Raw genomic sequence first — 57,671 nt, 5'->3', positions numbered from 1 at the left:
GTCAGGAAGCACGGGTAGCTTCCTAATCTCATCGTCGCGCCTTTCTGTTTCAAGCCGCGCTGTTCGGGGAGAAGGTCAATGACCGGATGCTTTGTCGCAGGAGCGAATTCCGTAGAGTGAGCCTTCCGCAATCCGCACACATTACGCGCATATTCAATCACTGCCGCTTGCATACCCAGGCAAATTCCGAAAAATGGTATGCCTTTTGTCCGGGCATACTGAATGGCCGCAATCTTGCCTTCAATGCCCCGTTCTCCAAAACCGCCCGGCACAAGAAGCCCTGAACAACCGGACATCAGATCCTTGGCATCGCCACTCTCAAATTCTTCAGCTTCCACCCACTTCAGATCAACCTTGAGTCCATGAAATGCCCCTGCATGAATAAAAGACTCGATAATGGACTTGTATGAGTCGCGAACTTCGACATACTTCCCCGCGATGAGAATCTTGACCGAACCGGTCGGATGCTTGATTTTTCGCACGACCTGCTGCCATTGACTGAAGTCAGGTTCCTTTCCTCTTAAGCCAAGCTGGTCGAGCAGGCGTTTTCCCATTCCCTCGCGCTCGAAAATCAAAGGCAATTCGTAGACCGTATCCACATCGGGAACATCAAACACGTCTTCTTTTCCAACATTGCAGAACAAGGCAATCTTATCCTTGACCTTGCGGTCGAGCGGCCTGTCCGTACGACAGAGCAACAAATCTGGCTGAACTCCAATTTCTCGAAGCTCCTTCACGGAGTGTTGAGTCGGCTTCGTCTTTACTTCCTGCGCTGTTGCGATGTAAGGAACTAATGTAAGATGAATGTAAACGCAATTCTTCGGGCCGAGCTCGAGGCCGAATTGCCTGATTGCTTCAATGTATGGGAGACTTTCGATGTCACCTACCGTGCCGCCGACCTCGACCAAGACGACGTCATAGACTTTCGAGCCACGCGTCACAGCGAGCATTCTCTCGATGATTTCGCCGGTAATATGGGGTATCACCTGCACTGTTGCGCCGAGATAATCGCCTTTACGTTCCTTTGAGATTACCGTATGGTAAATCTGACCCGTCGTCGCGTTGTTTGCACGGGTCATGTCTTCATCAATGAAACGCTCGTAGTGCCCAAGATCGAGATCTGTCTCCGCTCCGTCCTCTGTTACGTACACCTCACCATGCTGAAACGGATTCATTGTACCCGGATCCACGTTGATATACGGATCCAGTTTCATCATGGACACCTTTAAGCCGCGAGCCTTCAGGATGCGGCCTATCGATGCCGATGCAATACCTTTACCCAGGGAAGACACGACTCCGCCTGTGATAAACACATACTTCGTGCGGCTTGCTTTTCGCGAGTTCTTTTGCGGAGACATGTTAATTAGTGGGTTCGGAGAGATATAGTCTGGAGGTCTTCTGGAGTGTCAACGCCAACCGATGAGCTGTTCACAGATACGGTTCTGATTTCGTAGCCCGCTTCAAGCCAGCGGAGCTGTTCAAGGCTTTCGACTTGCTCAAGCGGGGACGGCGGCAATTTCACCAATTCAGCGAGTACTTGCCGGCGAAAGCCATAAATTCCCAAATGGCGAAAGTAAGGCGAGTTTTGCAGCTTGTTACGTTCGAAAGGTACGACAGAGCGGCTGAAATAGAGCGCTCGACCGTCTTGTGCGACCACGGCCTTCACAACGTGAGGCCGTGCAAGGTCCTCGACTCTTGCAGTGGGAACGACCGCCGTTCCGATCGACACGTCTGGCATCCTCATCAGGCCTGCCACTGCCGCAATTACCTCAGGCTCCATTCCAGGTTCATCACCTTGCACATTCAAGATGATATCGTATTGGCCCATGTCTTCCGCTGCGGCTGCCACACGATCGGTTCCCGAGGGCAACGCCGAATCCGTCATGACCGCCTCGGCACCGAAGCCTGCACATGCCGTAAGAATTCTTGAGTCATCCGTTGCCACAACCACGCGGTCAATTCCTGATGCCGCTTGACACTTCTCCCACACGTGCTGCACCATGGGCCGACCCCACAAGAGCGCTAACGGCTTTCCAGGAAACCTCGTCGCCCCGTAGCGTGCCGGAATGACGACCGCAACCTTGCTCATCCGCCTAAAACTCTGGGGAGACGGAAATACTCTTCCGTTCGGTCCGGCGCATCCCTTAACACTACCTCTCGAGGCAGGGACTCATGCGGAACATCGTCCTCAAGCAGAAAGTCGCCCTTGACAGGATGGACCATGGGCTCAACGTCTGAGACATCCACTTTCTTGAGCTGATCGAAAAACACAAGAATTGAGTTCATGTCCTTTTGCAGAGCCTCAATCTCATCCTCTGTAAGTCTCATCCTCGCAAGCTTCGCAAGGTTAATTATGTCGTTGCGGGAAACACTCAATGGACGATTATTCCAATAAAAACAATATTTTGCTATTGCCGACTATATTCTCGTTAAGGTAGCGCAAAATACCCCAAAAGTCAAGGGACAAGCTGCTCATCTTTGGCGGACTCCGACTGCCCGAACTGCAGCCTGTACAACCTGTAGTAGATTCCGCCCAACCTCAATAGCTCCTCGTGTGTTCCTTCTTCCCGCAGCTTGCCGTGATGCATGACCAGAATTCTATTGCAACTCTGGATGGTCGATAACCTGTGGGCAATGATAATTGAGGTTCTTCCCTCCAGTACCCTTTCAATGGCCTGCTGAATCAACTGTTCCGTCTCCGTGTCTATAGATGCGGTTGCCTCATCCAGAATGAGCAATTCGGGTTTTCTTAGAAGAGCACGCGCAAAAGCTAACAATTGGCGCTGACCTGTGGAAAGCGTGGCACCGCGCTCAACCACGGGTTCAGCAAGGCCGCCAGGCAGTTTATCGATAAACCTGTTGGCAAAAACAAGGTTTGCGGCCGCTTTCACATCTTCCTCTGTGGCATCTGGCTTCCCATAACGAATGTTGTCCGCTATATTTCCTGCGAAAATGAACACATCCTGCAGCACAATACCCAACATCGACCTGAGTTCTGCAAGAGGATATTCTCGAATGTCCCTCCCTTTGATTAGTATTTCTCCCTTTTGCACGTCGTAAAACCGTTGCAGGAGCGAGATGATTGTAGTCTTTCCCGCACCCGTCGCACCGACAACAGCAATGGACTCGCCCTGTCTGACGGCAAAACTAACGTCCTGTAATATCCATTCATCAGGTTTGTAGGCAAACCACACGTGGCGAAACTCGATGAACGGCGCATCTGATGCTGCTGTCGGCTTATCCAGAGAGCGCGAATCAGAAACTTGGATTGGCTCATCCAACACATGAAACACTCGTTCAGCAGCTGCCATTGCCGCCTGCAAGATGTTGTATTTTTCCGCGAGGTCGCGAACCGGACGATAAAACCTCTCAACATACTGCAGAAATGCGACGAGAGTGCCGACTGTCACGGTTCCTGCAATCATCATCGTTCCTCCGCCCCAAATGATTGCGGCAATCGCCAGTGCTGAAATAAGCTCGACACCGGGGAAGAATAACGCGTAGAAGAAGATCGTATCGAGATAGGTATTCTTCAGTGCCCCATTCTGCTCCTGGAATCTCTGATAGTTGTGCTCTTCCCTTCCGAACAGCTGCACGACGCGCATGCCCGTGATATTTTCCTGCAAGTATCCGTTCAGTCCGGATATCTGCGACCGGGTCTGCCGGTAGAGATCGCGCACTTTCTTCCTGAATGCGAATGTCACAACAATGAGTATCGGCACAACCGTCAACGTCAACAGCGCCAATTTCCAATTGATGGCAAACATGACGATCATGATGCCGACAAGAGTGAACACATCACCAAAGATTGCGACCATGCCTGAGCCGAACAGTTCATACAGCGCTTGAACGTCTGAAGTAACCCGAGTCATGAGCCGTCCGACTGGATTTCTGTCAAAGTAGGGTACGGACAACCGTTGCAGCTTCTCAAACACATCCCGGCGAAGCCGGTACATGATAATCTGGCCGGCCTCGCCGGTCAAGTATACCTGACTCCATCTGAGCGCCGCGGATACGGCGGCGACACCGACAAACAACACGACAATCTTTATCAACCCCGGCATGTCTCCGTTCGCAATGTACTTGTCTATGGCTATTTTTGAGAGCCACGGACCTGCGAGTTCAGCGGCCGCACCGAGCAGTAAGAGGCCTACGGCAAGAAAGAGTTTCAGTTTCTGATTCCCGACATATCCCCATAATCGCCGCGCAAGAACCGAGTCATACGCTTTTCCCATGACATCCCGTTCTTCGGCGGACTTTGCTGATGCGGCACTCATTCTGTGTGCTCCAGTTCTTCCTCTAGACGTTGGCGACGCTCCATGTCCGCGTAGTATCCATCAAGCTTCACAAGCTCGTTATGTGTTCCCTGTTCCACAATCTCCCCATTCTCGAGAACAAAAATGCAGTCGGCCTCTCGCACTGTTGACACGCGGTGTGAGATCAGGATAGAAGTCCGGTCGCGCATGAATTGTTTCAGTCCTGAAAGTATCTCCTCCTCGGTGTGAGTGTCTACTGCGGCAAGCGCATCGTCCAGAATCAAAATAATCGGGTCGCGAACGAGGGCCCTCGCCAATGCAAGTCGTCCCTTTTGTCCACCGGAAAGTGTCACTCCGCGCTCACCCACCAAGGTCTCATACCCACCCGCGAAATTCTCAACATCCTTGTCTATTCGCGAAACCCTCGCGGCCTCCAACGCTTCGGAGCGGCTGGCATCAGGTTTGCCGAAGATCAGGTTATTGTAAACCGTCTCGGAGAACAAGAAAGCGTCCTGCGGAACCATGGCGGCCGAATTTCGAAGTTCATCAATGTCCCACTCAGTAGTTGGAATGCCGTCTATCAGTACTATGCCTGACGTCGGGTCGAGCAGTCTTGGTATCAAGTTTATCAGAGTTGACTTGCCGCTGCCCGTTGAACCAACGAACGCGACAGTCTGGCCCGGTGAAATTACAAAGGATATTTTCTTCAGCACGGGCTCTCTGCTGCCGTAAGAGAAGGATACATCCACGAAGCGAATCTCACCCCGCCGCTCTTCCGGAACTTGAGGTTCCGCCGGGTTGACAATCTCCGGCTTCGTGTCAAGAAGTTCCTGGATTCTCTTCATCGAAGCCGCACCGCGCTGAAGAATATTCGCAACCCAACCGACCGCAATCATCGGCCAGGCAAGCATGCCAAGATAGCCGACGAAGGCTACAAAATCACCGACTGACATTTCATTCCTGATTATTCCCCATCCTCCGATCAGCAGGATCACCGCCGCACCAACTTCGAAGAAGAAACCCATGAGCGGGAAGAACAATGCCTGCACCTTCGTCATGGCAAGATTTCGCTTCACATACTCGCGATTGAGCACATCAAATTTCGCGAGTTCCTGATCTTCCTGCGAAAACGCGCGAACAACTCGTGCTCCCGAGAGGTTTTCTTGCGCCTGATCGGAGAGTTTGGAGTACTGCTCCTGAATATCCGTGGTTAGCTTGTGCGTCACTTTGCCCAATTTATACACCGAATAACTTACCAACGGCGTTATGGCCAGGGTGAGAAGCGTCAGTTTCGGTGAAATCAAGATCATCAGCACGAGTGAGAATATCGCTGTCAGCGCCGTGTCAATCGGATACATGAATCCCGGTCCAAGGACGTTGCGGACGCTGTCCAAGTCATTGGTCATTCGCGCCATCAAATCGCCAGTACGGTTCCTTGTATAATATTGTACAGGTTGCGCCTGAAGATGGGCAAACACCGCCGCTCGTAGGTCCTGTTCCACATAACGGGACATCCCAATCAAAAGCATTCTCATGTAGTATCTGAAAATGCCTCCGACCAGAAAGACTCCAACAATCAAGCCGGCATACTTTGCAAGCTTGACCGAGGAAACATCACCATTCAGGTCATCAACGGCCAGTTTCATGATCCAAGGAGCAAGGGCGGAGATTGCCGTTGAAAATACGGCAGCAATGCTTCCCCAAATAATCTTCTCACGATATGGCCGTAGATACGGCAGTAGATGTCGAAGTGAGTTCACTCTAACCTCTCCCCATACAAGACAAAGCCTCCGGCGTGAACCGGAGGCCTCGCGGTTGTCGCGGCACAATCCTGCCTTTCTTAACTTGCAGGCTTCGCTTTCTCAATCAAATCTTCCTTCTTCTTGAGCAGCACATCTGCTGTACTATTGTAAATCACGAAATCTGACAATGCACCTGACTTTCTGACAAAGTACTGCTTCTCGTCACGGGGCATAAACTTGAGTTCCGTTACCGAACCGTCTAGCATCTCGGCTGTCACAACGCCTTTGGGATTCGCGAAGGTGGACTCAGTGAGTGTATCCGCGAATTCCACTGTATTCATGCGGGACAGCATCCGGGTAATTCGTTCGACATTCTGCTTGACTGCCGGGAATTCAACGCCGTTCTCCGTCGCGTGCCAGACTGTATCCTGCCTTTCGAGAACAAGCAGGCTATTGTCCAAAGAAATGGTAACTTTTCGGATACTGTCCATCGGCAAGGCCGTAATCGTCTTGTCGCGCCAGTCCGTCCGCTGCCGCTTAAATGTCGAAGCATGATTGCCGCCGATTTCCCAGACTTCCTTCTGACCTTCAATTCGCGCATAGCTGGTCTGCATCGTCGGTCCCGCCTTGCCAAGAAAGATGGAGTTTTCCTTCCCATTCGCGCTGAAGTTGACCAAAACACCCTTTGCTGCATCAACTTCAAACTCCGGATAGCGGTCGGGCTTATCAGTTACCATTGCTTTCTTAGACATTTGCGAGAAACGCTGCAGAGCGCGGCCGACATTCTGTGTGTTTGCCGGAAAGACCTTCTCTCCCATCACTTTCCAACCATCTCCTTCCTTCCGAAGTTCAGTAGTATCCGTGGAAGTAATGATCTTCATGTAAGTTATGGAGGCGCTGTCGGCCTGAACAAGCGGAATATCCGTCTTCGCAACCGGCTCGCTTTGTGACATGACCCAGTAAATCGCGATCAAGGCAAAAAGTACGGCGGCAAGTACTGCAGTCTTGTTCATAATGTTACCTCCTTGCGCTTCCGACGATTACGCCATCTCATCGCACCCAACAGCAGAACAAGTGCCGGCGGACCTATCAAGTTTGCAAGTTTCACGCGCTGTTTCGTCTCATCCGTGATGTTCGGGTTAAGTGGACGTACGGCAGCATCTCGGGATCGTATCGCAAGCAAGTCGGTATCCTGTGACAGCCAGTCAATTGAATTTAAGAAGAACACAAGATTTGGTCCGCCCTGCTGCATGTATTGGCCTTGGAGCAGGTTGCCATCACCGACAACTATCATGCGGGTGTCACTGCTTTCGGTCAGTATGTTTAACGTCGGCGCTACGGCCGTGCTGTCGGCCGGCAAAGGTACCGATCGGCCTTTGAAATACGACGGGAATGTACCAGTTAAAGACACTGCGAAGAGTTTCTGACCGCCTGTGAATTGCGATCGCTCTCTCCGCGCTTCCGGACTAATGTCAAACTGCCCAACCTGCACCATCGTGTATTCGGAGGATTGAATCAGCGAAGTAATCGACACGTTGCCTTCCCCGGGTCGAACAGTGTCAATTGAACTTGGGAAGAACAGAGTACCGGCGCTGAGCCCCTTCGTGACAGGATGATCCTGATTGAAATTCACAACCTCGGGGAATGCCGGATAGCGAACCAAATTGGTCATCATGAAGATTCCCTGCTGTCGCTGGATATTGATCATGGCTCCGTTTGCATCTAGAACAAGATTGTTCGCAACGGTAAAGCCATATCGCCTTGTCCAGTCGTCAATGTCGAGTTGAAGCTGAGTGGCCTGCGACGTCGAAGCATCACCGGATACCTTGTTCACAAACCAGGCAACTTTGCCTCCCCGCATGATGAACTGGTCAATTACAAACTTCGTCCAGTCATCAATCTGTTCCTCCGGCTGCACAACGCAGAGGACGTGCACATCGTCCGGGACAAGTTCCGCTCCTGACTTCGTGTTTATCGGCACGACTTCATAATGCTTTGACAAGGCCGTAGCCACAGTCCGCAAATCCTGTCCTAAATCGGGCGTCCCGTAATTGGTCAGGAAACCGATCTTCGGAAGCTCTTTGGACACGAGACGTTTGATCGTGGACGTCATCTCGTACTCAAAGTTATTCACAGACTGTATCAACGGAATAGTCTCGTGCTTGTCACCGTAGATGAGCACAAGACCCATGTAGACTTTCTTCAGCTGAAGCGCATCCTTCTCCATGACGTTAACTTGCGCGGGCTGAACACGATAGCTCTGCGCTTCGCGCTCAAGCTGCTCCTCGTCGGCGGGGTCCACGAATTCATAGTAGAAGTTGCCATTGCCGTATGTTCGGTAGTCCTCGAGAATGTCGCGAACATACCTCGAATTCGCATTATAAGGTGCGGGCAAGTCCTTTGTGAAATACGCTTTTACTGTCAGACGATCTGTTAATCCGCCGACAACGTTGCGGGACGCCTGACTTAGCGTGTAAATTGACTGCTCGGTCAAGTCCGCACGGGCAAACAGCTTCAGGCCGATTAGATTCACCACGATGATAATCGCGGCGATCACAAGTAGTGTTGAAATATTTGAAACTGACCAGGTTTTCGTGCTCATTTCTTAGTCTCCCCGGCGGCGAGAAAGTGCGTGGCTTGCCATCAGTAAAGCAAAGAAGATGACTGATGCAAAATACAGGACATTTCGGCTGTCTATGACACCGCGCGCGACATTCTGAAAGTGATACTCGATTGCCAGATACTCGAAAATCCCTGCGATAGCACCCGGCAGGAAAAACAGAATCTTGTCGGCAATGAAAAAGAAGAACGATATGAATAAGGCCAGAATGAAGGCGACGATCTGATTGTCTGTCACAGACGAGGCAAAGACACCAATGGCAAGGTAGGAGGCTGCCATGAGCAGCAGACCGATATAGCCTGCGACGGCCTGTCCCGTATCCATGTCACCCAGACTGCCAACTGTAAATGCGTAAACGATCGTGCAGGCAATCAATACACCGATTAGTCCCAATGCAGCAAGATACTTGCCGACAACTATTTCGGAATCTTTAATCGGGTACGTATATAACAGCTCGATTGTGCCGGTTTTCTTCTCCTCCGCCAGCAGTTTCATGGAAAGCGCAGGTATGAAGAACACAAACAACAGCGGTACGATTCCCCACAGAGTTCGCAGATCCGCTTGATTCGCCAGGAACAGATTGCTTGTGAAGAAATAGCCGGTGATAATCAAGAAAAACGTGAGAACGATGTAGGCAACAGGTGAATCAAAGTAGGACTTGAACTCCCGGCGCGCGATGACAGTAATGTTGTGCATGTTTAGGCCGCCGTAAGTTTGTGGAAGACTTCTTCGAGACTCTGTGTCTCGGGGATCATCTCTAGTAAAGTCCAGTTTTCCCGAACCGCAAGCTTGAATACTTCTTCACGCATGTCGGATCCCGGACCACTCTCTACACGGAGTTTTGATTCTCCAGGCTTTGAGGTTTGGACGTTTCGAACTTCGTCCACCGACTGAAGACTCTTCAACTTTGCGATTGCGCCGTCCGCGGAGCCCTTCAGAGTCAACATCAGCACTGTCCGTCCCTGTAATCCCGCTTGCAATCCTTCCGGAGTATTATCAGCAACAAGCTTTCCGCTGCTGATTATGATTACTCTTGAGCAAGTGGCCTGCACTTCCGACAGAATGTGCGTGGACAAGATAACTGTCTTCTCGCGGCCAAGTTCTTTAATGAGTGCTCTGATCTCGACAATCTGATTTGGGTCCAGACCGGCTGTAGGTTCGTCGAGAATCAAATATTCCGGATCGTGGATTATTGCCTGGGCAAGTCCGACGCGCTGGCGGTAGCCCTTCGAGAGCTGACCAACGTCCTTGCCAAGCACCGCGACCAGACCACAGCGATCCACAACTTCCTTTATGCGGCCCTTTTCCTTATCCTTGGCAATCTTGCGGAGTGCGCACACGTAGTGCAAGTAGTCCAGAACATTCATGTCTTGATAGACTGGAGCCATCTCCGGCAGATAGCCTATCTTCTCGCGTATTGCCAGCGAGTCCTTTTCCATGGTCAGGCCGTCTACCGTTATCGTTCCCGAAGTCGGAGGCATGTAGCCTGTGATCATTCGCATTGTCGTGGTCTTGCCTGCACCATTTGGCCCAAGGAAACCGAGAATCTGGCCCTTTGGCACATTCAGCGAGACCCCGTCTACGGCTTTTGCACCACCGTAGGATTTGGTCAAGTTTTGAAGTTCAATCATGGATCAGAATGAGAGTTGCTTTTCGATTGGAGTTGTAGCAATTATGGAAATATACGCACTATTCCAGCGCGAGGTTCCCAAATTTGTAAATATCTAAGTATAATAAAATCAATATAATAAAGAGTGCGTCTATAAGTGAGGAGGAGCTAATACTTACATTTGAGTCAAATCAACTCGCACCTCATAAACTGGATCCCCAGACTCAAATATCAGTTCCTTTGTATAGGTTGGAAACTCCGGATGCCTTAGTTCGAGAACGTGTTTGCCCAAGGGTAGAAATACTATTTGCGTTGAAGGGGTTCGGAATTTCAATTCGCCGTCTACATAAACGTCTGCCCATGGCCTAACCGACGCAATTCTCAGGCGAGCGATAGATTCCTGCAAGTTCACTGCGATCTCAGTCGTGTCACCCGGCACTAACTCAATGGTTCGCGAAACCGGAAGCTTAACCTGATCATTCAGAAACAGCAGTGTTCCCTTTCCCTGAGGAAGTTGAATAGGTGTAAGCATTGGAGTCGTTCCAAGCAGAGAGTCGTTGTAGAAGACACGGGACCACGGTGTGCTTGTTATTGTTGCGAAAGCCGGTCCCGTTGGCTTCTCCGGTTCTACTTGTCCCAGAGCTGCAGGAAGTGAGTCACGCTTCTCAGGAGTCTTCGGCACCGGAACGGTGTCAGCGATTGGGCGCACAACTTCATCCACAATGGATGAATCGAGTGCAGTATCGGCGGGCTGATGCGGCAGAGTGTCCACCGGCACAGGTCTTTCCTCTTCAGTCACGAATGTACGCGCGTCACGTTTTGTTGTTATCAGGGCAACAACTGTTGCAATCAATAGAACGGCGGCAGTTCCGTACCAGATTAGGCTTCGTTTGCGCGAAAGCACTCCCGATGGGGTTCGGACGCCTACCGGCTCCACACGGCCTTCGCTGCCCAAGTATTCTGCAACCTGACCGAGGTCAAATGTGCGAATAACAGGGTCTGCCAGCAACGCGTTTCTAACTACCGAAGCGCTGTGCGGCCGTTCGGATGGATCACGTTCAATCAGCTCTTCGAGAATCATTCGCACATTGATCGGAATCACGTCTGCATAAAGATTCAGATCAGGCGGCCTGTACTTCATCACATTCTGAAATGCCTCACCGAGATTCTCTCCCTGAATCAGACGCAGACCTGTCAACATTTCAAAGAGCATGGCTCCGCAGGTGAATAGGTCTGTCTGCGGTCCCGTTTCACCTCCCAGCGCTTGCTCAGGCGACATATAGGAAGGTGTGCCGACGACCATCCCCTCTTGAGTCACTGCCGGCAAGTCACGCAAGCTGGCGAGACCGAAGTCCGTGATCTTCACCACGCCATTCTGTGCAATCAGGATGTTATCGGGCTTCAAGTCTCGGTGAACAATGCCGTGTGCATGCGCCTGTTCGAGACCTGCCAGAATTTCCGTTATGATGCGCAAGGCAAGACCGATTGGCAGGATCCCACGATTCTTGAGAAGACTGCCGAGCGTGATCCCGTCAACGAATTCAAGCATGAGAGAGAGTGAGTCCTCTCCCGCTTGAATATCGTAAATCTGAACTACATTAGGGTGTGAAATACGGGCAATCGCACGTGCTTCCCGCTCAAAACGAATCCGCAGATCGGAGTCACGGGCGAACTGCGGATGAATTGATTTGACAAGTACTTTCCGGTCGAGACTGCTGTCCCAACCCTCCCAAACCGTGGCCACGCCGCTCCGCGAAATTTCGCGAACGAGTCTTACGCGCTCATCATTCATACATTACGTAAAGGTGCATTTCCCGGTATCGGTCAATTGCTTCCGTCTTTCCACTCTGCCAACTTGTAATGCAGCCATCGCAATGATACCCCAAGCGCTGACGCTGTTTTCGTCTTGTTGCCTCCCATCTCGTCCAGCGTTCGCATGACGTAATCACGCTCGTGTTCGCGTAATGACCGGGACCCGCCGGGTGTTTTCAGCACTCTGGGAATGATCAACTCATCCGGTGTGATGTCGCGATCGCCCGCAAGAACAATGGCACGCTCTATCGCATTCTCCAGTTCGCGAACATTACCCGGCCAATGGTAGCTCGACAAGAGCCGCATCGCTTCGGGTGAAATCCTCTTTTCCTGTGTGCCGCTCTTTGCAGCGTATTTGCTCAAGAAGTGCCTGACAAGAAGAGGAAGGTCGCCGTCACGCTCGCGCAGAGGTGGCATGTTTATTGTTATAACGTTCAACCGGTAGAACAGGTCTTCGCGAAAACTGCCTCGTTCCACTTCCTTCCCAAGCGGTTTGTTTGTCGCAGAAATAACCCTGACATCAACCCGTCTGGTTTCCGTATCTCCTACACGTCGGAACTCACCGTCCTGCAGCACACGCAAAAGCTTGGCCTGAATGGACAACGGAATGTCCGACACTTCGTCGAGAAAAAACGTCCCGCCGTCCGCAATTTCCAAAAGACCCTTCTTGTCCGAAACCGCGCCGGTAAAGGCCCCGCGCTTGTGGCCAAAGAGTTCGCTCTCTAACAGTGTTTCAGACAGGTTTCCGCAAAACTGGGCAATGAAAGCCTTATCACGCCGCGGTCCATTATAGTGCAATGCCCGTGCTACCAACTCCTTTCCGGTGCCGGACTCACCTTCCAGCAGGACACTGATATCTGCATGAATTATCTTGTTCAGAAGTTCGAAAACATCTTGCATGCGTGCGCTGTTTCCGATGATCTCCTTGAACTGGTACGTTCTCTGGACTTCACTTCGCAGTTGATAGTTCTCATCCCGCAAGCTGCCCATCAAGCGCGCATTCTCGATGGCGATAGCACACAGATTCGAAAAGGCCTTCAAAAAGGCCAGCAATTCATCCGTGAATCCTTCACGATGCTTGCGGCTGTCAAGATAAATCGCTCCGACTATCTTCCCGCGAAGAAGAAACGGAACCGCCATGACTGCACGAATCTGATTGAATATGACCGATTCCGCACCGGCGAAACGCGGATCGGTCTGCGCATCTATCGTCAACACGCCTTGCTGCGATTCAATTGCCCCCATAACGATGGAGCGGCTGATTTCGGACACGGACAGCGCTGATTCAGGCGAAATGTTGCGTGCTGTCCGCACGGAAAGACCGGTTCCGTTGCCGTCTTCACGCAACACAAGAAATCCCCGCTCCGCATTTACCGTCTGAATCGCTATATCCATAATCCGCTCCAGCAGCGAATCTATGTCCCAGATGGCGTTGAGAACCTGGGATATGTCAAACAGTGCCTGCAATTGCTCGCGCGGCAGCGCGGGCTGCGTGGTCATGCCGGCGGGACCCGGAATTCTGGCAGAGCTTTCCATGTGTTGTTTGTTTTGCGAAAAGTGCTTCACTGACCGCACAGGTCAGTGCAGATCTCACGATAATTAAACGTACCTGAAGTTGATCCGGCACGATTTCCATTCTGATCAACAACAAACAATCGCCACCCGTAGAAAATCAAGTTGTTGCTGTCGGACGGGAAGAACTCTCGATCCTCCCACTCAACCCATACCGTCGTATCCTGCGGCGAAATATCATGCACAGTCAGTGATGGAACAAGATCGAAATTGGAATAATAGAATCGGATCTCCATCTCGGTCGCCTGACCTTCGCCGTTCCATCTGTCCCAGCTGAAAAACCGGTACTCCGGACAGATGCAATTCGCCGGGTTCAACGGCCATCGAGGTGTCGGATACTCCCGAAACAGGTTCGGATAGAGCACGGAACGCTGAGCAGTTGCGCCGGAGTCATCCTCAACCGTCACGGTGATTACGCTGCCAACATAACGTTCTGCAGCAGAGTCGAGTTCTGTCTCCTGTTTGGTGAGAACCCACATTGCCTGCGGTGCATCATACACCATTTGTCCGAACATTCTTCCGTTGATCGTCACCACAACGTTGTCAAAATTCAGGTTCTCGTCCGGATCAGAAAGCCTTGCCAACACCACGACTCCACATTGGTCTTCCGTTGGAAAATTGACGCAGTTAGTGTTTACAATCAGCGTGTCCACAGAAGGGGACCTGTTTGGCACTGGCGGGTCCACGTAAACGGGGGAGCTCGGATCGTACGGGTTAAGCCGCTCCGGTGTCCAAGAGCACCCAACTGCGATCAAGGTAAGGAATATGGCCTTTGTCAGATCATTCATACATGAAAGGTATTGACAATTTGCGCGCAAGTCAAGCCGCCGTGCACACTTCGTGCATTATTTAGAAACTAAATAAAAAAAGGGTCGCCTGTTCTCCAAGCGACCCGCACAAAACCATAAAATTTCTCTACTTAACGAATAAGAGGCGCTGGGACCCGATGACTCGACCGCCAAACTCTGCCTGAGCCACATACAGCCCTGTAGACAGTCCAGAGGCATCGAAGTGCACATTTTGCAAGCCAGGAGAATACACTGGACGGGACAGCTCGTAAACAGTCCGCCCAAGCACATCCCACACCGTAATGTGAAGAACACCCGAACCATTGACCGCGATCGGCAGTACGGTGGCCGGATTGAACGGATTCGGATATGCAGCCTCCATTACGGCACTTCCAACAATCCCGGGTCGGTCATGTACGGGTGACTGTTCCTGATGGAAGTAGAACCTGCCGATATCAAGTCTGGTGTCATCCGGGTCATTACCGTATGCCGGATCGCCCCGATCTATGCACGGCGAAGTGGGAGTCAAACTGAAGAACGCTGCCAATTCCTCATTGGAATTCCAATGTCCCCAATTACCAACCATGGCGAAATCAGGGTTGTCTTCCCAAATCGAATCACCCAAGAATACTGTTAACTCATCAAACGACTCATAAATCACTTCAGCGGAATTGAAAAGTGGATTCTCCGGCGCATAATCCAATGACAAACCTGGCTCCATCCACTTTACTACGTAGTCGGCATCGATTCGGCCTGTGCCACTCGTGTTAAAATATATGTCCACGGGGCTGCCCATAATGGTAGTCGTGGAGTTCACGCGGATATAGGCCGTCCTTGAAGCGAAGAAGCAGCTCGATGTATACCCTGCCGCGCCGCGCACCGTAATGGTCATCTTGGAAACGTCAAGGTTTCCGTTCACCTCGTTCAGTACACCTAGTGCCATCTGAGAATAGCTTTCGGCATAAACAATCGTGAAGTCGAGGTCCCAAGACTGATCACCGAAGTCCGGCGTATTGCCAAAACGTGCGCCAATCACATTCAACGGTGCCCTGACAATGATGTTATTGGCACTCAAACATATGTTCGTGCTATTCTCAACCCAGAGACCGGCAGTCGAGTTAAACGGATCTATGGGATCACCGGGGCCGAGCGGTCCGACTTCAGCTTTCAGGAAATTGTCACGGAATATATTACCCGGAGCTTCGTTACAGTCCGTCGAGGCAAAACCAACCAAATTGTTCAGTTCAACGACTCGCGAGTACAAACCGGAAGTCACGAACGAGTTGCGCCGGGCATGCAACTGGCCGGAACTAATTCTCAGGCAATTCTCAGATGCACGAAACGAACAATCATTCAGCTCCAAACCACCGTCAACAAGTTCAACGCATTGACGCGCCAAACCGACATCCGACATGATGTGAACACTGTTGAACAGGTGCCACACCGATCCGGACAATCTGAAACCGCGCCAGTTCTCTACCGAATAGACGTAAATAGGGCTCAAGACTGAGCCCTCCATTCGCAACACACCTTCTGCATCGAAACGGCCGGACCCCGCAAAAAAGATATGCGCGCCACCTTCAACAATCAGGAGTTGTCCCTCAGGCACGTATGCGCCCGGCTGAACAATTACAGAATCACCAGTATTCCACTTACCCCATACAGGACCTGCGGGGACGTTAATCACCCCGGCCCCTGCAGCGCTGGCAAGGGTCATGCAGATCAGAATCCACTTCGTGAAGTTCATTCTCATTGGGAATGTCCTGTCAGTTTTCTGCTGCCTTTACAGCAAAAGTGGTGTAACCTTCTGTTCTTCGGTGATCTACGACGTCAGAGGCGATACAAAATAAACAAGCTCCCGTGCCGAATACACGGTTGCTGATACAATATACTGTCGGACTTGTGTTTTGTCAATTATTCCTGACACAAATCCAAATTAATTTCGTGACAGGAAAACCTATTTATCTTTCAATAATTCAATAACTTCTGAGTCTGTGGGAAATCTGTGCTCCTGCAGTTTTGAGAAAAGGAGGATACCATTCTTGCGAATCTCAAATGCACCACCACCCGAGCGAACAAGTTCAGGATCCGCAAATCCTTGTTTTTTCATAGATTCAGCCAAACTGGCTGCCCTGGGGCCGTAGTTTCACTGAACGCAGTATTCAATTGACCATTTCATTCAGGCACCTATGTGTGAATCTCGCTTTGACCTATCAGATATTCATCCGGCTGCTCACGAAGAACGTGCATTAGTCCGTGGACGATCTCCTCGCACGTCAATTCTCTCTGGCCGGCACTTGTTCGCATACTTCCGAGAAAAACTTCAGATATGATAATCTCCTTGCTATCCAGTTCCTTGCGCAGAGCCTTGATAAAGATCCGCAGTGAAGCCTTGCTGGTAGAATTCGCGACCGGATGTTCGTCCGGTGACAGTGCGGCGGCACTCGACATCACCACTGCATGACCCCTGCCAAGCCTCGAAAACATCGTCTGCACCAATTGAAAGCAGTTCACAAATCCGTAGAAATTCGCGCTCATCGCCGTGGCAAGCTCGCCTTCGGAAACTTGACCAGCTCGTTCATTAGACATCACACCGACGTTGTAAATCAATCTGTCAAGTCGCGGCGACCACGCGCTGAATTTGGTCAGCATATTCAAGACACTTTGCGAGTCCGTGACATCCGCAACGAAAGCCGAACAGCCGACTCCATATTCCTCGAGTCTGTCCTTGTAACGATACAGCAAATCCGAGTTCTTCGAGACCAGTCCGATCTTTTCTCCGTTCCGGCCAAGTGCCCTCGCGACTTCAATCAGGTCACCTGAAACACCAACGATTAGTGTGGCAGCAGCTTCCTTTTCTAAAGATTCCACCCGAATCCCGCCTTCCACTCTGTCCGATCCTGCATACGACTTTCAGAGATTGCGTCAATCTCAAGCCGTAAATTGAGATTAGGCAAGACCTCATAACGCGCACCAAATCTGATCTTGGAGGTCTGCTCAAATCTACCGGATAGGAACGGAAAACTTTCGTTGTTGCCTTCGAAGTTCGTCTCGTAGATAGAGCCGCCGACATTCTCAGTTTCAGTGTTCGCCCCGTGATTTTGTCTTTCATATCCGACAGATAGATACAGCGGATAAAATGAAGCCCCCAACCGGAAATTGATAAACTCACTGTTTGGTTCGCGTGTATATCCCAGAGGCGATGTCCAATGCGAGAAGGTATTCACCTCAAAGAAGTGCGAATAGACAAATGGACGTATCTTGGTGTATTCAATTCGCGCGTCAAACTTCTCCCAGACGGGTTTCGGAATGATTCCATGAGCTCCCACCGTAAAGGCATTCTTGCTGTTGCCTGTACCTCGAAACAGGTCGCTTACCAGCACGTCATCAAGCAATAGTTCGCCATAAATCTTCAATCCCTGTATCGGCCGCCACTTGCCGTCCAGCGAGATCAAAAGATTGTCTTTGTCGTCGTTAGAATGCTGAACACTGTACAAGAAATTCAGCGGCGTCAAATAACCTAACTGCAGCCCTCGGTCACCATAAACAACAGCCTGCGAAAAGGCAAGCAGCACATTGTCCCGGGGAGAAATTTCGAGCCGTTGAGCCGACAGATACTTCTGAGCATTGATTGTACGAGGACGGCCATCCGGATTGGTGTAGAGTGTGTCTGCCGGTATTATTGACTCCAGAAATCCGTGCAGAAATGTATAACTGACTCGGTTGAAATTCGCGTCGAATCGTGCATAGTCGAACGGCGGCGCATAACTGTTCAAGAGAAGTCCGCCAAAATAACCCGGTCCCCATTTGTGCCGGCCGCGACCTGCTGAAATCGCAAGGTTTCTTCCGTAGTATTGTAGAATGGATTCAGAGATGTCGTAGGATGTCCCCCCATCCCCTTTCAACTCGGCACTCGCAACATTGTCTTCATAGAGTGCAGCACGACTGCTGTAAGGCCCGTTCCCTGCCTCCGTGATGTCCCGAAAGTCCACCATCCCGTAGAGACGCGAATCATATCCTGCCTCAACACGAAACCCGCCCGTGAACTGAGTTATTTTCCCGCGCTCGTCGTCGGTCTCGATTACTCGAAGCCCGTAAACGGGTTGGACGGAGAAGGCAAAGTTGTCGTCGTCCGAACCGTATGTATAGAAATGGTAGCCGTCTGCATAAAACTTCCTTAGAATCGTCGGCCATCCGGCATTACGGTACTTCATACCGTGCTCAGAGGGTCCGCCTATTCGTAAACCGCTCATTACTAGATGGCGACTGGCATACTCCCCAAAATATCGGTTCCACTCTTTGGCCGTGATTCTTTGCATTTCACTGACTTCGTTCTCCGTGAAATCAAAGTAATCCGTGTGTCGAACAGGCCGCCGATTGACGAGATTTGGCCTCGCTCCGTGGTTCAATCTATACTTTGTTGAAGTCTCGAACCGTTCCATGTAGTCATTCCATCCATGACTCAACAACGGGAACTCGCCTGTAAAGGCGAGCCCCGGTACTGAAATCACGAATAACACGACTATTGCTGACGCAAGCCTCATTTTTCCAATCTACCGAATCCCGCACCAAAACTCAATAGTTTCCAAACAAAAAGGGCTGCCCAACGGCAGCCCCCTGGCCCGGATTCCGTAATCTATTTCTTGTCAGCCGTGTACATGGCCTTCTTCATCATGGCCGCCCGTTCTTCAGGGCTGGACTTCATGACGTGCTCTGCACAACCTTCGCAGCAGGTGCTCAATTTCATGCCGTTTTCGACCACGCAAGGGGTTTTCGCCCCGACTTCAAAGGTACCGCCGCAAGCGCAGGTCGCCATTTTCTTGCCGTCCTGCATGATGCAGTTGGAGGCCATCTCCTTCGCGGCAAAAGACCTTTCCCAGTCCATGATGGCCTTGATCATCTCCTCCGCACTTGAGCCCTTCATTTTCTCCGCGCATTGCTGACTGCACGAGTACAAAGTTAGTCCGTGGATATCGACACTTGCGGATTCGGAAGTCACCTCGAACTCCTTGCCGCAGGTGCAAAGGGCTGACTTGTGCTCTTCCTTGACCGCAAAAACATTGTTCATAGTATGCAGCGTACCCAGCTCAACATCATCAGCGGCAGGCTTGACCAATGCGTGATCATCAGCCTGCGCAGAAACGACTGCCAGACCGAGGAAAAGCAGCAAACCTAATGTCTTTTTCATCCTACTACTCCTGTTTGAATGTCCGGAACTTGATCACTTTTGCGCCAAGCATCTTTGATAGTTCCTTTGCAAACAATAATATACTGGTTTGTATAGAGTAAGTCAAATCTTGGCGCAGAAAAAAAGAGGCGGCCTAGTGCCGCCTCAAATCGCAAATTCTGCGAATTATTAGGCTTCCGCTCCCCAATTTTCGTGAAGAATGGCATAAGCGACTCCCAGAATTGCAACGGGAATCAGGAGACCAAGCAGAAGAAAAGGTTGCTCAGCAAACACTCGCGTTCCCAATGCAGTGTCCAGCCATCCCGCTCCTTGCGACAAGTCGCCGACTGCTTTACCCCAAAGATCCTCACCCCAAATCAAGGCAATGATCAGAAGGCCAAAGGCAGGCGCCAGCCCCATAACCCAATCCAGCCAGTTTGCCTTCTCTCTCGCCGGCATGACAATTACGCGCGGACGCGTCTTGCGAATAACTTGAGCCGTGAAATCTACCGACGGCCATTCAACCGGCAAGTGGTTCAGGCCAGTATCAAGCTTTTGCATCTGGCGGTACAACCGGGCAAGCTTGTCATTCGACTTCAGTTCAAGTTCAAACTGCGCAGTTTCATTCGGGTCCATTTCGCCGTGAATCCGGCGGCAAACCCGTTCAATCATCTGTTCGTATCTGATTTCGTTCATTCTAAGTCCTCCAAACTGTCTCCAAACAGCCGCTCGCGCAGCCACGCTTTCCCCCGAAACAAGTAGCTCTTCACCGTTCCTACCGGCACGTCCATAATATCCGATATCTCATTATAAGACAGTTGCTTCAAATAGAACAGCACCACGGCGGTGCGATGCTTATCCGGCATCTCAGGAAGCAGCCGTATCATCTGCTCCTTCAGCCGTACTTCTTCCCCATAGGGATTGTCTTCGTCCTCTACAAACTGCGGGCCCCGCTCTACCGTTGGGTCATCAATGTCGAGAAACTGTGACCGCGACCGGGCGGTCTTGCTTTCAGCGATGGCCAAATTCAACGCAATCCGATAGATCCACGTCGAAAGTTTACAATCGCCCCGAAAATTATGCAAACCCCGCCATACTCGTACAAATACCTCCTGAGCCAAGTCCTCCGCGCTCTCGACTTTTCCCGACATGCGCGCGACTAAATTCAAGACCATACCTTTGTACTGGTCAATAAGTTCTGCAAAAGCCCGTTGATCCCCCGCCCGAATCCGCTCAACGAGTATTAAGTCCCGTTCATCTGTAGGCGGAGCTGACACCTGTTCCCCTTTTTATAATGATTGAGGGGGGTTTGTTGTTCAAGGTTGCAACTTTCTTCTGTCAGTCTCGCTCATATCTTTCGAATGGAGCCCGCTGAAAGGGATTGCTGCACATTCGCCGATGCCCACATGGGATTCAGGTATCGGCATAAGCCTAGGAGATTTATAATGTTAAGTGATGTGATGGGAGCGCTGATTGGTCTGGTGACCGTAAGTGGACTCCTCCTCCTAATCCTCATCGTTGTCATCATGGATAACCGGACTCGCCGTATGCGGGTCAAGCTCCTCCATGAAGAGAGGATGATTGCACTTGAAAAAGGACTTCCGGTCCCCATGGACTATCAGGACGGCATCTCGCGCAAAAAGCGCCCCTACGTCAGAGGACTCGTTTTTCTGGGCATCGGAGTCGCTATGCTCTGCTGGTACGCAATGTCAGCCGATGGCGACACGGACTTGGGAGGCATGGCTATGGTTCCGACGTTCGTAGGTTTAGCCTTGATTCTCGGAGACTGGCTCAACGAAAAGAAGGCTGCGGCAAAACCGAAAGTCGAGACAGTCGACTATGCGACGGAGCCTGTGAAGTATCCATAACGGGGTAGTCCGTGCTGTAATGCAGCCCTCGACTCTCCTTTCGTGCAAGGGCTGAACGCACAATCAGCTCGGCGACAAGAACAAGATTGCGGAGTTCTACCAAATCCGGACTTACACGAGTCCTTTGGTAGAAGTCCGCAATTTCTTTTGTCAAGAGCTCGAGTCGGGCTTGGGCACGCTTAAGGCGGCGCGTCGAACGGACGATTCCCACATAATTCCACATGGTCCGTCTGATTTCTTCAAGGTTGTGTATGAGCAAAACCGCTTCATGTTCAGTGTGCGTACCTTCAGAAGACCAGGCGTCTGCCGGCGGCAGTTCGGGACACTCGTGCAACCAACGTTCGCAATCCTCTGCGGCATTGGCGGCAAAGACTATGGCCTCCAAAAGCGAGTTTGAAGCGAGCCTGTTCGCGCCGTGCAGCCCGGTGCAGGCCACTTCACCAATTGCATACAGTCCCTGGACAGTGCTTCGTCCTTGTATATCCGTTTCGATGCCGCCGCACTGGTAATGCGCCGCCGGGACGACCCAGATCGGCTCTTGTGTGAAATCAAAACCCTTTTCCCTGCAGCTCCGGTCAATATACGGGAATTTCGATCGAAGCAGTTCCGGCTCTAAATGAGTGCAATCCAGCAACACATATGCATCTCCCCGCTGCTTCAATTCCGCGTCTATCGCCCGGGCGACTATATCGCGGGGAGCGAGGTCGGCACGACTATCATACTTCGGCATGAACGCTTCACCGTCAAGTGTCCGAAGAATTGCGCCTGCCCCACGAAGAGCTTCCGTAATGAGATGGTTCTGAACAGTATCGTCCCGATCATACATTGTGGTCGGGTGAAACTGGAAGAACTCCATATCCGAGATAACTGCTCCGGCCCGATAGGCTGCGGCAACGCCGTCTCCCGTCGCTATGGACGGATTTGTCGTGTGCTTGTACACCATTCCGGAACCACCGGTGGCCATGACCACAGCTTTGCCTCTGACCGGGGATATGGCCCCATTGCGCGAATCCAAAACGTACACGCCAAAACAGCGTTGGCCGTTCAATGCTTCCGCCAACTTGGGTCGCGGTGAAACCAACAGGTCCACCATTACGTGGTGCTCGAGAAGCTGAACACTTCCCTGTTCACGTACTCTTTGAAGGAGAACACTTTCAATCTCCTGACCCGTTTGGTCCTTATGATGGAGAATTCGTGCCCGGCTGTGTCCCCCTTCGCGTGCCAATTCAATCTCGCCGTCCCGCTTGGTAAAACGAACCCCACGGTCAATCAGCTCTTGAATGCGTGCAGGAGCACTCCTGACGACCATATCCACTACATCCATTTTACAGAGCCCTGAGCCGGCATTAATTGTGTCTGATGCGTGGAGCTTGAAATCATCGTCGGTCGCGGTGACGGCGGCGATTCCTCCCTGTGCCCAGTTGGTCGCGGATTGAGCAGAATCCTTTTTGGTGACGAGTAACACATCGGCGAATTTCGAGCAATGCAGCGCCATTGACAGACCTGCCGCTCCGCTGCCAACGATGATTACGTCAACGGTGTGGGGAAGTGCACTCAAAAGAATAAAACGTGGATCGGAGGATTTGATTCTGACGTGTCAGCGAATTAGGAGCAGCTTGCGTGCACTATCAAACCGGCCTGCGGCTTTGAGTCGGACAATATAAACTCCCGAAGGCAGGGATAGTCCATCGTCGCTTTGTCCGTTCCAATGTGCCCTGTAAACAGACGGAGACAGTTGGGCATTTATCAACGTGCGTACCGGCTGCCCAAGGACATTGTATATCGTCAGCTCCGTCGTTTCCGTATAAGGAACCACGAACTCAATTGTGGCTTCCTGATTGAACGGGTTAGGATAGATATTACCAAGTTTGAAGCTCGACGGCGGCGACGCCGGCGTACCGGAAGCGCTGAGACCAACATCGTGAGCTGTCACTCCATCGTTACTCACAACTTCCAAAGTGTAAGTATAAGTAGCTCCACCCAACAGGCCGCGGTCAACGTACCGGTAACGTTTTCCGGTGGCTGCATTGCCTCGGCCATACAGCTCGCCACTCGTCGCGTATGATGCGACAACCTGCGCGACTCCGCCGGAATCATCCGACCTCCACAAACGAAATCCGAGTACATCATACTCTGCTTCCGCAATCCAGTTGATGACCAGCGCGCTGAAAGTTGTGTCCTGCTCGACATACATGCGCGAAATCAGCACTGGCAGAGCGATATCGGGTACGCCAATTGGACAGTCGAAGCACGAAACCGGGTCTCCTCCGCAATCCACATCTTCACCGCTCAGGAGGACAAGGTTTATCTGATTCGCGGAATTGGCACCAGGCCGGAAGGAACCGCTGATAATTACGTGCCGATCGGTCTCGTCAATCGCGTGACTGATGGAGTCCCAAGTCATACTGCCGCTGAACCAAAAATCCAGCGAATCCAATGGTTCGTCAAGCTCCGGCTGCAGCAATGAATCCACGCTTGACCAAAGAATCATGCCGTTCGGGAAAATATCCGTGCTTTCAAGTCCACCCTCGACACCCAGAGTCAATCCGCGAAGTGCGCTCTCGCCGGATGAGCTCAACGCAAAATACATCAAAGGAACATTCTCAATGCCGGGGAAAACCTCTGTGTTCAGCACCCCGCCGTGAATCGTGACGGACGAACCGCTCGGAAAGTACACGTCGCGAACAAAAGCCGATGCTTCTTCATTCAGCAGAATATCGCGATAGACAACGCTCACTTTATATACTCCGCGCGCGACAAGTGAACCAGCGTTGTCAACCGAGTCTATGCCTTCTCCCGGCGCAAGAAACGCCGGATGAATCAGTACTGTCTTCAACTCCCCGGAATCAGCGTCCGACAAATACAATACGTGAGGCGACAGGACGTCCACTTCCGGCCCGCCCGTCTGCTCAAGTATCAATTTCAAAGAGCCCGGTGAAGCATGCTCAGGCTGAGTATAAACGATTTCCGTTCCGGCAAACGCAAATGAGTCACCTTGTGCAGGAGAATGAATCTGAGGAATCTCGGTCGCACCATCGTAAGAGACCAGGCGTCCAGTCGAAACCGCTTCATCATTGCCGTAATGATCCTGGTAGCCAACACGCAAGAGATACAGCGAACTGTGCACGAAACTTGTGCCGCCTTCGACGCTGGTCACTGGTGCGCCGCTAAGATGCAAGGCCTGTGAATTCAAGAACAGGCCGGTTACGCCGCCGGATGCAAGGTTTCCGAGGTGAATGATGTGTGGCGAACCCGGATATGTCGGCACACCGGTGAACTCGATGTACACACTTCCCATCAACGGGCGCTCCGGAAGTTCGAATTGAACCCAGAACGAGTTGTTATCCACCTGTCCTGTAATCGGCGCTATCACGCGAGGCGGGACGGTGGTTAAGTCCTCCGGCCAAATGTAGCCGGAGTTCATTACAGACACGGCAGGGTTACCATACTGGTCACCGTATGTCAACGTGACGTTGTAGATCGCCTGGCTGACAAGTGCGTCTTCCAGTCCGTTGCTGTTGTGCAGTACATTAGGTCCACCTGTGCCGATGTTCGTCCCGTCCAGAATTAAATAGTGTTCCCCGCTGCCATTATGCTCCGGTGTCAGAGTCAGGACATGAGGGCTGAACACGTCATTCACCGTGCTTGACGTATCAACTTCAAAAATGAGTTGAACGGAGTCCGCCATTTCCGGAAGTCTGTATATCACGCGAATATCCGGAGCCGGTGACTCGGATCCCACCCTCGGTTCCGTCAGTGTTGGCGCCGATGTCTGCAGATCCACTGTCAGATTATCCACATACGCGGTGTCCGATTGCTCGCCCAGTCCTCCCGACACACGGTAGTACATGCGCAAGAAAAGTCTGGAAAGATGATTCAACGACGCCGGTCCGGTCGTAGAGTCAACGCCGCCAGATTGGGTGAGATTCAGACTGTTGACCTGTACGGTCTTCGCTTCGCCTTGCAGAGTGTCACTAAGAAATAGCCGGTGGACTATCAACCCGCCAAACTCAGGTACTTCTCGCAGTTCCAGAATGAGTGAATTCGCGCGCGCATCCATCGGCTGGTCGTATTGCACAAGAAAGCTGCGGCCGACCGTTGAGTTTGAATCTGGCGAATGAAAGACCGGACGATTTGCCGATGGACGATCCAAATGCAGCCACGGCTTGTGCCGGATATCAACAGGATTCAGTACGGGCGGAATCTCATCGACGGCAAGAAAACTGACGACTTCAGCAGAGTATTGCAGTCCGCCCAGATCGTCCGTTCCAAAAACAACGGCATTCATTTGCATCGAACGCAAGTTCAATCCCAACGGATCGGGGACTCGTGCAAGGAACGTAACTACCTGTGGATTTTGAGAATCATCTACCGTAAACCCCATCGAGTCGATTTCCATGGATTCGATGGCCTCAGGAAATCCTGCCGGCTCATCCTCCGAATAGAAAATCCCCGAGAGTTCAAATCGCGGCCGACCGTCCAAGCCGACACCGTTGATCTGCCATCCTTCCGGAACGGAAACTGTCAGTATAACATGCACGAGATCTCCGGGCGCGACCGACGTATCCAGTACCGTTGCACTGCCTGACAAGCCAAAGCCATTGATGACAAATTGAGCCTGACTTGTTCCAGCTAGTACCGTCATGAACAGCCCTGCAATAAGGCAGCCGATTCGTATTTTCATACTCTTAGGAATCATAAACTAGTAATTCATGCAACCCGCGTGCCGGGTCAGGGAAGAAGTAGGAGCTTTCCGGAGAATTGACCGCCCGAGTGGTCAAGCCGATAGAACAAGAGTCCGGATGCAGCTGGTGGAAGCTCTGGCAATACAAATCGGCCGTTATCACCTACAATCATAGTGTAACGGGCAATTTCCTGCCCAAGAATGTTATAAAGCTGAAAGGCAGCCGTACCACGCTCAAGCTGGGAGATTTCGATTTTCTGTCCTTTGCGAACCGGGTTTGGAGTCACCGTTGGTTTTTTTGCCAGCACCTTGTCCAAAGCCGGTTCCTTGCCATGCCAATGGAATCCGAGTTTCTGTCGAATAGACTCAAGAATCGTTGTAAGTTCAGCCGGCGTTTCCCCAACCAAAATCGCGAATCGCTTAAGCACACTATCCCCGGGCAAAAGTGATGGCATTGCGATTCCGGCAATATGGCTCAAGTCGCGGGGAGAGCTCGCAAAGGCTCGACTTTGTGTCATACCACCCATTTGAAACTCCTCGCGATTTCCAATTTCGTAGGCGGTTGTCAGCGATTCGGTTATGCCGGCCATACCAACGTGAGGCAGCGATGGAATATCGCTGCGGACACAAAGGACTCCGCCATCTGCCAGAAACTCACCGCTATTCCTGCTCGCCGGACCAAGGTCCCAATCCATCATTAGTCCGCATACACCTTGATGCCATTCCCGCGTGCTTCTATTGACGACGAGCAATTCAATGGCGTATCCACGCGGAACATCGGGCCAAGACAATACGGTCGCGGACACCTCAGCTCCAAGTCTTTCATCTTCGGGTACTCTGCGGTCATCAAAACGGCTGTGAATCGCTGTTGGAGCGATTGGAGTCTCACTCTGCGCCGCGTAGACGTCCGGAAGGGCGCTCCAGTCAAACCTCTTACCCGTGGAGTCCCCGCGATAGTTGTCAATGACCTTCCCGTCCGCCGCAACAAAAACGGATCCATGGAACAGCGCGTTACTCAACTCGTTTTTCAACGCTAAGCCTGGGCCAACGGGAATTGACCGCACATAATCGAAGTATCCCAGTGCACCCTGTTCACCCAATGCAAATCTCAGATCCTCGGTTTCGATTTCGGCGAATGTCGTATCGAGAAAGATCGTCGTCGTGGCGCGGCCAACTACATGGTTTCCGGCACGCCACTCCAGTTGAAGAGGCAGTATCGCGCCACGCTCGATAACGTCCGGCATTCTTATGCGGGGCTCAGCGAAATCAGACCACCAAAAGCCTTGGTCAACCACTCCGGGATAAATTAGTTCCGTGGGCCAAACTTGAATAGAATCCCATTGGCTGGTTGCAGTGCCGGTTAGTCCCCAAAGTTCCCCGTGTTCATTGGCAACTTCCACGTCAAGAAATGCTTGCTCGCCGGCTTCAATCCGATTATCACCGTCCCCTATTGTTTCATGAAACCTGACCCCTGACAGACGAACTCCGCGCGACTCTTCAACAGTTGAGACAGCACGAAACGCATTTACGCGCCCCAAGCCAAGATTTCCTGCCAACGAGTCGTTGACGGTACCAATCGGGTCTGCGCTGTTGCAAACCGCGGTTACAATCTGATCAGAGGTCCAATCCGGATTCTGTTGCAATACCAGTGCGCAAACCGCTGAGACGATTGGCGCCGACATGCTTGTCCCCTGCCATGCCCCGTATGTGCCATCCACCACCGTCGAGACGATGTGAACTCCGGGAGCTGCAATCTTGATCCATGGTCCATAGTTTGTAAAGGCTGCCGCCGTATTCGCTTCCGTGGTTGCCGCTACACTTAGAACTCCTTCGATCGCAGCCGGATAGCGCGGCAGAGAATTCCCGTTGTTCCCTGCGGAGCAAACAACAACGCACCCCTGCGATCGAACATAACTCACCACTTCGCGCTCAAGCGCTGATTCCGTGCCGCCTCCCCAAGAGCAGTTTATTACCCTCGCACCTGCCACGCACGCATAGTAAACTCCCTCAAAGCCATATGGAATTGTCCCCCCTTGACCAACTCGAACTCCGATTACTTTTGCCCCTGAGGCAACGCCCGCAATGCCAATCCGGTCGTTCCGCGTCGCGACGGCAATGCCCGCAACATGCGTCCCATGCGAATTATATCCATCCAGAGGATCTGGGGTCGGGTCACCGTCAAACTGCAAAAAATCATACCCGTGAAAATCATCCGTGAACCCGTTGCCGTCATCGTCTAGTCCGGAAATCCCATTCAGTTCAGCCAGATTGTTCCAGCGAGCAGCTTGCAGGTCGGGCAAACCGAAATATACTCCGTCGTCTACGATTGCGATGAGTGCAGTGGAGTCCGCTGAGACCACGTGCCATGCCGAGGGCGCTTCAATCTGATTCATCCACCACTGCTGCGAGAAGAACGGATCATTGGGCGGTGAATCCAGCCTGCCTTCCCGTTCCTGCACGGACTCCAGTCGGTCTGCATATCTGATCGCTCGCAGTTCCGCCCATTCAACCCGGGAATCAACTTCAAGACTCCGGAGGATATTTTCGGCACCGCCGCGGCTCTTTGCAGTTATCGTTACGATTTTTGACAATCCGGTCTGACGAGTGGTGACCGGAAATGTCCGCACAATTCTTTCGACGTCATCGGCAGCAGCAAGCTCGATTGCGTCAAGTCGTTCCGGGACTTCATAGAACTTCACAATGACATCCCGTGCCGCCGGATGTTCCAGTGACGTGGCATGCAACTGCCCGGAAACAGTTAATATCAGGAGAGTTTTTAGTGCACTCTTCACGCAAGTTCGCGAACAAGCTCGCCCAATTTCGCCAGATGCTGTTTTACTTCGACCGGATCATTGCCCACACTGACGCGGATATAGCCCGGCATTTCAAAGAGTGAACAGGGAAAAACCGATACTCGCTTCGCTGTGAACAGCGTCTCGACAAAAGCACGGTCATTTGTCCTTTCCGGTAACTTCAGGCACGCATTCACACCCCCGCTCGGTGGCACCATCTTTAACTCCGGTGTTGACTTCAGAAATCCTGTCAGCAACGCCATCTGTCCGCATGCCGTCTGCATCCTCATCTTGAACCACGCGAGTGCTGCTTCGTTCCTCAGAATTTGATCAGCTAAGTCTTCCGTCACGTACGGCTGGACTACTCCCATCAAATTATTGAATTTGTAGGCCCTACTGGCAATGTCCGAAGGACAGATCGCCCAACCCACCCGAAGCTGATCCAACCCCCATGTCTTGTCCAGACTGTTGACCGAAATCGCGCCGTAAGTGAACCCGTGTGAACGGAAATCCGGCTTCGTAAAATTCAGGTACACCTCATCAATAATCAGATAGGCCCCGACGTCGCTGCAAACTTCAATCAACCTGCGAAGCAAATCCGGCTCAAGTTCGACCTGTGTAGGATTCTGCAAATTGGTAAGCCAAACCAGTTTCGTATCAGAGGTGACAAGTCGGCGCAGTTCGTCCGGATCGGGAAGGAAGCCATTCTCGATTCTCCTGGGGAGGCGCAGGACCCTTTCCGCCAGCATTTCAATGCCACGAAAAACCGGTTCGTAGACGGGCGACTCGATGATGGCTGTACCACCTTCCTGCAGGAGCGCTCCAGCGATTAGAAAATTCGCCTGGCTCGCTCCTTGTGCCACAAGCACCTCATCGGGTGAAGCGTCGTAAAGCTGGGCAAGTCGGGTCTTAAGCCCTGGGTGGCCATACCAAGAATGGCTGCCTGAAATCCGAACAGTGTAAGGGCCGCCCGGAATATCGGACAAACTCTTCACCATTGGTACGGCACTGCGAGATAGCGATGGCGTGGGAAGAGTCAATCTGCTCTTAGCCCATTCCTGAAGTTCGGAGCCTGTCCACAGCGTCCGTTCGGTCTCAGAGATACGCAGGGTCATGAATAATCGATTGAGGTGGAGTCAACGTAGAAAGGTACGGCAAACGCCTAACAAATTCAACTGTTTGGACGGTCATTTGGAAAGGGAGAAACTGACCGGAAGGTGGCGTGGAGTGCGAAAAAGAGTTGACAATTCTCGCAAATTGCCCTATCTTTCACCATAACAGCAAAAATTATACCCCAAACGTAAATATTCTTGAACAATCGCTTGAAGTCAGCCGTCTTGTCTTTCCAGCCTGAGCTGCCAGCTGAAATAGCTGTCCGGCTCAGGAAAATCCGGCTATTGATAGTGGACGTGGACGGTGTCCTTACCAATGGGACTATTTATTTAAGTGATGAACTTAGTGAATCTAAGGGCTTTTCCACTCGTGATGGGCTAATTCTCGGACGTATGTCAAAGATGGGCTTGTCGACTTGTGCCATATCCGGCCGCAAATCAAAGGCAACCGAAGAGAGGCTGCGCTCGCTGCGGTTTGATGAGCTTCATTTGGGACATCTGGCAAAGTGGCCGATCGCCGAACAAGTTATTCATGCTCGCGGATTGAGGCCAGAAGAGACGGCGTTTATTGGCGATGATCTGGTGGATGTGCCGGCAATGGCCAAAGTCGGCCTTTCAGTAGCACCGATGGATGCACATCCTGCTGTGCTGTCAGGAGTTGACATCGTCCTGAACACCCGAGGTGGGAGTGGTTGTGTGCGCGAGTTCTGCGACTACTGGCTAATCGCCAACGGCAAGTGGCAAGAATTCGTCAATAGCTTTGAGGCCGAGCCTAAATGAGCCCACAGCAAAACGTTCCCGCTTCACTTGAGGCAGCACGGCACTTGCTCGAAGTTGAGGCTGCAGCCGTTACCGGGCTGATAAACCGTATCAACGGGGACTTCGAGAAGGCCATCAGACTTCTTTTGAATGTCCGCGGACATGTCGTTGTAACCGGAGTGGGCAAGAGCGGGCATATTGGCAGAAAGATTTCCGCGACTCTTGCCTCCACAGGCACCCCGTCTAGTTTCCTTCATCCTTCCGAAGCGGTCCACGGCGACCTTGGTATGGTAACGAAGGAGGATGCTGCCATTGTTATTTCCAAGAGTGGCGAGACGGATGAATTATGGGCTGTACTGCCTTACTTGAAAATCCTTGGTATTCCCATTATCGGACTGCTGGGAAACGTCAACAGCGGAATGGCAGAAAAGTGCGATGTTGTTCTCGATGCTTCCGTGTCGGAGGAAGGCTGCCCGATGAACCTCGCGCCGACTGCTTCCACGACCGCTGCATTGGCATTGGGTGACGCTTTGGCTGTCGCTTTGCTGAAAGCGAAGGGATTTCAAGCCGAGGACTTCAAGTTCCTGCACCCGGGCGGTGCGCTGGGAAGACGGCTCTCGCTCACAATTCAGGATGTCATGCATGCTGAAAACGAGATGCCGATTGTAAACAGCAAGGACGACCTCAAGACTTCAATCATGTGCATGACCAGGCAAAGACTTGGCGCCGTTTGTGTAGTTGACGACCAAGGCAATCTGCTTGGGATTTTCACCGACGGTGATCTGCGGCGGTCGCTTGAACGAAATGTTGACTTGTCGCGTGTAAAGATTGGTGAAGTGGCAACGCGCAACCCAAAAACCGTTTCACCGGACTTGTTGGTCAGCAGAGCAGTGAATATCATGGAACAATTCAATATCATGGTGCTTCCTGTTGTTGAAGAGAGCGGCAAACTGGTGGGTATCGTTCACATGCACGACCTGCTTAAATCCGGTATCGGAAGATGATTCTCCGGGTGCTGTTTGCCTGGACCGCGCTGATTCTTTGTTTCGGGTGCTCCACCCCTTCGCCGCCACCGCAAACTCCCGCAGAAGAGGTTTATCCGGAGCAGGAACTCTTTGGTGCGCGCATTTCGTTCTATACAGAAGACCGGCTCGCTACCTTGATTGACGCAGGACGGGTACTGCAATTCGAAAAGCAGAATCTCATTATTCTCGATAGCGGCATTGTCGCAGATTTTTTTGATGAGCAAGGTAATCAACGAACGCGCATTTGGGCGGATTCGGGGACTGCATCGGAAACATCCCGCAATCTCAATGCCTTCGGGCACGTTGTTGCAGTTTCGGACAGCGGAGAACGGCTTGAGACAGATGTGCTCCGGTATGACCATGCACAGGGGCTGATATTCGCCGACGGACCTGTCAAAATCTCGACGCCCACCGATACAATATATGGTACGGGGTTTCGAGCTGACAAGAACCTTCGGAATTGGACAGTACTTGATCCTTCCGGTGTAACTCTGCGTGACCGGCCATCCAAGTCGTCACCTGCGGCTCCGCCTGATACTGTACAGATAAATGATTCTCTCGTTCCGTGACTCGGCTTTTCCTGATACTCGCTTTCCTTGTCGCATGTGCGATTGCACAGTCTCCCCGCGGCGCGGTTGAGCTGCGGCGGGCAAACACCCTCCGTTATCTGCAGGAGCAGGGTCAAACGATTCAGGAATTGATTGGTGATGTTCTGATTGTAAAGGACAGCCTGAACATCACGTGCGAACAAGCGCTGTACTATCCCGACTCGGGGCGGCTCATCTTCCGCCAAAATGTGGAGTTTCAAGACGGCAAGCGAATCATGTTCGCCCGGGAAGTCATCTACAATGACTGGACGGAAGAAGTCGAGGCTATCGGCGATGTTCGGATATATCAGGACACGATTTCCATCTACTGTGACCGGGCTCTGTACCGGGAACGGCTGGGAATTGGATATCTCTATGACAATGTCCGTGTGAAATACGATTCGCGCGGGTTGAAGATCACCGGAGGAATCGGATTCTTTGACCATCGTGACCGCTCTGCGTGGGTGTCGCGTGACCCTGTCCTGACCCGTATGGATAGCACCGGCTTCATCGATACCGAAATTGCAGGTGACACGATCTCTTACAGTGAATCACGTGCGCTTGCCACAACTCGCGGAAATGTCATTATTCTGCGTGACAGCTTGACAGCTTTCGGTCAACTGCTCGAGTTCTATCCCGACTCCATGTTTGCTGAACTGTCCGGAAGTCCGCTTGCACTTTCCGGAGCGGACAGTATCTACGGGGATACGATGCGACTTCACTTCAAAGAGGAAGAGTTGGAAATGGTTGAAGTACAAGGAAGCGCTATCGCGTCAAGTCCTTCTGATTCTCTACCCGGGGCACCTCGACAAGTTCTGACGGGTAAACAAATGACTCTTTGGATTGACAACAGCATGCTGTCGCGTGCGCTTGTCGAAGAAAATGCAACCGCCACGTATTTTGTGCGCGACAAACAAGATGCCCAAGGTCTGAATGTGACCAGCGGCGACAAGCTTCTCATTACTTTCGAAAACCGCCGCATTTCGAAAATTCGAGTGGAAGGCGGAACGCAAGGGAAATACACCCCCGAATCTCTTGTCGCGTCACCCGCGGCAAGCAAACCGTGACCGGAGTCCAATTGTGAGCGCTAAACCGGCAAAGCCCGTACAAGCAGTCAACCCCAACGCAAAACAATTACCCACGTGGCTGCCAGACGTTCTTGGAGTGTTGGCAATCTACCTGCTTGTTGTCGTGTTGTTCAACCAGGTCGTTATCGGCAACAAGGTTTTTTCGGCGGGAGACGATACCGAAGCATCTGTCGCTCTCAATACCTTTGCGATTCGCGAAGCAGAGAAAGGTCAATACCCGCTCTGGTGCCCGGAATTGTACGGCGGTTTCCCTTCGTTCGCGGCCGGAGCCTACTCGAATTATGAATACGTGGGCGGTGCATATTCGCTGGCCTATAGATGGGTCAATCCGCGCTACTGGGCGGACATGTTCACTAACTACGTGCTGCTCCTGGGCGACTACTCTGGTCCGACCCGGGGAGAGAAATGGCTTGTCGCTCTCTTATTATACGCCGGCCTGTTCGTTTACTATGTTGTTCGCCGCCTTGGATTCGGAGTTGTGCTTGCTGTCCTGTGCGGATTAGTCCTTGCATGGAACCCATACTTCATATCGCTTGTGACCGCTTCGCACGGCGGCAAGCTCGCGACTTTTATCTACATTCCAATCCTGCTGTTTCTGGGCTGGCAGGTCTTCGAAAAACGAAGGCTGCTTGACCTTGCTCTTTTTGCGATGGTTTTTGGATGGCAGATTCAGCACGGCGGACACACTCAGGTACTATTCTATACCGGACTGTCCGTCGGCATTCTGTTCATCACGTGGGCCATCCACGAACTGCGGGAAGGCGGAATGGCGAGAGTCCTCACTGCCGGAGGTCAATTGGGAGTGGCGGTTGCATTGGCAGCATGCGTCGGAGCGCTTTGGTACGTGCCGTTGTTCGAGTATGTTGACTCCTCTATTCGCGGTATGGGTCCGGCCATCGGTGCTGCCGGAAGCAAGGGCTATACAATCGAGGACGCTACCTCGTGGAGTATGGCACCGGCTGAGCTCATTACACTCATCTTCCCCTCGTGGTACGGTTTGAAGTCACCGACCTATTGGGGTGACATGCTGTTTACCTCGTCCAGCTTCTACTTCGGAATTGTTCCGCTGCTGCTGGCGGTCTTTGCTCTGATTGGCAGGAAGTCCCGGCTCGTGTGGGGACTGCTGAGCCTGTCTGTCTTCTCGATTTTGCTTTCATTCGGCAAGCACTTTCAAAGCTTCTACAGTATCTTTTTCAACTACGTTCCTTTCTTCGACAAATTCAGAACTCCGTCGCTCATCCTGCTGCTCGTTATCATCGCGGCTGCAATCCTCGCTGCTTTCGGGTTTCGCAAACTCGAGGAGAATCAGGACAACGCGAAGTGGCAGAAGGCCGTTCGTTATGCCGTAATTGCCTGCGGAGTTCTGCTGGTGATTGCGCTGGTCGGTGGTGACGGTCTTGCGAAGAGTCTTGCAAGTTTGACGAAGGAAGGTGAAGCACAGCGGTATCAGCCCGGACAGATCACTCAGCTTGTGAATGAACGCGCTTCAATGTTCGCCAAAGACCTGACCGTGCGTTTGTTTCTGCTGGTAGTTGCCTTCGGCGCGATTCTGATGTTCATGATGAAAAAATTGTCGCGCAATTTGCTGATTGGCTGCCTGCTGCTGCTGACGGTCATTGACCTTGGTGTCTTCAATCAGAACTTCTTCACTCCGCAGCCCAAGGGCCAGCAGTTGACCTCCCTTCAGCCCAATCGCGTCGTCACTGCACTACAGGCTGAAGATGGCGTGTTCAGAGTATTCCCCGTCGGTCGGCTGAATCAGGATAATCGCTGGGCGGCGTGGGGAGTCGAATCGCTTGGCGGATACCATGGCGCGAAAATGAGAAGTTGGCAGGACATGGCGGACAATCTGTTTTACAACGGAACCAATAAGAATTTCCCGCTGAACAACGAGCTCCTTGCTTCCTTGAATTGTCGCTATATCATCACTGAGGGCTTATTGCCCCCTGAACTCGGATATGCGAAGGCTTATGAAGATGGTTCAGCAAGGATGGCCGCTTACCGCGTCCCGAACGTCAAAGACCGCGCCTATTTCATCGACTCCGTGCTGGTTATCAAGGACAGAACTAATGCTTTTGAAACCATGCGCAGACCCGGCTTTCCGTTCACACAAGTCGCTGTGCTCAACACCGACTTGCCCGGCAGAATTGGTGCCGATTCGTTGGCGGCAGCTCGCGTAACTCTGCATGAGGCCCATCGGGTCGAAATTGCGACTGAAAACAACGAACCCGGACTTTTGGTGCTCGCGGATGCCTATTACAAGCCAGAGTGGCAAGCGACGGTGGACGGGCAAATTGCGGAAATCTATCTTGTCAACGGATTCTCGCGCGGCGTATATCTGCCTGCGGGAAAACACAATGTGAAGTTCGAGTATCTTGGCAGCCGCGAAGCGCTCGGCGCAAACCTCGCCACGATATCTCACTTTATCGTGCTGCTCCTGGTGGGCGCAGGTTTCTGGTTCGTAAATCGTAAACGTGAGACAGCGGAGTGAATGATTTAGTAGATTCACACGCATCGGCTGTGTCCCTTACGGCTCCGGAATTCTCCACGACGCTGCGTGGTCAGGAACTCGTGAAATTCTATGGCAAACGAAAGGTCGTGGACGGCGTCTCCGTGTATGTGAATACTGGGGAAATCGTGGGGTTGCTCGGTCCGAACGGAGCCGGCAAGACGACTTCTTTCTACATGATGACCGGCATGATCCGGCCAAAGTCCGGTCATGTGTATCTCGGAAATGCAGAAGTCACTCATTGGCCGATGTATAAGCGGGCGAGGCTCGGCATGGGCTACCTCTCGCAAGAACCGTCAGTCTTCAGAAAACTGACTGTGCGCCAGAATTTGATGGCAATCCTTGAGTTGCTTCCCATTTCCCGGGCAGAACGCAAACTTCGTGCGGATGAGCTGATAGCTGAGTTCCGACTCGAGCACGTTGTAAACAACAAGGGATTTCAACTTTCCGGCGGAGAACGCCGTCGCGTTGAGATCGCTCGGTCTCTTGTCACCCGGCCGAAATTCATGCTGCTCGATGAACCATTCGCCGGAATTGACCCGATTGCCGTTGCCGACATTCAAACTATTGTTCGATCATTAAAAGATCGTGGCATAGGCGTGTTAATAACCGACCATAACGTCCGGGAAACTCTTGCGATAACTGACCGGGCATACTTGATTTACAGCGGCAGGCTCCTCATGGAAGGTACCGCGGAATTTCTCGCCAGCAGCGAGGAAGCACGCCGCATCTACCTCGGCGATTCTTTCCGGCTCTGATGAATGTTATAGAACCTGCTTTGCCGCATGGGGCAGGCGCAATACATTCCGATTCACACTTCGCCTGTGTCAGGGTTTGTTCGCCCCTTCTTAAGTATTTGTTTATTTTAGGTTGAATGAGGTTCGTTTCTTAAACGTCCCGCTTCGAAACCATGACTTTTGGTGGATTTTCTCGATGGCACATACTTTGCTTTTTCCGATGTATCTGCCATGACTTAGGCGACCGGATTCCCCACCCAATCCTGTTCCCGCCGCCTAAGCCTCCCCACCGACTGGACCATGAGGGTATCCGATGGAATTAAGACAAGTCCTTAAACCCGATCTTCAGCAATATCTTCAGCCGCAGCAAATCCTGCGGAGTGAACTTATTCAACTCCCCATGCTCGAGCTCGAACTCCGCGTCCGTGCTGAGCTGCAGGAGAATCCGTTCCTCGAAGAGGTGGCCGAAGATGAAGCGGTTGTAGACAAATCTGTGTCCGAAGTCGAAACGGACTCCTCCGCCGCTGCGCTCGATGACAACGAAGACAGCGGATATGAGCCGCCCGTCCGAAGCGAAAGGGATGAACTCGATAGTCGCGAATCCCGTACGGAAGAGGATGTGGATTGGGACAGTTTCCTCAACGATGAAGACCAGTCCTTTTATAAGGCCTCTCGATTCACCGGTACCGGCGAAGAACTTGGCGAATTGCCGCGCCCCTTCGTCCAATCGCTTGCAGAATATCTGGAAGACCAGCTTAGGTTGCAAAGACTGTCCGACGAAGAGTACAGGGTCGGGCAATACATCATCGGCTCTGTTAATCGCGATGGCTTCTTAAGCTATCCCGTCGAAGAAATCGCTCGCGAACTGAATGTGGACGTGCCGCTGGCCGTAAAAGTTCTTCACATCGTTCAGGAACTCGACCCGCCCGGGATTGCAGCCCGCGACCTCCGCGAATGCCTGTTGATTCAATTGCGGCAGAAAGACGACCCGCACAAGTTCCGCACAGCCATTCGCATGCTGACCGAAACGTATGACGATTTCATGAATAAACGTTTCGAAATTGTCGCGCGCAAGCTCGCCGTATCTTTGGATGAAGTCAAGTCCGCCTACGAGGATATTCGCCGGCTGAATCCAAAGCCCGGTGAAGGTTACTTTGATGAAAAACAGAACTACATTGTTCCTGATCTCGTTGTGGCACGAGTTAATGACGAGGGTGAGTTCGCCGTCTTCCTGAATGACGGAAATACTCCCAACTTTCACGTCAACACCGCCTACAAGGAAATGTTCCTGTCCGGAAACACGGACAAGAAGGTCAAGGAGTTCGTCACACGCAAACTTGAAAGCGCGCGCTGGTTTATCAATGCAATTCATCAGCGCCGTGCCACGATTCTGCGGACAATGAGGGCGATTGTGGAGCGTCAAAAGGATTTCTTCATGAAAGGCCGCGAGCACTTGAAACCGATGATTCTGCAGGATATCGCAGAAGACATCGGGATGGACATCTCCACAATCTCCCGCGTTACGAACGGTAAGTACGTGCAAACGGAATGGGGCGTTTTCGAACTCAAGTACTTCTTCAGCGAACGGATGGAAACCTCCGACGGTGAAGAAATCTCCACGAAGGTCATTAAGTCCCGCCTGCAGGAAATCATCGATGCCGAGGATAAAGGTGACCCGCTGAGTGATCAAGCCATCGCTGAAATGTTGGCCGAAGAAGGTTTCCCAATTGCTCGCCGAACCGTTCAAAAATATCGTGAACAGCTCAGCATTCCGGTGAAGCGCCTCCGTCGAGAAATCTGAGCCCGAACCTTAGCTTTTCTGCCAAAACTTTCGTATCTTGATAGCCGGTTGACCGCTTCGGTCAGCCGGTTTTGTTTTCCATGTCACAAAATTCCCTGAATTAACATGTCCATCGAAACCTTCGAGACCCGCGAACCCGACCTCCTCCCTGTGCTGCCTCTGCGGGATGTGGTTGTCTTCCCCTCGATGATATTCCCGCTCCTTATCGGACGAGCAGCCACTCTGGTCGCCATAGAAAAAGCCATGCTGCAAGAGCGGCGGATTCTCCTTGTCACTCAGCGTGACCCCGGCACCGAAGACATCGCCCCGAAGGACCTCTTTGAAGTCGGTGTTGTCGCCAATGTGTTGCAGACTCTCAAGCTTCCCAATGGACTTGTCAAGGTATTGGTGGAAGGTGTCCGAAGGGCTAAAATCGCGGCGTGGTCGCCCGAATCCGATTGCCTCTACGCGACAATTGAGCCGTTGGAGATGCGTGGCGCCGAAGGTGCCGAAGCACGGGCGCACATGAAAGTGGCATTGCGCGCTTTCCGCGATTATGTCAGTCTGAACCGCCAGCTTCCCGACGAAATTCTTCTGACACTGAACAATCTGAATGAACCCATCGCAGTTGCCGATTTCATCGCCGCCCACCTGCCAATGGTGGCTGTTCGCAAACAAGAGATTCTCGAACAGTCCTATATTCCCGAGCAATACTCACACATCAATCGCGTCCTTGATGAGGAAATCGAACTGCTCAAGATAGAGCGCAATATCGAAGGACAAGTTCGCGAAAAAATCTCCCGCACGCAGCGCAACTTCTTCCTCCAGGAACAGATGAAGATTATCAAGAAGGAGCTGGGTGAAGAAGGTGACGAAGAGTTTTCGGACGTCATCGCCTATCGCAAGAAGCTGCGCAAACTGCGTATGCCTAAAGAAGTGCGGACGCGCGCGGAAGAGGAAATGGACAAGTTGCGCGGCATGCCGATGATGTCACCCGAAGCCACCGTCCTGAAAAACTACCTCGACTGGCTCTTCGCCATGCCGTGGGGCGTGACGACTACGGACAGGCTGGATCTCACCGAAGCAGAGCGGATTCTCGATGAAGACCATTTCGGGCTGCGCAAACCCAAGGAGAGAATCCTTGAGCATCTTGCAGTCCTTGCGCGTGTTGAGAGAATCCGCGGACCCATACTCTGTCTGGTTGGACCTCCCGGCGTCGGCAAGACCTCGCTCGGTCGCTCAATCGCCCGCGCTATGGGACGGAATTTCGTCAGAATTTCCTTGGGAGGCGTGCGTGATGAAGCGGAGATTCGCGGTCATCGCAGAACCTACATCGGCTCAATGCCCGGCCGCATCATTCAGGGCATGAAGCGCGCAGGCTCGATGAATCCAGTGTTTCTCCTCGATGAAATTGACAAGATGTCTTCTGACTTTCGCGGCGATCCTGCGTCTGCTTTGCTCGAAGTGCTGGATCCGGAGCAAAACTCGACCTTTTCCGATCACTACCTCGAAGTGGATTTTGATCTCTCGCAGATTCTATTTATCACCACTGCAAATATCAAGCACGACATTCCATTGCCGCTGCAGGACCGTATGGAGATTATTGACCTTCATGGTTATCTGCACCACGAAAAAATGCACATCGCCCGCGAGTTCCTGCTCCCCAAGCAGATGCGAGACCACGGCTTGAGAGAGGGCGAATTGAGCATTGCACCAACTGCAATGGACAGAATCATCTCGTCATACACCCGCGAATCCGGTGTCCGTGAACTTGAGAGACTTATGGCCAGAGTCTGCCGCAAAGTCGCCAAAGAAAATGCCGGCAGTTCCAGCAAGACCTTTACTCTGCAGCCCAACAAGCTGGACAAAATGCTCGGAGTCCCGCCCTACAAGGATAATCAGATCGAAAAAGGCGACCGCATCGGCACTGCCGTCGGTTTGGCGTGGACATCCTTGGGCGGTGAGATTTTGAACATTCAGGCTAGCGTGATGAAGGGCAAAGGTTCTATTCAATTGACAGGTCGTTTAGGCGACGTGATGAAGGAATCCGCGCACGCCGCCGTATCATTCATTCGTGCCTACGGCGCCGAATGGGGAGTGCATGCGGACTTTGTGCAGAAGTGTGACGTGCATTTTCATATCCCCGAGGCGGCTACTCCGAAGGACGGTCCCTCGGCGGGCATTACGCTTGCTACGGCGCTGCTATCAGCTCTTACCACGACACCCGTGCCGGCTGACATTGCAATGACGGGTGAGATAACCCTGCGCGGCCACGTGCTCCCTATCGGCGGGCTTGCTGAAAAGACAATGGCCGCTAAGCGTGCCGGCATCCGGAAAGTTATCATTCCTGCCGAGAATGAACCGGATTGGCTTGAGTTGGATAAGGCGCTGCGGCAGGGACTGGAAGTCACCTATGCCGAGAACATTGTCGATGTATGGCGCGAACTTTTCCCCGTTAAGAAATCCACTCGGGCAATTGCCGCCCCTTCTGCTCAGGATACCGCATCGCACTGACGCGTGGCCAAGGCTTTTTCCATCCCTGCCGCCGAGTTCTCGAAGTCCTGTACTGACTTAAGACAGGCGCCAAAACCTGCGCTGCCCGAAGTAGCGTTCATTGGCCGCAGCAATGTGGGCAAGTCCTCTTTGATTAACTCGCTGCTGAATCGTAAAGGACTCGCACTCGCAAGCGCCACACCCGGCAAGACACGCCTGCTTAACTACTTCAAGATCGGTGAGAGTATTTGCTACTTCGTGGATTTGCCCGGTTATGGCTTTGCCAAGGTCTCAAAATCACTGCAAGAGGAGTGGTCGGGCTTCCTCGAAGACTATCTCGCCGATTCTGCACGACTAAAACTCGCCGTATTGATAGTTGACTCCCGTCGTGGCCTTACCGACCTTGACATGCAGATGATTCAGGCGCTGCAAATCTACCGCCGCGCCTTTGTCGTCGCGGTGACGAAAATCGACAAGTTGAACAGGCAGGAACGTGAAAAGAGCCTCACCGGTATCCGCGGACCTGCACTCTCGCTCGGAGCTTCTCATGTCATTCTGTACTCCAGCGTGACTCATGAAGGACGCGATGCGCTTTGGGACGTAATTGCCGAAGCTGTGCAATAATTTCTTGTTTCAGAGAAACAAAAAGCCCCGGTTCTCGCCGGGGCTTTTATTTTGTCTATGGCACCGTTTAGCGCTCGTAAATCAGCACACCCAACTGTTCGTCCGAAGCTATTACCCTACCGTTGGCCGCCGTGACTGAAGATACTTCCGGCAAGCTGATTGTCTGCACATGCTTTGGATCCGTTGGCGTTGAAACATCAACAACGTAGAGGCCGTCGGCATCGTCAAGCAGAATCGCGTAATTGCCTTCAGTAACGACTCTCTGCAACCGGTCCGCACCGGGAATTGTCAGTGTCTTCACAACAGATGGTGAATCTAAGTTTGCAACATTTACAACAGTGAAATGTACGTTGTCTGCAACGAGCAAGAAGTCACCGTACCAAGCGACGTCTTGTGGGTCACCGGTAGTTGAGAACCGAGTATTGATTAGCCCGCTTGAAATATTGTGCAATCGAATTTCAAAATTGGCTTGTGCAACTGCAACCAAAGTGTCTCTTATGCCGAATCCGCGCAAACGATATGAAGCGTTCGGTATGCCAACATAGAAGTCCGTGCAGTAATCAGGTCGCCAGCGAGCCGAATCAGCGTTGTAACAATACGAGTCAAACGCTAATCCATCTGAATTGTCGGTGCGCCAAACATTCAGTATTCCTTCAAACGACCGCAATTCCATCTCTTCTGGAGACGTAAACGCAAGTCCGCCAATTCGTTGCCCTGTTTCTATAACATGAACTGGGTACTTATCCCCGGCTTCACTTAAGGGTCCTGAAGACGTAACTACCAATCCATTGATTGCATCAACTTCGACTTCTGATGAAAAAAGCCTGCCTGGTGGCTCATAATGAAACATTTCTACTGGTACTGACACATTGGTTATGTCGTACACAAACGTCCCCGCCGAGCTTGCCGCCACGGCAAGCAAATTCTCTTCCGCGTCAACACTTAACGCTACGCCCGGCGTGACAATGTTCTTTTTCAAAGTATATACGATTGCGGGCAGCTCCGGCTCATTGCGCTCGTCACAGCCGATCAACAAACCCATGCCAACAATAATTATCGCGCTTAAAATGGCGCGAACATTCTTGCGATAAATCAATTTCGGTCTCCCGTGCTTGCGGTGCGATTCTTGTGAGGTTCTATAATCCATGACAATAACAACCTGTGAAACCGGTCGTCATCCGTCAGTTCAGGATGAAATGTTGTTAATAAAATGTTGCCTTGCGACACTGCGACAGGCTCGTCTCGATACCATGCTAATACCCGGACTTCATTGCCCACCGACGTAATTCTCGGTGCGCGTATAAACATTCCGACACAAGGCTTTTTCTCGGTCAATTCGGGTACCAATCTCAATTCACCTTCAAACGAGTGCACCTGCCTGCCCCAACCGTTGCGATTTACATGAACGTCTGCAATTCCAAGCGTCTTCACCCGGGGATCGACGTCCGTATGCGAAAGCATGATCATTCCCGCGCAGGTGCCCCACACCGGATGTGCCGAACAGAAGCTCAGCAATGCTGTACGCAATTCGTCGCTCATGACACGAGTCATCGTCGTGCTCTCCCCTCCCGGCCAAACCAGAGCCTCCAACCCCGTCAAGTCCGCCGCGTTGCGCACCTGCCTGACCTCACAACCCAGCTCACGCAACCGCTTCTCATGCATCGGGAAATCCCCCTGCAGTGCCAGCACTCCCACCCGCGCCATCACTAAACCCTCTACCATCCGCGAGTCGATAGCAATTCCGATTCCGGCATCGAACGCACGTCCATACCGCTCATTGCGCCCCGCAACCCCGTCGAGACTCTGACCAGTACTTGCGGATCCATATAGTGCGTCGTCGCAATGACAATCGCCTCAGCGCGCGCCGCCGGATCGTCGCTCTTGAAGATTCCTGATCCCACAAACACCGCTTCCGCACCGAGTTGCATCATCAGTGATGCGTCTGCCGGAGTGGCAATTCCGCCTGCCGCAAAATTCGGTACCGGCAACTTGCCAAGCTCTCTCACCTGCTTCAATAGCTCAAACGGCGCGCCGATCTCCTTGCCGAAATTGACAAGCTCCTCATTGCCCATCAGCTTCACTTTGCGAATATCGCTCATCACCGAGCGCATATGCCGCACCGCTTCCACGATATTGCCCGTGCCCGCCTCACCTTTTGTCCGAATCATTGCCGCACCTTCCGCAATTCGTCTCAGGGCCTCACCCAAATTCCGGCAGCCGCACACAAACGGAGCCTTGAACTTGTGCTTGTCCACGTGAAACTGCTCGTCAGCAGGTGTCAATACTTCGCTCTCATCGATAAAATCTATCTCCAGCGCTTCCAAAACCTGTGCTTCAGCGAAATGGCCTATTCGGCACTTCGCCATCACCGGAATCGACACCGCATCCTGGATCTCACGTATTACTGCCACGTCTGACATCCGCGCAACTCCGCCGTCTCGGCGAATGTCTGCCGGAACGCGCTCCAGTGCCATCACCGCGCATGCTCCCGCCTTCTCGGCTATCCGCGCCTGCTCGGCATTTGTGACATCCATGATGACGCCGCCCTTGAGCATCTCGGCTAGCCCAACCTTTGTTGCAAATGTCCCCGTTGCACTCATATCTAACTGCCTCGCTTCAAATATGTTTACTTGATCAATATCAACGAAGTCTCATAGCGTATGCCGCCGTCCGATTGCAGCACGGCAACATATTTCCCGCTCGCCGCGCCGTTCGCGTGCCACTCCACCGCAAACCTGCCCGGCTCAAATCTTCCCTCATACAATCGCGCCGCTTCCCGCCCCAGCATGTCATAGATTCGCAGCGAGTAGCTCCCTGCATTTGCGATCTCAATTGGCAGAGTCACGCTCGGATTGAAAGGATTCGGATAGGCCGCCGCTAACCGAGTCTCATTGGGAAGTAAATTGCCCGTCGCGTCGGGTGCGTCAAGCACGACTATGGATAGTGCCATTTCCACCAGCGTGTCAGGACAGGAATTGGTGTGCAGCCGAAGTGTGCCGAGTATTTCGTAGTCGCGGTCGTTGCTTGTGTCCGGAGTAAATGTCACTTCGAACACGCCATCTCCGCCGGCGGCAATTTCGAGCTGCGACGGTGCCACCGTCACCCAGGAGATGTTAGGACGAGCGTCGGTTACTTCCGCCGAAACCGTCAGCGGCGCGTCGCCTGAGTTGCCGATCAGCAATTCATACGTCGACGGCTGTTCGTTCTGCACGAACAAATTCAGCGATGTCACCGGAAGCTCTATCACCGGACGGCGCATGGTTGCGTCAGTCGTCGTTGTGTCATCCGCGAACGTTGGTACCGATTGCACAACTGTCGTTGCCCAACATGAATGCTCGAACAATAGCGTGAAAACGCCCTCTATCATGCCCAGTTCAAAGCGGCCGTTCTCGTCAGTCAAGTCAGAGACACCTGTTTCCTCCGCGGTCACACGAACTCCTGCAACAGGCTCGCCGCTGCGCTCCGCGGTAACATGACCGATGATTCGCGTCGGAGTACCCATGCGGTTCTCAAACATGATAATCTGCTCGAGTTCCGCGTTCGCAGCCAGTAAGTCAATATCACCATCCCGGTCGTAATCCACCGGCTCAAGTCCGTAAAATCCCGACTCGGAATTTAACACTTGTGCGACAAATGTCCCGGTCGATGTCTGACGCCACCACGTTACACCGCCGCCCGCGCCTTGAATCCCCTGTCCAGTCGCCGCAACGTCTGCCAAACCGTCTGAGTCAAAGTCTTCAATGACGACGTCACGAGGATTGTTCATACCGCTCGGCAATTGTGTCCGTGTCCATCCGGTCGCCGTCTTTTCCCATCGCCGAAGTATATCGCTCGAAAAATCGCATCCCACAACGTCCACATTCCCATCGTTGTCAAGGTCGCCCGCGGCGATTGCCGCAAGATAGACATCCTCTATCTCTTCAGTCAGTGTGTATGTCCCGATTTGCGTTCGCCTCATCGAGTACAATCCACCGTCATTCGACCCCACCGCGACAAGAATCTCCTTTACACCGTCATTCTCAAGATCTGAAAGCGCCACCCCAAGCGGATCAAACGATCCCGGGAACGCGTTCTGCCAGATATCTTCCAGATTCCCTGCAATTTGCCTGAAAAGTCGTACACGCTCTGTTCCAACTTCCGTGGCAATCAAATCCGTTACGCCGTCATCGGAAAAATCACCCGCCAGCACAGCAAATGGCCCTCCCGACTCTTCGACCAGCACTGACAACTGAAACCGGCTCGCCGGAGGATTCTGAGGACTGTTTCGCAGCAGTATCAACCGGTCTTCTCCATGCGAAGCAAAGGCAACGTCAAGGTCTCCGTCACTGTCAAAATCACCCGATGTAATCTGTCTTCCCGATCCTCCCGCGATATACGCCTCATACCGAACAAGGCTGTCAGGTCTCCGGTCAAAGTAGAAAACATTACCCGGACTCAATGTCGAAACTGTAAGGTCAATATCCCCGTCGTAATCGTAATCGTGCGCGGAAACGTCTATCGCTTGACCCATATCTCGTGCCAGCACGCGCGCCGAGAAATTCTGCCCATGCGCGGTTACCCCCGCGAAGAGTATCAGTAGCAAAAACATAAGTTGCGGAACCAAGACACCAGCCTCCTCTTTCGGGGACAATCACCTACATCACTTTATCATCAACAATTTCTGCATCGCCACGTTCCCACCCTGAACTAACCTCGCAAAGTATACTCCCGAAGCTGCGCCGCTGCCGTCCCATTGCACGACATGCTCACCCGGCTCGTAGTAGCCGCTGACCAGCGTTGCCGTTTCCCTTCCGGTTACATCGTAAACTCGCAGCTCTGAATCCCCGCCGCGCGCCAGCGCGAACCTCAAGTTCACCGTTGCGTTGAACGGATTGGGATACGCGGGCAAAAGCGCAAACTCAGTCGCAGTCAAATCATGCCCGTCCACCGATGTGTTCCAATTCACGAACGTCCACGTCTGCGTTGAATTGCGAGTCATTTGAGGATAGTCGCTGTCCGCCACAACCCACCACTGAACCGTATCGCTTTGATGAATAAACGGATGATCCGTGAAGTTCACCGTTGCCGTGGTGTCATACAGCGTGTCTATCAGGGATACGGAGTCACCCACTTGGAAAAACAGGCAATATAGCACCTGCTCGTCCGCGCTGTCCGGATCAATGGCCTGCTCCCACATGAACGTCGCCGCAGGAGTCGGAATTGGTTCACCATTCGGTGGTGCAAGCAAGTCAAACGCCCGGGTCGAGTCCGGTCTGATCTTCCGCACATGGCGATGCCTGTCTGTACAAACCGTCAAATTCCCGTGCTGATCCTGCGCCACCACTCGCCAATAGCGATCAAAGATGTCGTCAGGCCGCGTTATCAAAGTCGTCGGTTGCTGCAGCGGCCCGATTGCCTGTGGATTGTCAAACAACGTATCCGTGTCCAGCAAGAGCGCGTAAGCGATCTGGTCGCCCGGATCAGGGTCGGTCGTTGTCTCCCAGCGAAACCGGATCGTATCCACCGTGAAGAAGCTGTTATCCTCCGGCGTCAACAATGAAAATGGATTTGGATAATGCTGCAGCGGCGCAGACGGATCAACACTGGTTACAACATAATACCCGTGAGGCAAACCCGTATTGCGAATACCCGCCGCGTGATAGCGGTACAAACTGTCTACTTCAACATCCCTGAACTCTGACGCATTCGCCGTGTCGTATTGAGTAATAGTCCAAAGACTGTCAAAATCCTGACCGTACTTCATCAGAAAGGCATTGCGTGTCCCCAATAGCTCTTCCGACCAATATCCCCCGATGACAAATCCGCTATCCCTGTCCGCGACAGGACGAACACAAAGCCCGGCATCGTTCTCACTGCCGCCGAGAACGTCAGACCACAGACTATCCCCGTTATCATTAGTCGCCAGCACAAAAATGTCTGTCTTCGTGCTGTCTCCAAAAGACCTTGTCAAACCAATTAGCAGCGTCAGTGAGCTGTTCAGACGCGCGGCGTCAAATAACTCCTCCACATGACTTCCGCCGAATCGGCGCGATATATGTACCGCTCCGGCTGAATCCGCCACTCCAAACCAGAAATCTCTGTTGCGCCCTGCGACGCTGTCCGCAGTCCCGTAAAGCACAATGTCGCCGTCTTCATGGCGAATCACCCGCCGGATCGAAGCCGACTCGTGATAGGTTCTTGACCATTCCACTGCACCAGAATTGTCAATGAGAACAAGGCTGCCATCCGTGGCACTCGAATCCCCCGGAGTCACCGAGCCCGCAACCATCACGTAACTGCTGTCATAATAAGCTGCCGAGCTGCCCCTGTCTGCTCGCGTATTTCCGCCAAAGTCCCATTGATCCTCAAGCGTTCCGCTCGAGTTGAACTGCACGATCTTGTAATCCGGCGTGCTGTTCTCCGTCGTGTAACCGACCAGCTTGCCGCTCGAGCCGCGCCATATGCAGTCATAAATGAAATTTGTTGTCCCCCACTGACGTGACCAAATAGGATCGCCCGCTGTGTCAACCTTTACCACATAGGCTTGAAAAAGCTGCTGCAATCCGATACCCGAAAGATACACCCCATTCGCTGAAGTGTCCTGTTCGATTAATGTGATGTGGTAAAACTCCCCGCGGTCTGTGTACGTCTCGTTGATTAGCACGGTCGGCGGATCCGCGTGAGCCAACAAGGCACACAAACTCAGCAGACCCAACAGACTCGTGAACTTTCCTCCCATGTCCCTCTCCCTTGCGTTTCATCCTAACAGTCTATGCATATTGCACCACCTCCGCCTCCCCGACGGACGTTGCTCATCTCCCACCTTCTGTAAACACAAAAGTTACCGATTTTGCCCGTGAGTGTCAAGGCAACTCACCGAGGCACCAATTTTGCGCTCTCCTGCCAATTATCATACCCTCACAGCTTTGCAACAGGTTTCATTGCATGCGCGCATTCGTCAAAATCATCGGAATTGCAGTAGGTTTGACCGGCCTCCTCGGCGGGGCACTCATGTCCATGGGGCATCTAAAAACCGCTGAAGGTGACTTCAGAGAGCTGGAATTGGCCCGGCTTAAGAATCTCGCCGCCTCATGGGAGACACAGCTCCTGTCTGTCCGCTCCGCCTTTCGCGATCTTGTGCTTAGACATAGCGTTACGAGCGCCGTCGACCACCCGGCCGAATGGGCAGGATGGCGAGTTGAGAACAAGTTTGTCCAAATGATGGCTGAATGGCCGACAGGTGTCGCCAAGCCCCGCGCGTGGGTGTTGCTCCGCAGCAACGGCGAAACCCATGCTGTGTCTGGAGATAGCACCGGGCTGTCCCTCGCGCTGGAGAAATTTGCCCAGAATGACGCCCCGGACATCATGCTCGTTGACCGCCATGGTCCAGCACGGAGTCTCGCCTTGCAATACGCCCCTCCGGCAGACTTGCAGAATCCGACTCCCGGACGGCTCGTTGCCCTTGTGAATCCCAATGAATTGTTCAAAATTCCCAACGACCCCCCGGCTGACTGGGTTCTGATGAACGGACCCACGGAAGCATTTCTCGCATCTAACCGGCAGCCCAAACCGCCTATTGGTGCGGGTACCTGGAGTATTCTCCTCTCGCAGTCCGCCGGAATGGTGAACATGGACGCCGGCACCCCCCTCGCATTCTGCAGAATCCATGTCCCCGGAATGCAGCCGTTGCTGCTGGTATCGGAAATCAATTCACCTTCAAATGCAGGCAGCACCATCGGTGCACTTGTCCTCCTGACTTCGGGAACCGCATTTCTTGTGTTCGCACTTCGCCCCAGACGAAAGGCCGAACCTGCCAAGTCCAGCGCGCCTCTTGATTCGTCCGATCCCGATGAATTGAAAGCCACCCGCGAAACCGTCACGTTCCGTCAAATTTTTCAAGCTGTCCGGACGCCCATGTGTGTGGCTGACGAAACCGGACGTATCATCCGCGTAAATGCGGCCGCTCGCGAGCTCCTGCATCTTTCAAAAAACGGACAACCAAACGACAATATCACTCTGATTGGCACTGACTTTCGCGGCACCATGAAAGAGTTTCTCGTGCGCGCGGCAGAGTCCGAGGCGGACTCCGTCTCCGGATGCTGGCTGATTTGTGAGAATGATAAGCATTACTTCGATGGTGAAATCGTCGGCACCCGACTCTCCGCTTCCGCCGCAGGAAAAGGTCCGATTGTTCTTGAATTCATCGAAAATCGCAATGTTGCCGCTGCGGACAGAACCAAATTCTCACAAATTGTAACCAGCGTGGATGCCTTCAATCCGCAGCCCGTTATGCTTCTTGACGATCAAGGTCGCGTAATCGAATGCAATCAGGCCGCGCTCGAAATCAATTCCAAACTGGCTAATTCGCCATGGCTGCACGAAGTTCTTCCAACTCTCGAACTCTCCAATGTCGCCGCGATTGTGGACCCCGTTCGCACCGAGCGCTTTGAAAGTCTCTTCGGCGCTCGCATGTATGAATTCTACCCGGTCCCCTCGGCGAGCGGAATGCTGCTCTACGGCGTCAAGAAGTCCGATGCGCAAAGTCTGCAAATCGCTCTTCATCAGGCACAGGAGAATTTCAACTCACTTTGCGGCCTGTGCAGTGAAGCCGTCTTGCTCGTTGACCCGCGAACTCATCAAATTCAAGAAGCCAATCTCGCCGCGTCCGATCTCTTCGGTGCCGTGCACCCCGGACTCATCGGCAAGCAAATGGATGAATTCGCGGACTGGCCGTGGAATGAAGATAACCTGCGTGCCGCTGTACAAGTCACCCGCGCAGATGGACAATGCATTTCCTGCTCCTTCGAACAGGACCTGATCAAAGTCGAAGGTGAACCTACTCTCCTCGTTGTCGTTGCACAGCTCCCTGAAGCTCCGCTTGCAACAGCACACGGACTTGCCGACTTTGCACAATCCGTCGCGGAACAGATTAACGGTTCGCTTCAGCAGGAACCCGAAACACAGCACCCGCCGCAAATTCCCGTCGGGCCGGGTATGCTCGTGGTCACCAACCCGACCGTGCGCGATGTCGCACGCAAGATGCTCGAACGCCTCGGTCACTCCTGTGAAGTCTTCACGAATCTCGACGACGCCACCGTTTACTTGGTGCGCTCCGATATGCGTCCGGAATTCGTTATGATCGACATGGGTGATTTTGATCAACCCAGCGAATGGATCGAAATGCTGCGCGCGCGCTGCGGCAGCGTCCCCTGTGTCGGACTGGCCGATTCAAATGCCGATGACCTTCCCGACGGACCGAATGCTCTCCTTTCCAAACCCTTTGAACTCGAAGACATCGCAAACAGCCTGCACAGCCTTGAACTCGAAATTGCTGTCAACGAGAACTGAACATTCCCGATTGTAAAATTCTAAGCCCTGCCTCTGGCAGGGCTCGTCGTTTTTATTCATTGCCTCTCGCAGATATTGCGCACGTTATTCTTGACCGTGCATCTTCAGCACCTCGCCGCTTTCCCGATCGCAATTCTCAAAAACTTAAACACTAACTTAACATATCAACATGAGCTTCTCTGACCCTCTTTGTGAATTCATTAACTTGATTTCCCCCGCTTTTCTCCGTATCTTTAGTGCTGTTGCATACTTGGACGTGATACGCGATTTACTCTTGAACTGTGTTTTTTCAGTATTTATTTGAAAGGTGAAGACGATGCGAATTTGGCGTGGACTTTTCCTGCTCTCAGCACTCTGTTGGGTGGCACTGCCCGCACTGGCTCAATCCTTTGGTGATGTCGTATTCACCGAAGTCATGTACGATGACACTGCTGGCACCGATGCAGAATGGGTTGAAATTCACAACACTACCGCAAGCACCATTGACATCTCCGGATGGGTCGTCGGTGATGCAAGTGTTTATCCCGGGCCCGGCAGCGAAGGTGTCATCACCATTCCTGCAGCTACCACCATCGCACCCGACGCCTATCTTGTCCTAAGTCGTGTCGCCCTGCCCGAAATTACCGGCGAAATCGTCTGCACCGGCGCAGGGTCATGGACTCTCGGAAACACGGGCGATAACCTCTGGCTCTATACCGCCGCTACTGGTGGCACGCTCATTGACGGCTCACTCTCTGCGCAATATCCCGACGAAACAACGACCGCCGGCAACTCCATCGAGAAGTGTGACGAAAATTCCACCTGGACAAGCGACACAACCGCGTGGATTCAATCCACGACCGTCTTCGCTGCAACAGGTCGCTATCGCAATTGCACTCCCGGTGCTCCCAATTCCGATTGCGGTGGAGGGGACATCACTCCGCCCAGCCTCACCAGCGTCACCGTCATCTCAAATACTCAATTGGATGTTTTATTCAGCGAAAGCGTTAACCAGACCGTCGCTGAAACTGAAGCCAATTATTCTGTAGACAATGGCGTCGGAGCCCCGCTGTCCGCTCTTCGTGACGGTACCAATCCCGCTCTCGTGCATCTGACCTTTTCGGCCATGTCACCCAACAGCTATGTGTTAACTGTTCTTACTGTTGAAGACCTCAACAATAACGCGGCCAACAATCTGACCGGCAACTTCGTTATCACCGGCGCAGCATCCAACGCCATCGTCATCACCGAAGTCATGTATGACGACACTGCCGGCGCGGATATCGAATGGGTGGAAATCTACAATACCACCGCAAGCCCCATAAACATCAGCGGCTATGTTCTGCTGGACGGACCAGCCTACCCTCCGACGACAGAAGGGGCATGGATAGTTCCCTCCGCAACAACCATTAATGCCGGTCAATATCTCGTCCTATGTGACACTGCCATTGCCGAATTCACCAATGAAGTCGTCTGCTTTGATTCCCTGGGCGCGTTCGGTTTGAATAACAGCGGCGACAATCTTTCGCTCTTTACCTCGTTCTCAGGCGGTACTCTGGTCCACGGCTCGTTGACCGTCGCCTATCCCGACTTGGCGGGAGGAAATGCGGGCAACTCCATCGAAGTCTGCCTCGCTGATGTCGGCCTTCAATGGGAAAACGTCAATTGGTACGAATCTGCAAACGTCTTCGCTGCCGCTGGTCGTTACCGTCATTGCACTCCCGGCGCTGCGCCGTCACCCTGCGTTCCCGATGTCACTGCGCCTGTCTTGCTCTCCGCAAACGTCGTGACCAACAGTCAGATTGACGCCGTCTTTGACGAAAACCTTGCTGAAGTCTCCGCCGAGACTGTTGCAAACTACTCCGTTGACAATGGTATCGGCACTCCGACTACGGCCGTCCTTCAAGGCGACGGCAACACAGTTCGCCTCACCTTCGCGGCGTCACTCCCCGCTAACACGTACACATTGACGGTTAATAACGTCACCGATGTGGCCGGCAACCCCGTGGCGGCAAACAGCACTGCGCAATTTACCATCGTTCCCTCGGCCTACGACATCATCTTCACCGAGTTCATGCCCAACCCCAACTTCGGCGGCAATGCCGACAGTTTGGGTGAATGGTTTGAAATCTACAATCGCGGAGCAAATGCCGTTAACATGAGCGGCTGGATTATTTCCGATGCCAATGGCTCCGATACTCTCGAAGGCAACCCCACGATTCCCGCGGGCGGATACTTCGTCTTCTGTTCGAACGGTGACAGTGCCACAAACGGCGGTGTGCCTGAAAACTACGCCTATCGCTTCGGCACAACCGGCTGGGGACTCGCTCTCAATAATTCCGGCGAGCTGATGACTTTGCGGGATGCTGCAAATGTGACCGTGACCGCGCTTTCCTACAGTGGCCTGCCTTTCGCCGCAGGTGCGAGCGCTCAGCTCTCCGCCACCAACCTCGACCCCTCCAACCCCGTTAACTGGTGCATCGCCTCCACGGCATGGAGTGGTGCCAATAACGGCGACCTGGGAACTCCCGGCGCGGCGAACATCTGCGGCGCTCCGGCGATTCCCGATACGCTCACGATTTGCCAGATTCGTGCACAGGATTCGTGTGGCGTTCCTGATTGGAATGACTCCCTGCTCGTCACCTACGGAATTGTCACCCACAACGATTCCTGCCGCCGCAATATGTACGTCGAGTCCAATGGCTGCGCAATCCTTGTCTTCGGTACCGCCGCACAAACCAATATGATCGGTGCCACTCGCTTGGCCCTTCCCGGTGACTCCGTGCGTCTCGAAGGCGCGCTCGATTTCTTCTCCGGCGTGTCTGAATTCTCGCAATTCGCTTTGCAGGCCGTCACCGTGACCTTCATCTCATCCGGGAATCCTGTTCCCGCGCCGACCGTTATCGCGGCTAACACGATTTCACAAAATGCTGCCTCCTGCGCTCCGGAAGCCAATGAATCCCGTCACGTCACCGTCAACAATGTCACCTTCGACACTGCAGGTGTGGACACGTTCGCCGCAAATACCAACTATCTCCTCATTAGCGGCAGCGATACGATTCAATTCCGTGTAAACACTTGCGACACACTCGTCGGTCAGCCGATTCCGCAAGGAGCTCTGAATGTCACCGGTGTGCTTGCACAATTCGATACCTCCGGCGCGTGCTGGTGTCAGGACTATCAACTGTTGACCGGTCGCGTTGCCTCCTTCGTGACAGCCGAGTGCGGTGTACCCCTTGAAGTTACCGCCTATCGTTTGGCGGGCACGAACTTCGTACAGCTTCGTTGGGACCCTGCCGCGGAGAACAATTGCGGCTGCTACAATGTCTGGTATGCGACGACGTCTTCACCGGTCTTCCCCGATGACTATACTCTCTTGACACCGACTCCCATTTCGACGCTTGTCTTTGATGACGACACCATCGGCGGTGTGGACTCCAAACGCTTCTATGTCGTGACCGGCGTTACCTGCCCGTAACGGCTGAATCTGCCCCATAAGAAACGGCCTGCCCCGCAGAAGGGTAGGCCGTTTCTGTTTGCATTCTCAAGACTTAGCGAGCATGCTATAACATGGTCAAGCCCCGGCACAAGGATTGCTTATTGTGTGCTCGAAGGAGAATACCCCTATGGCAGACAATCTCATCCAAAACTTTCTGATTAATCAGAATACTCCCGCCACCACGCTGCGGGCCATGCTGGATGCGCAGGCGATGCGCCAGCGCGCGCATGCGCAGAATATTGCCAATGCGGAGACTCCCGGCTATCAGAGAGTGCGCGTTGAATTTGAGGAGCTGTTGCGCGACCGGCTGGACGGCGAGAACCAGTCTCTCGCACGCGGTGATGAACGCCATATCCCGCCTGCCAACGACCTGGAAGGATTGCAGGCAAAGGTCATGCGTGAGCCAATCCCGGACGATGCCACGGGAGTGAATGGCGTCAACATTGAAGAGGAAATGGCAGAAATGGCCGAAACACAAATTCGCTATCTTGCCGCGCTTGAACTCCTGCGCCGGCGTTACAACGGCATGAAGGAAGCCATTACCGGACAAGTTCGCTAACCCTTAAATTACAAAATGAATTCGAAAGCGGCGAGCGTTAAGCTCGCCGCTTTTTTCTCTGTCATCCTCTGTAAGGACCTACTCAATCTCCACGAAAATCCCAAGCGCATTCACGATGTAGCACACCTTGTCATCCTGGAAGGATCTCTCTAAACAGAGTCGAGATACAAAGCGCAACACAAACCATTACTAGGTCGAGCCTCCAGGCTCGACTCCGAGAGTGAAGAACCTTGCCATACGCACCACGCAAATCTCAAAATCATACTTCCGACGGCCTCCGGCCGTCTTCGCTCTGGTCTCCCCCCCAAATCTGCCGCAGTTTTGGGGGGATTAAGGGGGGCGACAAGGGGGCCCCGCCTTTCTAATTTCCTAACCAAAAACCACGAAGGAAACGTAACTTACGAACCAAATCCCTCCATTAACTGAACTCTAAAAGTGTCCCATTTCTTCTGACGACCAACATGAAGGCCAATATTTTTGTGAAAATTTCCTCCAACATAGTTGACCGTTCCATTGGGGAGAACTCTAATCCACATTTTTGATTTGAAAAGTTGAATCCCATTGAAGTCTTGAGTGAATGTGACAAGCCCGCCCAGCAGCGAGTCAACACGCTCAGCTTTCACTTTCATGCTTCCGGTCAATTCTGGGTAGGCATCATACAGTGCTGATAGATATGATGCCGCCCTTGTTGCTGAATCGGTTGATGCAAGATTTACCGAATAATATGCAAGTGTTTTCGTTCCACTTTCCATTTCTGCAAAGGCAGTAAGAGTAAAAGCGATAACTACAAACAAAGCTAGTTCCTTGAATCTTCGTAACATTGTTGCTTCCCTTTTATTGATTGTCCGGGACTCTACCTTATGATTAAGAAAGCTGTAGATGCGCTTGCTCCTACGGTGACTTGCGTTTGAAGAAAATACTTGCCTGTTGATAGATGACTAACATCAATAAGAGATGAACCTATGGTGAAGTTGTCTTCTTGCAGCACCAGTCTGCCTGTAACGTCATAGACACGAATGGTCAGATTCCCGTGCGTATATCCATTGAGCCTGAGGTTCATCGATCCATTTGACGGGTTAGGATAACATTGAATATCACGAAGCGTTTCACTATTGTGATTCCTGGAATCTGCAAAGCTGAGAACTTGATCTGTGAAGAGCACGTGGGCATCTGAAGTAAGTTCAGGGATTCTCAATACGTTCCCCCCAAGATATAGGCTACCAGAACTTGAGAGGCAGCTTGCGGTTTCACCATATGGCTGGTGTACGTCATAAGTTGCAATCCAGTTCAAGCTACCATCATAGTTGCGGCTGGCAATATATGGATACGCGGAGTCTGCAGCGAGATCATAGCAGCTTCCTGTGATCATGTACTCCAATTCGTTCCCCATGAAACAGTCTGTTAAAGAGTGGTCATACTCGAACAATGATATCTGCCTAGAGAAGTTCACATTACCGTCAGCGTCGAGTGATACTTCAATCAAGTGGTCATTGTCATCCATATTTTGTACTGTGCCGAAGATCATAATGTTGTTTTGATCAAGTTCCACAACAGAATAAGCTCTTTCGTCAGCATCAGGCGTTTCAAACCACTTGGTCCACACAGTATCGCCTATTTCGTTAGTTCTAATTATGTAAATATCGTCTTGCCGTCTGTTCGGAAATGTAGGCAAGTCACTCCTATAACCCGCAAGCAAATAGCCCCCAGAGGTGAGGGGTTCGAGCACAAGAGCAGCATCAATTGCTCCATTTTCATAGCGTGAGTAGTTCTTTGCCCACAGAGTATCGCCCAAAGAGGTGAGTTTGGCGGCAAAGAAGGATCTTCCAAATCCATCAGTCCTGTTTCCACAAACCAGAATATCGTTCAAGAAGCCAACATCGTTGAGTTCAGATGTCTCAGTTGTTTCATCTATCCAGGACCAAAGCGAGTCTCCGTTGTTTTCGATTGATACAACATATGATCGGCGACCACCGGATCCATATGAATCTGAGTATCCCACTGCAACAATTGCCCCGCTATTTCCCATATCACATGCTCGAAATTCTTCGTTTTCCCCACCACCAAATCTACGAGTCCAATTAATATCACCTTGGGTGCTAATTCTGCATATAAGTCCATCAATAGTCCCAAACGAAGAATCGCGAATGCTCCCAACAAGTAGGGCACCAGCTGAGGCGTCTCCAACTATACCGAAGAGTTGTTCATCTGAAGCCGCCGCTCCTATTTGTCGAGTCCAAATCGTATCGGGCTGTGCAAGTGTCTGGCCCGCCCCCCCTAACAACAATAAAAGCGCGAACCCTACCCGCTTCAAGAAATTGAATACAGATAGAATTCGCGTCATACTCAAGGCCTCCGAGGTTCGTTGTCCGGCTAGTTTCCCAAGACCTGTTGTCAAGATAGCGTTTGCCACGGGGATTGTCAAGAGAACAACTCTTCTTTCCCCGTCAGCAGCCCCGCCCCCGCACGTCGTCCCCCTTTCTAATTTCTCATTTCTAATTTCCAATTTCCCGCCTCCCCCCATGCCTCTCGAACTTTCCCTCCCGGCTCGTAAGTCCAATGCCAATTTCCCCTAATCCAATACTGAACAAATGTTTATAGAAAATTGTATTTTTTACCACAAACACTTGACAAACGTTCAATACATATGTATATTATGCACAGCTAACCGACCAAAGCCCGACTG

Annotated in this window: 43 protein-coding genes (1 of these 43 running past the window's edge); 13 read left to right on the top strand and 30 right to left on the bottom strand. The window is 52.4% G+C overall.

The annotated features are described in order from the left end of the window. The 19 genes from HUU59_04565 to HUU59_04475 form a co-directional block, all read right to left on the bottom strand. Positions 1-1,358, bottom strand: the 5' portion of a protein-coding gene (locus HUU59_04565) for a CTP synthase (protein ID NUO18702.1). Its footprint begins 334 nt before the window's first position; the window shows 1,358 of its 1,692 coding nt (coding positions 1-1,358); the start codon lies at positions 1,356-1,358; its stop codon lies off the left edge, out of view. A gap of 5 nt (positions 1,359-1,363) precedes the next feature. Continuing rightward, positions 1,364-2,089, bottom strand: a complete 726-nt coding sequence (gene kdsB, locus HUU59_04560; protein NUO18701.1) for a 3-deoxy-manno-octulosonate cytidylyltransferase — start codon at positions 2,087-2,089, stop codon at positions 1,364-1,366. Further along, positions 2,086-2,376 carry an Asp-tRNA(Asn)/Glu-tRNA(Gln) amidotransferase subunit GatC gene (gene gatC / locus HUU59_04555; protein ID NUO18700.1) on the bottom strand — a complete coding sequence of 97 codons (291 nt, stop codon included), beginning with the start codon at positions 2,374-2,376 and terminating at the stop codon, positions 2,086-2,088. The genes kdsB and gatC overlap by 4 nt, the downstream gene beginning before the upstream one ends. An 80-nt stretch (positions 2,377-2,456) precedes the next feature. After that, positions 2,457-4,277 carry an ABC transporter ATP-binding protein gene (locus HUU59_04550; protein NUO18699.1) on the bottom strand — a complete coding sequence of 607 codons (1,821 nt, stop codon included), beginning with the start codon at positions 4,275-4,277 and terminating at the stop codon, positions 2,457-2,459. Beyond that, positions 4,274-6,016, bottom strand: coding sequence for an ABC transporter ATP-binding protein (locus HUU59_04545; GenBank protein ID NUO18698.1), 1,743 nt, complete (start codon positions 6,014-6,016; stop codon positions 4,274-4,276). Before HUU59_04545 ends, HUU59_04550 begins: the two co-directional genes overlap by 4 nt. An 80-nt stretch (positions 6,017-6,096) precedes the next feature. Further along, on the bottom strand, positions 6,097-7,011 hold the full coding sequence (locus HUU59_04540; protein ID NUO18697.1) for a DUF4340 domain-containing protein: 915 nt from the start codon (positions 7,009-7,011) through the stop codon (positions 6,097-6,099). Continuing rightward, entirely contained in the window at positions 7,008-8,600 is a 1,593-nt protein-coding gene (locus tag HUU59_04535) for a Gldg family protein (GenBank protein NUO18696.1), read from the bottom strand. The genes HUU59_04540 and HUU59_04535 overlap by 4 nt, the downstream gene beginning before the upstream one ends. Before the next feature lie 3 nt (positions 8,601-8,603). Then, a complete protein-coding gene (locus HUU59_04530) occupies positions 8,604-9,314 on the bottom strand; it encodes an ABC transporter permease subunit (protein ID NUO18695.1) in 711 nt (236 codons plus the stop codon). A gap of 2 nt (positions 9,315-9,316) precedes the next feature. After that, positions 9,317-10,249 (bottom strand): ATP-binding cassette domain-containing protein, encoded by a 933-nt coding sequence (locus HUU59_04525; protein NUO18694.1) that lies wholly within the window; start codon positions 10,247-10,249, stop codon positions 9,317-9,319. Positions 10,250-10,402: 153 nt separating this feature from the next. After that, entirely contained in the window at positions 10,403-12,019 is a 1,617-nt protein-coding gene (locus HUU59_04520; GenBank protein ID NUO18693.1) for a serine/threonine protein kinase, read from the bottom strand. 32 nt (positions 12,020-12,051) lie between these two features. Further along, positions 12,052-13,539 (bottom strand): sigma 54-interacting transcriptional regulator, encoded by a 1,488-nt coding sequence (locus tag HUU59_04515; GenBank protein ID NUO18692.1) that lies wholly within the window; start codon positions 13,537-13,539, stop codon positions 12,052-12,054. Positions 13,540-13,601: 62 nt separating this feature from the next. Then, on the bottom strand, positions 13,602-14,285 hold the full coding sequence (locus HUU59_04510) for a hypothetical protein (GenBank protein NUO18691.1): 684 nt from the start codon (positions 14,283-14,285) through the stop codon (positions 13,602-13,604). Between the two features lie 241 nt (positions 14,286-14,526). Next, positions 14,527-16,152 (bottom strand): T9SS type A sorting domain-containing protein, encoded by a 1,626-nt coding sequence (locus tag HUU59_04505; GenBank protein ID NUO18690.1) that lies wholly within the window; start codon positions 16,150-16,152, stop codon positions 14,527-14,529. A gap of 204 nt (positions 16,153-16,356) precedes the next feature. Beyond that, on the bottom strand, positions 16,357-16,509 hold the full coding sequence (locus HUU59_04500; protein NUO18689.1) for a SelT/SelW/SelH family protein: 153 nt from the start codon (positions 16,507-16,509) through the stop codon (positions 16,357-16,359). A 77-nt stretch (positions 16,510-16,586) separates the two neighbouring features. Further along, complete coding sequence (locus HUU59_04495) at positions 16,587-17,270, bottom strand: SDR family oxidoreductase (GenBank protein NUO18688.1); 684 nt, start codon at positions 17,268-17,270, stop codon at positions 16,587-16,589. Next, positions 17,258-18,943, bottom strand: a complete 1,686-nt coding sequence (locus tag HUU59_04490; protein NUO18687.1) for a hypothetical protein — start codon at positions 18,941-18,943, stop codon at positions 17,258-17,260. Before HUU59_04490 ends, HUU59_04495 begins: the two co-directional genes overlap by 13 nt. Positions 18,944-19,035: 92 nt before the next feature. Then, positions 19,036-19,587 carry a hypothetical protein gene (locus tag HUU59_04485; protein ID NUO18686.1) on the bottom strand — a complete coding sequence of 184 codons (552 nt, stop codon included), beginning with the start codon at positions 19,585-19,587 and terminating at the stop codon, positions 19,036-19,038. A gap of 168 nt (positions 19,588-19,755) precedes the next feature. After that, positions 19,756-20,262 (bottom strand): hypothetical protein, encoded by a 507-nt coding sequence (locus HUU59_04480; GenBank protein NUO18685.1) that lies wholly within the window; start codon positions 20,260-20,262, stop codon positions 19,756-19,758. After that, positions 20,259-20,843 (bottom strand): sigma-70 family RNA polymerase sigma factor, encoded by a 585-nt coding sequence (locus HUU59_04475; GenBank protein ID NUO18684.1) that lies wholly within the window; start codon positions 20,841-20,843, stop codon positions 20,259-20,261. Before HUU59_04475 ends, HUU59_04480 begins: the two co-directional genes overlap by 4 nt. 168 nt (positions 20,844-21,011) lie before the next feature. Between HUU59_04475 and HUU59_04470 the strand changes: the two genes are divergently transcribed. Then, positions 21,012-21,434, top strand: coding sequence for a hypothetical protein (locus HUU59_04470; GenBank protein NUO18683.1), 423 nt, complete (start codon positions 21,012-21,014; stop codon positions 21,432-21,434). Here HUU59_04470 and nadB read toward each other — a convergent pair. The 4 genes from nadB to HUU59_04450 form a co-directional block, all read right to left on the bottom strand. Beyond that, the gene (gene nadB / locus HUU59_04465) at positions 21,358-22,992 is read right to left on the bottom strand and encodes an L-aspartate oxidase (GenBank protein NUO18682.1); all 1,635 of its coding nucleotides are present in this window, start codon (positions 22,990-22,992) and stop codon (positions 21,358-21,360) included. The two genes, HUU59_04470 and nadB, sit on opposite strands and share 77 nt — an antisense overlap. Positions 22,993-23,031: 39 nt before the next feature. After that, the gene (locus HUU59_04460) at positions 23,032-26,079 is read right to left on the bottom strand and encodes a T9SS type A sorting domain-containing protein (protein ID NUO18681.1); all 3,048 of its coding nucleotides are present in this window, start codon (positions 26,077-26,079) and stop codon (positions 23,032-23,034) included. Positions 26,080-26,165: 86 nt separating this feature from the next. Further along, complete coding sequence (locus HUU59_04455; GenBank protein NUO18680.1) at positions 26,166-28,910, bottom strand: S8 family serine peptidase; 2,745 nt, start codon at positions 28,908-28,910, stop codon at positions 26,166-26,168. Further along, positions 28,907-30,025: an aminotransferase class I/II-fold pyridoxal phosphate-dependent enzyme gene (locus HUU59_04450; GenBank protein NUO18679.1), complete on the bottom strand. Its 1,119-nt coding sequence runs from the start codon at positions 30,023-30,025 to the stop codon at positions 28,907-28,909. Before HUU59_04450 ends, HUU59_04455 begins: the two co-directional genes overlap by 4 nt. Before the next feature lie 195 nt (positions 30,026-30,220). Here HUU59_04450 and HUU59_04445 point away from each other — a divergent pair, with 195 nt between their 5' ends. The 9 genes from HUU59_04445 (at position 30,221) to HUU59_04405 (ending at position 41,624) form a co-directional block, all read left to right on the top strand. Further along, on the top strand, positions 30,221-30,802 hold the full coding sequence (locus HUU59_04445; protein NUO18678.1) for an HAD hydrolase family protein: 582 nt from the start codon (positions 30,221-30,223) through the stop codon (positions 30,800-30,802). Continuing rightward, positions 30,799-31,785, top strand: coding sequence for a KpsF/GutQ family sugar-phosphate isomerase (locus HUU59_04440; GenBank protein NUO18677.1), 987 nt, complete (start codon positions 30,799-30,801; stop codon positions 31,783-31,785). The genes HUU59_04445 and HUU59_04440 overlap by 4 nt, the downstream gene beginning before the upstream one ends. Then, positions 31,782-32,375, top strand: a complete 594-nt coding sequence (lptC, locus tag HUU59_04435) for an LPS export ABC transporter periplasmic protein LptC (GenBank protein ID NUO18676.1) — start codon at positions 31,782-31,784, stop codon at positions 32,373-32,375. The genes HUU59_04440 and lptC overlap by 4 nt, the downstream gene beginning before the upstream one ends. Further along, the gene (locus tag HUU59_04430) at positions 32,372-33,460 is read left to right on the top strand and encodes a hypothetical protein (protein NUO18675.1); all 1,089 of its coding nucleotides are present in this window, start codon (positions 32,372-32,374) and stop codon (positions 33,458-33,460) included. The genes lptC and HUU59_04430 overlap by 4 nt, the downstream gene beginning before the upstream one ends. A 13-nt stretch (positions 33,461-33,473) precedes the next feature. Next, on the top strand, positions 33,474-35,972 hold the full coding sequence (locus HUU59_04425) for a hypothetical protein (GenBank protein ID NUO18674.1): 2,499 nt from the start codon (positions 33,474-33,476) through the stop codon (positions 35,970-35,972). Next, positions 35,969-36,748, top strand: coding sequence for an LPS export ABC transporter ATP-binding protein (lptB, locus tag HUU59_04420; GenBank protein ID NUO18673.1), 780 nt, complete (start codon positions 35,969-35,971; stop codon positions 36,746-36,748). Before HUU59_04425 ends, lptB begins: the two co-directional genes overlap by 4 nt. A gap of 292 nt (positions 36,749-37,040) precedes the next feature. After that, positions 37,041-38,528: an RNA polymerase factor sigma-54 gene (gene rpoN / locus HUU59_04415; protein ID NUO18672.1), complete on the top strand. Its 1,488-nt coding sequence runs from the start codon at positions 37,041-37,043 to the stop codon at positions 38,526-38,528. Positions 38,529-38,633: 105 nt separating this feature from the next. After that, the gene (gene lon, locus HUU59_04410) at positions 38,634-41,021 is read left to right on the top strand and encodes an endopeptidase La (GenBank protein NUO18671.1); all 2,388 of its coding nucleotides are present in this window, start codon (positions 38,634-38,636) and stop codon (positions 41,019-41,021) included. 3 nt (positions 41,022-41,024) lie between these two features. After that, positions 41,025-41,624 carry a YihA family ribosome biogenesis GTP-binding protein gene (locus tag HUU59_04405; protein ID NUO18670.1) on the top strand — a complete coding sequence of 200 codons (600 nt, stop codon included), beginning with the start codon at positions 41,025-41,027 and terminating at the stop codon, positions 41,622-41,624. 67 nt (positions 41,625-41,691) lie between these two features. Here HUU59_04405 and HUU59_04400 read toward each other — a convergent pair whose 3' ends face one another. The 5 genes from HUU59_04400 to HUU59_04380 are packed head-to-tail and all read right to left on the bottom strand — an operon-like array spanning position 41,692 to position 48,342. After that, on the bottom strand, positions 41,692-42,720 hold the full coding sequence (locus tag HUU59_04400; GenBank protein ID NUO18669.1) for a hypothetical protein: 1,029 nt from the start codon (positions 42,718-42,720) through the stop codon (positions 41,692-41,694). Continuing rightward, positions 42,717-43,328, bottom strand: coding sequence for a pyridoxal 5'-phosphate synthase glutaminase subunit PdxT (gene pdxT, locus HUU59_04395; GenBank protein ID NUO18668.1), 612 nt, complete (start codon positions 43,326-43,328; stop codon positions 42,717-42,719). Before pdxT ends, HUU59_04400 begins: the two co-directional genes overlap by 4 nt. An 11-nt stretch (positions 43,329-43,339) precedes the next feature. Next, positions 43,340-44,224, bottom strand: coding sequence for a pyridoxal 5'-phosphate synthase lyase subunit PdxS (pdxS, locus tag HUU59_04390; protein ID NUO18667.1), 885 nt, complete (start codon positions 44,222-44,224; stop codon positions 43,340-43,342). Between the two features lie 26 nt (positions 44,225-44,250). Further along, positions 44,251-46,212: a VCBS repeat-containing protein gene (locus HUU59_04385; protein NUO18666.1), complete on the bottom strand. Its 1,962-nt coding sequence runs from the start codon at positions 46,210-46,212 to the stop codon at positions 44,251-44,253. A gap of 51 nt (positions 46,213-46,263) precedes the next feature. Next, on the bottom strand, positions 46,264-48,342 hold the full coding sequence (locus tag HUU59_04380; GenBank protein ID NUO18665.1) for a T9SS type A sorting domain-containing protein: 2,079 nt from the start codon (positions 48,340-48,342) through the stop codon (positions 46,264-46,266). A gap of 206 nt (positions 48,343-48,548) precedes the next feature. Between HUU59_04380 and HUU59_04375 the strand changes: the two genes are divergently transcribed. The 3 genes from HUU59_04375 (at position 48,549) to flgB (ending at position 54,988) form a co-directional block, all read left to right on the top strand. Beyond that, positions 48,549-50,951, top strand: a complete 2,403-nt coding sequence (locus tag HUU59_04375; protein ID NUO18664.1) for a PAS domain-containing protein — start codon at positions 48,549-48,551, stop codon at positions 50,949-50,951. Positions 50,952-51,267: 316 nt separating this feature from the next. Beyond that, positions 51,268-54,408: a lamin tail domain-containing protein gene (locus HUU59_04370; protein NUO18663.1), complete on the top strand. Its 3,141-nt coding sequence runs from the start codon at positions 51,268-51,270 to the stop codon at positions 54,406-54,408. 148 nt (positions 54,409-54,556) lie between these two features. Continuing rightward, complete coding sequence (flgB, locus tag HUU59_04365; GenBank protein NUO18662.1) at positions 54,557-54,988, top strand: flagellar basal body rod protein FlgB; 432 nt, start codon at positions 54,557-54,559, stop codon at positions 54,986-54,988. Positions 54,989-55,386: 398 nt separating this feature from the next. Here flgB and HUU59_04360 read toward each other — a convergent pair whose 3' ends face one another. Both HUU59_04360 and HUU59_04355 read right to left on the bottom strand, forming a co-directional pair. Further along, positions 55,387-55,809, bottom strand: a complete 423-nt coding sequence (locus HUU59_04360) for a hypothetical protein (GenBank protein NUO18661.1) — start codon at positions 55,807-55,809, stop codon at positions 55,387-55,389. 32 nt (positions 55,810-55,841) lie between these two features. Then, positions 55,842-57,545: a T9SS type A sorting domain-containing protein gene (locus tag HUU59_04355; protein ID NUO18660.1), complete on the bottom strand. Its 1,704-nt coding sequence runs from the start codon at positions 57,543-57,545 to the stop codon at positions 55,842-55,844. Between the last annotated feature and the right edge of the window lie 126 nt (positions 57,546-57,671).

Source organism: bacterium (assembly GCA_013360195.1).
GTDB lineage: Bacteria > Electryoneota > RPQS01 > RPQS01 > RPQS01 > JABWCQ01.
This window is presented reverse-complemented; position numbering and strand designations above follow the sequence as displayed.

Coding starts and splice junctions, on each gene's coding strand:
- kdsB (NUO18701.1), bottom strand. CDS start 2,089: ATGAGCAAGGTTGCGGTCGTCATTCCGGCACGCTACGGGGCGACGAGG.
- HUU59_04550 (NUO18699.1), bottom strand. CDS start 4,277: ATGAGTGCCGCATCAGCAAAGTCCGCCGAAGAACGGGATGTCATGGGA.
- HUU59_04540 (NUO18697.1), bottom strand. CDS start 7,011: ATGAACAAGACTGCAGTACTTGCCGCCGTACTTTTTGCCTTGATCGCG.
- HUU59_04535 (NUO18696.1), bottom strand. CDS start 8,600: ATGAGCACGAAAACCTGGTCAGTTTCAAATATTTCAACACTACTTGTG.
- HUU59_04530 (NUO18695.1), bottom strand. CDS start 9,314: ATGCACAACATTACTGTCATCGCGCGCCGGGAGTTCAAGTCCTACTTT.
- HUU59_04525 (NUO18694.1), bottom strand. CDS start 10,249: ATGATTGAACTTCAAAACTTGACCAAATCCTACGGTGGTGCAAAAGCC.
- HUU59_04520 (NUO18693.1), bottom strand. CDS start 12,019: ATGAATGATGAGCGCGTAAGACTCGTTCGCGAAATTTCGCGGAGCGGC.
- HUU59_04515 (NUO18692.1), bottom strand. CDS start 13,539: ATGACCACGCAGCCCGCGCTGCCGCGCGAGCAATTGCAGGCACTGTTT.
- HUU59_04505 (NUO18690.1), bottom strand. CDS start 16,152: ATGAGAATGAACTTCACGAAGTGGATTCTGATCTGCATGACCCTTGCC.
- HUU59_04500 (NUO18689.1), bottom strand. CDS start 16,509: ATGAAAAAACAAGGATTTGCGGATCCTGAACTTGTTCGCTCGGGTGGT.
- HUU59_04490 (NUO18687.1), bottom strand. CDS start 18,943: ATGAGGCTTGCGTCAGCAATAGTCGTGTTATTCGTGATTTCAGTACCG.
- HUU59_04485 (NUO18686.1), bottom strand. CDS start 19,587: ATGAAAAAGACATTAGGTTTGCTGCTTTTCCTCGGTCTGGCAGTCGTT.
- HUU59_04480 (NUO18685.1), bottom strand. CDS start 20,262: ATGAACGAAATCAGATACGAACAGATGATTGAACGGGTTTGCCGCCGG.
- HUU59_04470 (NUO18683.1), top strand. CDS start 21,012: ATGTTAAGTGATGTGATGGGAGCGCTGATTGGTCTGGTGACCGTAAGT.
- HUU59_04460 (NUO18681.1), bottom strand. CDS start 26,079: ATGACGGTACTAGCTGGAACAAGTCAGGCTCAATTTGTCATCAATGGC.
- HUU59_04450 (NUO18679.1), bottom strand. CDS start 30,025: ATGACCCTGCGTATCTCTGAGACCGAACGGACGCTGTGGACAGGCTCC.
- HUU59_04440 (NUO18677.1), top strand. CDS start 30,799: ATGAGCCCACAGCAAAACGTTCCCGCTTCACTTGAGGCAGCACGGCAC.
- lptC (NUO18676.1), top strand. CDS start 31,782: ATGATTCTCCGGGTGCTGTTTGCCTGGACCGCGCTGATTCTTTGTTTC.
- rpoN (NUO18672.1), top strand. CDS start 37,041: ATGGAATTAAGACAAGTCCTTAAACCCGATCTTCAGCAATATCTTCAG.
- lon (NUO18671.1), top strand. CDS start 38,634: ATGTCCATCGAAACCTTCGAGACCCGCGAACCCGACCTCCTCCCTGTG.
- pdxT (NUO18668.1), bottom strand. CDS start 43,328: ATGGCGCGGGTGGGAGTGCTGGCACTGCAGGGGGATTTCCCGATGCAT.
- pdxS (NUO18667.1), bottom strand. CDS start 44,224: ATGAGTGCAACGGGGACATTTGCAACAAAGGTTGGGCTAGCCGAGATG.
- HUU59_04385 (NUO18666.1), bottom strand. CDS start 46,212: ATGTTTTTGCTACTGATACTCTTCGCGGGGGTAACCGCGCATGGGCAG.
- HUU59_04380 (NUO18665.1), bottom strand. CDS start 48,342: ATGGGAGGAAAGTTCACGAGTCTGTTGGGTCTGCTGAGTTTGTGTGCC.
- HUU59_04375 (NUO18664.1), top strand. CDS start 48,549: ATGCGCGCATTCGTCAAAATCATCGGAATTGCAGTAGGTTTGACCGGC.
- HUU59_04370 (NUO18663.1), top strand. CDS start 51,268: ATGCGAATTTGGCGTGGACTTTTCCTGCTCTCAGCACTCTGTTGGGTG.
- flgB (NUO18662.1), top strand. CDS start 54,557: ATGGCAGACAATCTCATCCAAAACTTTCTGATTAATCAGAATACTCCC.
- HUU59_04360 (NUO18661.1), bottom strand. CDS start 55,809: ATGTTACGAAGATTCAAGGAACTAGCTTTGTTTGTAGTTATCGCTTTT.